Genomic DNA, 57,671 nt, shown 5'->3' on the forward strand with positions numbered 1-57,671 from the left:
ACTACCTTAAAACAAAAGTTTTGATTTGTAAAGTACTTTTAATTTATTCTTTCTGATGACATTGATTAGTTTTTCTCATGAATCGCATCTCTAGACGCGATTCATTCAGGTTGGCTTAACCAGCAGGCCACTGCATCTCCCTTCCACCTAAGATATGCAAATGTAGATGGTAGACAGTTTGACCCCCGTCAGCACCATTGTTGATCACTAGACGATAACCGTTGTTTAAACCAGCCCCTGCGGCTACCCGTTGGGCGGTTAATAACAGATGTCCTAAAAGGGCTTGATCTTCAGGTTCAGCATCAGCTAATTTAACAATGGGTTTTTTGGGAATGACGAGAATGTGAACTGGGGCTTGGGGGTAAATGTCTTTGAAGGCCAGGGCTAGGTCGTCTTCATAAACAATATCTGCGGGAATTTCCCGACGAATAATTTTGCTGAAAATTGTGTCTGTGCTTTGACTCATGGCAATTTACCTATTCATCTGCTAGAGATTTTAAAGGATTAGTAATATACATATATAAAATGCTGGCTAGAGTCTGGAGTGCATCTATTGTAGGCATTGATGCCGTGAAAGTGGGGGTAGAAGTGGATGTTTCAGGGGGTTTACCAGGAACTGTAGTATTGGGATTACCAGATTCTGCCGTTCAAGAATCTAAAGAGCGAGTCAAGGCCACCCTGAAAAATGCTGGTTTTGCTTTCCCCATGCGGAAAATTGTGATTAACCTGACTCCGGCAGATTTACGTAAAGAGGGTCCTTGTTTCGATTTACCCATTAGTGTGGGGATTTTGGCAGCTTCAGAACAAATTAACCCCGATTTATTGGGAGATTATATTTTTTTAGGTGAAGTTTCTTTAGATGGTAGTTTACGTCCTGTGGCTGGGGTTCTACCCATTGCGGCTACAGCGAAAAAAATGGGCATTAGTGGTTTGGTGGTTCCTGCGGATAATGCTCAAGAAGCCGCAGTGGTGGAAGGATTGGCTGTTTACGGCTGCAATAATCTTACTGATGTGGTGGATTTGTTGAATAATCCAGGGCGTTACCAACCTGTACAGCCAGAGATAATAAAGCACTCAACCACAACAGCTTACGCTCAACCAGATTTAAAAGATGTTAAAGGACAGTCCCATGCTCGTCGTGCTTTGGAAATCGCCGCGGCTGGTGGTCACAATTTAATTTTTGTCGGACCCCCTGGCAGTGGTAAAACCATGTTAGCTAGACGTTTGCCGGGAATTTTACCACCTCTGGAGTTTGCTGAGTCTTTAGAAGTAACTCGGATTCACTCGGTGGCTGGTTTATTGAAAAATCGCGGTTCATTAGTACAGGAACGCCCTTTTCGCAGTCCTCACCATTCAGCCTCTGGTCCTTCTCTGGTGGGGGGTGGGAGTTTTCCCCGTCCGGGGGAAATTTCTTTATCTCATCAAGGAATTTTATTTTTGGATGAATTAACAGAGTTTAAACGAGATGTGTTAGAGTTTCTCCGCCAACCTTTGGAAGATGGTTATGTGACCATTTCCCGCACTAGACAATCTGTGGTATTTCCGGCACAGTTTACTTTAGTGGCTAGCACTAATCCCTGTCCTTGTGGTTACTATGGCGATACTATTCAACCATGTACTTGTTCACCTAGACAACGAGAAAGTTATTGGGCTAAATTATCAGGACCTTTAATGGATCGCATTGATTTACAAGTTGCAGTTAATCGCTTAAAACCAGAAGAAATTACCCAACAACCCATGGGTGAAGCCTCGGCTTCAGTCTTAGAACGAGTTAAAAAAGCACGCCGGCGCGCCGTTGAACGTTTCCAGGGAGAACCCAATTTGCGCTGCAATGCTCAAATGAAAAGTCATCATCTGCAAAAGTGGTGCAAGTTAGATGATACCGGGCGTAATTTGTTAGAATCAGCCATTAGAAAATTAGGACTGTCAGCCAGGGCAAGCGATCGCATTCTTAAAGTAGGGCGGACTATTGCAGATTTGGCAGGGGAAGATGAATTAAAAGCCCATCACATAGCTGAGGCGATTCAGTATCGTACTATTGATAGGATGCAATAGGAAGCGGTTTACAACTTTTCCAGTTCCTTTCTCGCTGGATGGATGCACCAAAAGAGGGGAAAACTAACAGAATTGCATTAAATAATTACTCAACAGCACCTAGCCATTTGGGAGACTCAACTGGTTACGCAGACCCCAACAACATTACAAAATGTAAACTACACCAAACACCCCAAAACCCCCAAACTCCAACCCCAGTAACCGTCTCAACTATATTAAGAAATGTAAACCCAGGCTCAAAACCGTCGCATGGAGCCACAGCCAGCCACAGCCAGCCCAAGAATGTAAATAAAAGTAAAGATATTAATCAACCCTTGACTTGTTTGTAAAACCATGTTATATTAAACCCATAATCTGAAAACCACACTTCAGCAACCCAACCACAGCTACGCAAACAAGATAATACATCTCAAATTCCGTAGCCTCGTGCAACCGAACCTTGAAAACCAAATACATCAATAGTTTCCTATGGGTAGGGTTCAACACCCCCATTTCCCCGCAAGGGGATGGACACAATAAGAGGGGTGTCAGGATGATTCCCATCGGGGGCATAAACACGCCTGCCAGTTCAACACTTCCATTTCCCCGCAAGGGGATGGAAACGCGTCAGAGTTACCTCCTTCGCCTCCGTTACCACCAACTTATGAAGGCGGATCCGGTGGTTCAACACCCCCATTTCCCCGCAAGGGGATGGACACAACAGGGGGATAAAACCGCAAAACCGCATTTCCCCGTAAGGGGATGGCAACACTAACTAGGCATTTAAAAGCCTGGGGCAAAAATCGGCGCTATTAAATTGTAGAATATGACAGTTGTATTCTGCCGCGAACGTTGATTGAGCGTTATACTTTGCCCGAAATGGGCAACCTGTGGACTGAATCTTACAAGTTAAAAACCTGGCTTCAGGTGGAGATTGCAGTTTGTGAAGCCCAAGCTGAACTGGGTTATATCCCTTCTCAGGCAGTTGAGGAAATTAAAGCCAAGGCTGATTTTGACCCCAAGCGGGTGCTAGAAATTGAGGCTGAGGTTCGTCATGATGTCATTGCTTTTTTAACCAATGTGAATGAGTATGTCGGCGACGCTGGACGCTATATTCATCTAGGACTAACTAGTTCAGATGTACTAGATACAGCTTTAGGATTGCAATTAGTTGCTAGTCTAGATGTATTATGCCAACATCTAGAAAATTTGATTCAAGCAATTCGCCATAAAGCGCGGGAACATCGTCATACGGTGATGATAGGGCGTTCCCATGGTATTCACGCTGAACCAATGACTTTTGGTTTTAAATTAGCTGGATGGTTAGCTGAGGTATTACGCCATCAAGAAAGGCTGAAAGTCCTGCGGGAAACCATAGCTGTGGGTAAAATTTCCGGTGCGGTGGGAACCTATGCCAACATTGAACCGCGAGTTGAAGCCATTGCTTGCCAAAAACTAGGACTCAAACCTGATACAGCCTCAACACAAGTTATTTCTCGCGATCGCCATGCGGACTACGTGCAACAATTAGCCTTAGTTGCCGCATCTATTGAACGCTTTGCTGTAGAAATTCGCAACTTACAAAAAACAGATGTTTTAGAGGTTGAAGAATTTTTCGCCAAAGGTCAAAAAGGCTCCTCAGCAATGCCCCATAAGCGCAACCCCATCCGTTCGGAAAGGCTGACGGGAATGGCTCGGCTGGTGAGAAGTCATGCTGGTGCAGCCTTAGAGAATGTTGCTTTGTGGCATGAGCGAGACATTTCCCATAGTTCTGTAGAACGGGTGATTTTACCAGATGCTTGTATTTTGACACATTTTATGCTGGTAGAAATCACAGACCTGGTGAAAAACCTGCTAGTTTACCCGGAAAACATGACGCGGAATCTTAACTGTTATGGCGGTGTAGTATTTAGCCAAAAAGTTCTCCTCGCCTTAATAGAGAAGGGAATGAGGCGAGAAGAAGCTTATGCCATTGTCCAAGACAGCGCTCATGCTGCTTGGAACAAGCCACAAGGAAACTTCCACCATTTAATCAGTCAAGATCCCCGCGTAACTCAAAAGTTGTCCCCAGCAGAACTAGAAACTTGTTTTGACCCTCAACAACATCTCCGCCATTTAGAACAGGTTTACCAACGACTAGGTATTTAAACCTTTCTTCATTAGTAAATCATCTTGGGGCGAAAATTTGTTCGCCTTTTTTCATCACTTGTAAATAACCATAGTGGGAGAGTTGCGGGAAAAATTTTCAAGGCTAACACCTAACACGAAGCATTCCACCAAAGTTTAATTTAGCGTTCTCCTGTTTTTTCAATGGTTTCTATAACTGCTAAACCAATACCCGAAACTGCTATTAGCATGACTGCTGATAGTAAATAGGCATTAGTAAACATCCGAAGCGCGTCTTCAAAAAAAATATAGGTGGTCATTGCTTCACCTTTTGAACTCTGTGCTGCTAGTAGTATTAATTTTTCCTCGTTTTGACTTGAGAGTTTCCGGGAAAAATTTACCTGCATTAGAATCTTAACAAAACTTTAGCTAAATAAAACAGAAGCTTGTCGCCCAGTGCGACATAATACTTTCATGACCGAAAGATAAACTTATGTATTTGTTAGTATTAGTGAGCAAAAAAAAGTCATTTAGCTGAAAATTGCTGTAAGCAGCGTTCAATAGTCCCTAATACAGATTGGGAAAGAGATGTAAAATCATAACCACCCTCTAAACCAAAGAGAACTTTACGAGTTATTCCCAAACAAGCATCAGTAAATAAGGCGTAATCTTGTGGTTGCAGGTTTATACTGGCTAAAGGATCTGAGGCATTTGCATCATAACCAGCACTGACAATTAGTAAATCTGCCCCAAAGTCAGCTAAAAAAGGTATAGCCTTGTTTTCTATTAATGGCTGATATGTAGTAATATCACTAGCGGGAAGTATGGGCAGGTTTAAGACGTTATGATAAAATCCCTGTTCAGAAGCTTGACCAGTACCGGGATAACAAGGGTGCTGATGTAAAGAACAGTAGGCAATTTGCGGGTGAGTTTCCACTATGGACTGAGTACCATTGCCATGATGCACATCCCAGTCTAAAATAGCAACGCGGTTAACTCCAGGTTGTTCTAAAGCATATAAGGCGGCGATCGCTGCATGAGAAAATAAGCAAAAACCCATACCAGCATTATTTTCAGCATGATGTCCTGGTGGACGTGCTAACACAAAGGCCGGGTTAGCTAACTGTAGCACCGCATCAACCCCATCTAACCAAGCACTGACCGCTAACAATGCCACATCATAACTGCGGGGGGAAACTGGTGTATCACTGTCTAAGTAACCGCCACCGCTGGCTGCAATTTGCTTAACTTTGTTGACGTAGGCGGGATCATGTGCTTTGAGCAGCATGGGCATAAGCAATGGCTGGGATAATACAGGGGTGGGCGATCGCCAAGTGATTTTTTCTGCAAAAGCCGATTGTTGGAGGGCGTTGACGATGACGCTCAACCGTTCTGGCTTTTCGGGATGGTATCTTCCAGTTTTGTGATCTAGAAATTCGTGGGAATAAATGACTGGGAGCATCACAGGCAAAGTGTTGTCAAGCAGAATGATTTCATCCTACTACTATTAATGCTCCTTAATATCCTCCTCCAAGGTTTCATCAATTGGTTGCTCCAGCATCTCTGGTACTAAGGCTTGATTACCCCTCCGTTCAGCTGGTGATTGTCCACGGATAACATCATCCATTTTGGGAGGATGTTTGATCATATCCAGCACCTCTGGACTTAATTGAGATGCCATATCTTCTCGATGATTTTTTGGCTGATTCATGGCAAATTGCTGTAACTGCTCCTCTTCAGGTTACGATATCTTTCACCTAGGTGTACACTATCCTGAGACTTAGAGTATTTAGATGAAAAAATACCAGGATCATAACCAAGGATCAACAAATCTATTTTGGGGTTTTTCAATTATTATTAAAATTATTAAACACCAAAAAATTCATGCAAAATTCATCCAAAATTCACATAAAAATTATCCTCAAAACCCATATATAATCATTTTTTGATAGTGGTAGAGAAAATTTAGGGCTTTGGGCTTGAAATTCTGATGTTTTAGCTAGTTGCGGCTCGGCCAAGAGCAATCTATATGTTAGAATGATAACAAAATATGGCAATTATTCAAAATTAATTGAGAATAATTTGGCGCTTGCTTTCAGCTGAAGGGCTAAAATCTACATTTTTTGGAGTTTTTTAGGTTATGACAACCTCACAGGAGCGGATTATCCCCACAGACTTGCGGAACGAAATGTCCCAGTCTTATCTGGAATATGCCATGAGCGTGATTGTGGGTCGGGCGCTACCAGATGCTAGGGATGGTCTGAAACCTGTGCATCGTCGCATCCTATATGCAATGCACGAGCTGGGGCTAACTCATGATCGTCCGTTTCGGAAATGCGCCCGTGTAGTTGGGGAAGTGCTGGGTAAATATCACCCCCACGGTGACACAGCAGTGTATGATGCTTTGGTGCGGATGGCACAGGATTTTTCTATGCGATCGCCCCTCATTAACGGACATGGTAACTTTGGTTCTATAGACAACGATCCCCCGGCAGCAATGCGATACACAGAATGTCGCCTGCAAGCCTTAACCAGTGTATCCCTACTACAAGATATTGAATCAGAAACAGTAGACTTCATCGACAACTTCGACGGTTCCCAACAAGAACCGACAGTATTACCATCACGCATCCCTCAATTGTTGCTCAATGGTTCCTCCGGTATAGCAGTGGGGATGGCAACTAATATTCCTCCCCACAACCTGGGAGAATTAATAGATGGTTTAGTAGCACTGATTCACAACTCAGAAATCACCGATTTGGAATTAATGGACTACATTCATGGTCCAGACTTTCCCACAGGAGCGCAGGTTTTAGGCACATCTGCCATACGGGAAGCTTACACCACTGGACGGGGTTCCATTACCATGCGGGGAGTCGCCACTATTGAAACCATCGAACAACGAGGGCGGCCAAGTAGAGAAGCAATTATTATTACTGAGTTACCTTACCAAACCAACAAGGCGGCGTTGATTGAACGAATCGCCGATATGGTGAATGAAAAGCGTCTAGAGGGCATTGCAGATATCCGGGACGAAAGCGATCGCGATGGGATGAGAATCGTGATCGAACTCAAGCGGGATGCTTACCCCCGGGTAGTGCTAAACAACCTCTACAAGCAAACGCCCCTACAAAGCAACTTTGGGGCGAATATGCTGGCGTTGGTCAATGGTAAACCAGAAATTCTCACCCTCAAGAAATTCTTACAAGTATTTCTAGATTTCCGTGTTGAAGCCATTACCAGACGCACCCGTTACGAACTGCGAAAAGCCGAAGCACGCGATCACATCTTACAGGGTTTATTGATTGCCTTATCTCAACTAGACGCAATTATTTATTTAATTCGTCATGCACCGGATGCACCCACAGCCAAAACAGAGTTAATTACAACCTACGGGCTGTCAGAACTGCAAGCAGACGCAATTTTACAAATGCAGCTGCGGCGGTTAACTGCTTTAGAAGCAGATAAAATTCGTCAAGAACACGAAGACCTACAAAGGCAAATCGCCGATTTGCAAGATATTTTGGCACGGCGAGAACGAATCCTAGAAATAATTCAAACCGAAGTCACCCAGTTAAAAGATAGCTTTGCTACACCACGGCGGACGGTAATTTTACCAATAGAAGGAGAAATAGATGAGCGTGACCTAATTGCCAATGAAAAAGCTATTATTCTCCTCACAGAGCAAGGTTACATCAAACGTATGCCTGTGAATACCTTTGAAGCTCAAAGCCGTGCTACCAGAGGTAAAGCCGCAGCTAAAGTAAAAGACGATGATACCATTGAGCATTTCTTAACTTGCTGCGATCATGACAGTATTTTGTTCTTTAGCGATCGCGGTGTTGTCTACTGCTTAAAAGCTTATCAAATCCCGGTAGGTTCCCGCACCAGTCGCGGCACTCCCATTGTGCAAATGTTACCTATTCCTAGGGAAGAAAAAATTACTTCAGTCGTCCCGGTGGACCAGTTTAGTGACGAGGAATATCTGGTGATGCTCACCAAAGGTGGCAACATTAAGAAGACTGAACTATCAGCATTTAGTAACATCAGGGCTAACGGCTTAATTGCCATTTCTTTGGAAGAAGGCGACCAACTGCGATGGGTGCGACGTGCTAGGGTAGAAGACAGCATAATTATCGGTTCTCGTCAAGGTATGGCCATACACTTTAGATGTACCCACGAACAGCTACGTCCTTTAGGTAGAGCCACTCGCGGTGTAAAAGCCATGAAACTAAAGAATAGAGATGAACTGGTAGGAATGGATATACTTCCCGCCGCCATTCTCAACACCTTAGATACAGATGAAGCCGAAATCCCAGAAATTGAACCTCCAGACATGGAAACTCAAGAGGAATCCTCAGAAATACCGAGTAACGGCAATGTGGGACCCTGGGTGTTAGTAATTACTATGGGGGGATATGGTAAGCGCGTACCAGTTGCCCAATTCCGACTGCAAAACCGTGCTGGCCAGGGTATAATGGCTACCAAATTCAAAAACCGCAAAGGTGAAGACAAATTAGCTACCCTACGCATTGTTAATAATGACAATGATGAAATTATGATGGTCACCAATCGTGGTATCATCATCCGTCAGGCGGTGAAAGCAATTTCCATCCAATCGCGATCGGCAACTGGCGTTAGAGTGCAGCGTCTTGACGAAGATGATGCCATTAATGGTGTAGCCATAGTTCCCCCTGATACTGTAGATGTGGAAGAAGCTGAGTAAAAAACACAGGGAGAAGCTAACAGCTTTACTCCCTTACTCAATCTCCTTAGCCAGTGGTATATTAATGGGGCTAACCGTAGCCCCTGTAGGTGCGTGGTTTTTGTCTTGGATTGCCCTATCCCCTTTGTGGGTGTTAATTGTTACGGCTAAGTCAAAAAAAATTAAATATCCCCCCCTCCTTGGTTTGGCTTGGGGTATTGGTTATCACGGTGTCGCCCTGTCCTGGATTACTGGTATTCATCCTATGGACTGGCTGGGGGTTCCTTGGTTGCTGAGTTTGACCATAGCCCTTTTTTGTTGGTCATTTATCACCCTCTATGGGGGGTTATTAGTTACCCTGTGGGGAGTGGCTATGGCTCGTTTTGCCGGGAGAAACACCTGGCAACGTGTTCTATTTGCTACAGCTACCTGGTGCGGGCTAGAAACCCTATGGAGTGCCAGTCCCTTGTGGTGGAGTTCACTAGCTTATACGCAAAGTCCGCATAACTTAGTAATTTTACACCTCGGTCAACTCTCAGGACCTAACACCGTCACTGCCGCCATTGTTGCTGTGAATGGCTTAGTGGCTGAAGCCTGGATCACCCGTCAAGCCAAGACCGCCCCAGCGTCCTTTGCGCCCATGGAGTTGATCAACAAAAGTTTAGGTATAGCCACAGCACTGTTAATTAGTTTACACATTCTAGGTTTTTACTTATACAACATTCCCATCCCCCAACCACCAGAAGCCGCATTAAAAGTGGGAATTATCCAAGGTAATATCCCCAACAGAATTAAATTATATCCAGAAGGTTTGCGTCGGGCAATGGCAGGTTATACCAGTGGATATTACATTTTAGTAGATCAAGGTGTAGATGCAGTCCTCACCCCAGAAGGGGCTTTGCCATATTTCCTGCGGGACTTAACCAACACTAGCTTAGTTAAAGCAATACAAGAGAAAAATATAGTAGGGTGGATAGGCGCATTTGGCGAAAAAGGACCCAGCTACACAAATAGTTTATTTACTTTCACCGGTAGCGGTGAAGTTGTCAGTCGTTATGACAAAACTAAGTTAGTTCCCCTGGGGGAGTATATTCCTTTTGAAGGTATTTTAGGCGGTATAATTCAGCGTTTATCACCTCTGAAGGAACATCAAGTACCAGGCTCACCAAATCAGATATTTGATACCCCATTTGGTCGGGGGATTGTTGGTATTTGTTACGACTCAGCCTTTCCGGAAATATTCCGCCGTCAAGCTGCTTCTGGTGGTGAATTTATACTCAGTTCTTCCAATGATGCTCACTATAGCGCCTCTATGCCATTTCAGCATCACGCCTTAGATATCATGCGGGCTATAGAAACCGATAGATGGTCAGTGCGGGCCACTAATACAGGATATTCAGCTTTTGTAGACCCCCACGGACAAACCCTATGGATATCTGGACATAATACCTATGAAACTCATGCTGAAATTGTCTACAAACGGCAAACCCAAACTTTATACGTCCGTTGGGGTGATTGGTTGACAGTGGTGTTGTTGGGGTTGAGTGTTTTAGCTTACATCAAGAATTAACAGGTAAATTTGTTTTTTTTGACCCTCCCCCCGCCTAAAGCCGGGGGATTCCAGCGTCACTAACGTTTTTTGCTGTCAATCATTTTTATACTTTGGTTAAAACTTCCCTCGCCCAAGTTTGCTGTTCAGGAGGTAAGGCGGGTTTGAGAGGTTGGGAATAATCAATGGCTAAATCAAATCTAGCCCGTTCATATATTTCATTGATTAATTTCTGCAAATCGATCACCGGTTCCATTTCTCCCCAACGCAAGGGGACAGGAAAACTAGGAATAGTATCTTGTAAGTTAAAGCCATAAAGGTCTGCATCCGGTCTTTCATCACTACGACTGACTAAAATTCGATAATCAGTCTTAGTCACTCCCAACATCGGTAAGGCTTCTCCTTGTCGCAACAAGTCAATTTCTACTAAATTGGTTGCTGAGAGCAAAATTTTTTGCCTTTTGCCCTCGTAAACTTTTCTTCCTTCCTGAGAACGTTTGTTTTTGGGGGAAAGCACTTCGATAACAGTCACAACTTCCGGGCTTTGTGTGGTTCTTACTTCCAAGAATCTTTCAATTATCTGTTCAGGTATGGGAACCTTAACTTTAGTGGGTTCAACTAGTTTTTGATTGGTTGAATTTGTCTGAGTTTCTAGATTATTTCTCTTAGCAACAGCTACATCCGCAATTCCTACCAATAAAATATCATCCACACTGGTGTAAACTCGCTCCTCAATAGCAACTCTATATTTGGGAGCAATTTGGGGTGTGAGTTCATCAGCAATAGATACAATTAAGCGATTGTGTACCTGATGCCATAGTTCAGGTTGTTCTAAATATGGATTCATACCAGGAAAGGGATTTCGCATTGTACGTATAGTTATTACTGAAATTTTCCCGCACAGGTAGCACCTCCGGAAACCGGATCAGGATAAATCGCTAAAGTGTGATAGTCCGGGGCAGTGTTTTGATATAATATCCTAAAAGTATATAGCTTAGTTTTACCTTGGTCTTCAGTAATCACTGTTAACAGTGTATTGTCCACTTTAGGCAATCCGGGGATATTCAATCTTTGAATGCGCCGCAGTTGGATCACGTTTGCTGACGATTGTTCACAATTTGCTGAACTCCCATTACCTCCTGCGCCAAACTGCATACACATGGGCCCATCAAAATCCATAGTTACCTGTGAGGGGTCGTTTAACCAAACTTTTTTAATTGTTTCCCCGGTGGGCAAAAAACTTAAATTTGTACCTTGCTGATAAGAAATTTTAATGGTGGGTACAATTCCCCCTAAGCCTTGTGCATGGCAAGAAAACATGGAACGTAAAACAGCATTATCAGCTAAAGCTCGACCTATAACTAATATAGTTGCACTTGGGATAATCACACAGGTTAGAGGTAAGAAATAACCAGACTTAAACACTGATTTGATTAAACTCATATCTTTTATAACATTTCTTAAACACATCAGATACAAATGTAAATCATCGCCTTGTAGGACAAGTTCTGCTTGCTAATGATGTACATCACTAAGCAGCGAAAACCGCTATATTACAACTGAATGGTTCTATTAACATATATTTCCACCTCCTGACCAGCTGGTATAAACCAAACATTAGTTTGTCGCATCATTTGAGAGATGGCCTGTTGGTTGCGTTGGGCGATTTGGGGAACTACAGAGTTTAAACCACCTTCTAAAATTCCCGCAGTAACATTGCGCCTATTGTTTGTACTAGTCACTACCGTACTACCACCTTCAATGGAAACTTGAGACTCACTACGATTAAATAATTCCGCTCCTTTACCAATACCTCCCAAAACAAATAACCCTAAATCCATCCCTGCTATAGATGAAGCTTGATTAGGATATTGATTTGCTACTAAAGGTTTACCTTGGGGAGCGCGAACAATAATCGCATTATTGGGTAAATTTCTTTCTCGCAGTTCTCCGTTATCTTCTGAAATCACCTTGACCACATTTAACTGTAGTAGTCCTTGTTCAGAAATAGAACTAATTTGCGCTAATAACTCAGTGTTAACAGGTAAGGCGATCGCACCATCCACCGATGGTAATGGGTTAATCAAACGCAAAACAAATACATTATTATCATCTTCATTACTGTCAGCATTTATTGACTGTGCAGTTTCCCCAAATAAAGCTGTTGCTAACACTGCTTTTGCACTAGTACCGACTTTAATAGATTTTGAGCTTTGAACCTGGGGAGGGGCTGGTTGAGGCTGAGAATTAGTGACCAAAGCTTCTACATTAGGATTACTTTCAGGTACTAATAAGGCTGTATTCACTCTAGATTGACCAGTGGTGTGGACTTGACCGTAACTACCTAACTTTGCTAACCTTGTCCATTCATCCAGGGGATGTGGTGGTGGGGGTTGAGTTGGCGGGGTGATTATTGCTGGTGGGGGAGGTGGGAGTGGAGAGGCCATAGCAATTGGTGGGACAGGAACTAGAGAAGCTGGCCTTTCAATGATGCGCTCAACAGTCACTACTTTAGGTGTTGGTATGTTTTCTCTGGGTTGTGCGGTTTCCTCCCGTGATTTGACCTTGTTTCTGAGATTTTCTTGAGCTGCTTTTACTGCTTGTACTTGTTCAGCCAGAGCTAATTTTGTTTTGAGAATTTCTATTTCTTCTTGTAAATTTTGCTGGGGTAATTCATCTATTGCTGGTAATTCATTAGTGACAGAAACTAAATTATTTCTGGGTCTTTGATTGCTGGTATTCATAATCTGGGATAAAAACCCCCCAGCAACTACCACTATAACCAAGGTAGCACCGCCTACTAAGGTTAACTTAGCAAAAGGATTAGAGGAAAGAGATTGATTAGTTTGTGCTTCTTGCTGGGTCTGGAAAGTTTGCCCATCGGCTGCTTCTGCTGCTAATACCTCAGTGTTGATTTGTAAATGTTCTGGTTCAAAGCCAACTAATTTAGCCATTTTTGCTTCCCAATCTAAAGCATCTAATTCTATTTTCTGTTCTTCAGAAATTGGTTGGACTGGATGAATGGAATAATAACTCATGAGATTATATTGTTAATTTTCAGAACACTTTTTATCTGTGAAGTTACATATTTGGTAAATTTCTAGCCTGGCTTCAGCAAGACGGTAAGCGGCTAAATTCCATGGTAGGGGTTCCGGTGGGAGTGAGATTGCTGGTTGATCAATGGCTCGCACTAAGATGATTTTGTTAAAGGAAGTTGAAATTCCCAAATTATCAGAACTGCTAAAATGTAAGTGATTAGCCAAAATTTCTATTTTCCATTTACCATCACCTATTGTTGTGGGTTGAGAAACTGTGTTTATTACTAACACATATTCACTTTGGCGGTTAATATTGGCTAATTGACCAGTGGTATTTAAGTTAGTAATTTCCGCCTGCAACTTGGGTTTTAAATCAGGGGCTAAAAGTTGAGAAGTAATTTCCCATACTGTCACTGGTGGTTGTTGCTGTGACCAAGTAAGCATTAACGTCATGGTTTCACCTACAAAGCGGCGAATTGTTTCTGGATGTCTTTGATTAGTTAGTTGAGGATCTACAGTAATTGCTCGACCATCAACAAGTTGTACTAAACTTTGGGGTGTTAACTGCTGTTTTAAATTGTCGATCATAGAACCGTGGAACAAAAGTAATAACAAAGTGAGTATATTTAAACTGAATGTTCCTACAGCTAACAGTGGCAATATGCTAGTTTTTTTGTTTTCTGTCTTGATTAGTTGCATAAATAACTTAATATATAAAGTATAAACTTGATTTGTCAAGGGCAAATTTATCTGATAAAATTTTGATACCTGCCTTGATTGTCACAGAGTTTTCCTTGATCCTTGGAGAGATGATCATAGTCATTTAGCAAACATAAATTACGAATTTCGTAAATTTCTAATTTGTGGGCGCGATTGCTATCAATTGCTTTTTGGATATCGGTGCTAGTATTAGGTAAAGGGTAGGGGAAATAATCTACCGCACGCACTAGGAAATCTTTATTAAACGGTGTAACTGTTTTTCTATCATCATCTGTTTTTTTTTGAATCAGATCAGCCACCATACCAACTCGCCACTTTCCTGGGGCGATCTGTTCTGGGGGATAAATGCGTTGGATAACTAATTCTGCTAAGATCACTTGGCTAGGATTTTGAGAAAAAACTTCTGGTGGTGTCATTTCAGCGATCGCACCTAAAAAACCTTTACGAAAATGTTCTGTTATGGCGAAACTAGCTACCCAACTGCTAGTAGTCACCCTTTGTCTACCACCTTGTGGGGTTCTGACCTGGATTCCTAAATCTACTTGAGGTTTGGTGGCTTCTGTGATGGTTTGTGGTGGTAGAGTTCCCGACCAGTTAAACATAGATGTCATAGTTTTACTGATAAATTGGCGAATAGCTTGGGGATCTCTGGCTAAATCATCAACAGCGCCCACGGGTTGACCATCGATCATTTGCACAAAATTAGGCGGTTTTCTCAGACTTAGTTGGCGAATATTCAACCCTTGCCAGATAAATAAACATAACACCAATAGATGTAAGCTAAAGGTAATGATGGCAAATATTGTTAACACATTTACCCCTGGTTTTCGTCGTTCTAGTAAATTAGTCATTTTTTTTCACCTCATGGAAGTTTAAAGTTTATATTCTCTGTTTTACCAAGGTATTTGTATGATTAATCGCACTAAAAACCGCAAAACCTCCAGCACCAGCCACCACTAAAGATAACAAAGGCGCTAAAATTCCTAAAAAAATTAGGAACCACATTAAGTCTGGATTAGCATTAGGATTTTCCGCCGGTCCAGTGATAATCACTGAAGCTGTGACCACAGCAATTATATTGAATGAAATTTTAGCAATTCCCGCGGATAAAAAACCTGTTAACCAAGCATAAACAGGTTTTCCCGCAACAGGTAGCAAGGATGCACCTACAGCCAACGGTCCTAAAGCAGCTATCAGCAACATAGTGGCTTCTATTAAGTTTTGAAAAGCATACTGCACAGAAATTAAAAAGTTTTTGATGCTAGTTTGTGTTGTATTACCCAAGAGGGAATTAAAGCTAGTATCTGATAAGTTTTCTGTGCCAAATTTTAAGGAAATTACCTGATTTTCCAGTCTTTGAATCCAAGTTCTATTACCATATAAATCTCTATATCCTCGCCAGAGGTTATCTGTTTGTTCGCTGGCTTTAGCAAAACATTGGGTTTGCTGTTCACCGGTCAATGATTGACAAGGACGCAGCACAGAACCAGCTATTTCCTCCGCCAGACTCATATTCAATGCTTGCTGATAATTTTGTTCTGCATCTGCTGTAGTTAGTATTTGCTGATTAACTGTATTGATCAAGTTCCTTAACCCCAATGTCAAGGTAGAAAGTATGCTCCCTCCGGGGGAATTAGTTAATAAAATCACCACTATAAAAGGCCAAATCAAACCGGTTATTGGGCGGGAGTATTCAGCATATATAACATCTTTTAGCCATTGCACCATAAAAAATAGTAGAGTACCCACAGCAAAAAAAACACCCAAATTGGTTAGCGCACCATATAAATTACTACTAGTATTATTTTGTAATATATTTACCCATTGATTATCCCAACTTTCCGCCATGCTTCTGGCGGTTATAGCACCACTAGCAAAAGTTTCATTAATACCAATTTCGGGAAAGACTTGTAAAATATGTAGATACATGGTAACTAAATAAATAATAATTAATTTTTTTCTCGGCCGAATAAATCTGTTTGAGCAGTGCTGCGGAACAGTCTAGCTGCTTCTGTGGCGGAATCAATTCTGCGGGAGCGATTCATTTCTTCTATTTGCTGGGAAACATTAGCTAAGTTTAAGTTAGAGTATTGCAGAGACTGGTTAGTTTGCATGGTTTGGGCTAAGTTAGCACTAGTAAGTTTTGCTTGTTCTTGTTGGATTTTAATACTTTGTAATTCTAATTTTGCTTGTTCTCTCTCCAGTGGTGCTAATGGATTAATGACAGATAAACCACTAATAGTATTGGTAAGTTGATTGAAAATGTTATCAGAGTTTTGAGAGATTTGGTCAATATTATCTATCACATTTTCAACGTTTTGTAATTGTGATTTTAAGCGGGTTTGTCCCGCATTACCCATAATGCTTTGGATAGAAGCAAAAGTAATTATTCGGTTAATTTCATAACTAACTGAATGCGCGTGAATAACTGGGTTGTTTTCAAATTTATTGGTTACTGGGTTAAATAATATATCCTGGCGCAGAATTTCTCCGGCTTCAACCGGGTTAGGTATACTCAATTCTCCGGTGGAATTATTCAAAGCATTTTGGCTAGTTACTTGCAAAGGTTTTAAAGTTGCTATCAAATTATTACGGAGATAATTTTGCATATCTACCGAATAAAATTGAAAATCACTCCAAACTTGTCCTAATTGTGCCATGGCTGGGAGGAGTAATAAAGAGGAAAAAACTAATGTTAAAAATGTAGTGCGCTGCATATATTTCTTTGAGCTAACTTATATCAACTTCCCCGCAATGAAGCTACTAACTGCCTAGCAAATACAGAAATAGCCTCATATTTATCGTTGTGTTCTAGCATGATTTTTTGGCGTGCGGTTTGCTCATAAGGGTTGTTAGCTACTACTGCTAACTGCTCAAACCCTGGATAGTAGCGACAGAAAGTATAAATACCGTTATCATCTAATAGCCATTGGCTGTAAATCCCCTCCTTGCGAGGAAAAAAGCTTTCTGTAGCATTACGGGTAATAATATCCCTGGGATATTTTAAAATATTCACAAAACTATCTACTGCCACTGGTTGAATCCTACCAATTAATCTAGTGGACAAATTTTGTAAAATTTTCGATGCGGCTTTAGATTTGGCAATGGTATCTGGGTCTTGTGCTGAGAGAATTACTCTAATTCCAGCCTTTGCACCATTGGCGCAAATTCTCCCAACTAAATCTGATATTTGATCAAATTCAAATAAAATTGGGGCTTCATCAATAAAAAAGATAGAAGCCGGACTACTTAAAGCACGTCGCAAAGCCGCTGAATAAGCACTTAAGGAAAGTACCGCTGCATCCTCGTGATCTGAAAGATTCCGCAAGGCAAAAACTAAAAGTTGGGTATCCGTGGGAAAACTAGAAGGTGCGGAAATGGCTTGTCCCACCCGACTAGAAAGCCAAAACCGTAAGCGGAGTTGAATTTGGCTAAGTGCATCATCTACTCTGCCACTCACAGAATCTAATTCTAGGTGTTCTGGTGAACAGAACAAGATAAAATCTTTTAGGGTAGGGGTTTTTTGCCATGCCTGACTACCAAATCCTTCCGCCATAGCCTGTTGATATCTTTGTTGAATACCTGCATCAGCCAAGAAAGCTCTTAAAGCTAAGTTGATCAGGGAACGCACAGTTTGGGATAACAGTTGATTTTGTGTCGATGACCCTAAAACCATGGTCATTAAAGCTGATTCTAAAAACCCGGTGTAGTCCATCAGGCGATCGCGCTGTGCTTCTAAAGTGAGCGATCGCAAATCCGGCTGCTCAAATAAATTATTAGATTGTTTAGAAATATCAAAATAAGCTCCATTACCCTCCAAAAACTTGGTATAATCAGTAAAAGTTGATGAGCCATCTGGTTTAGGAAAGTCCAAAGCCACCACAGGGATTCCATGAGCTAAAGCTTGAGTTAATATCCCCGACACCAAAACCGACTTACCAGCACGAGTTGTAGCAAATAAAGCTAAATTTTTATGTTGGTTAAATAAATCCAGATGTATAGGGGTTCCCCCTTCTTCAGCAATCAACTCAAAACCCTGACTGTCTCCTGCTTTGGTTAACACCAAAGGCATTAATCCGGGAACCTCACTAGTTAAATATAACAAACGACGGTTAAAAGGTTTTACTAACAAACCTTCCCAAACAATAGGTAGAGATTGCAGCCAAATTTTCCAAGCATACTCTACTTCTCTAATTACTTGGGCTGGTCGTTGAAAACAGTTTTCAATATATCTTGTAGCTGCATCTAATTCTTCCACAGTGGGACGATAAACAAAAATAGCAACACTCGTATATATTGGTACTGCTCCCTCATACAATTGTTCCTGGGCTGCTAGGGATTTTTTTAACTTTAATTCAGCACTGACATCAATAGTTTTACTTTTCTCTTGAGCCATAATTGCCGTCATATTTGACTGTTTTAGCACACGCTGTAAAGTATTTTTAACCAGTGCTGGATTAGCAGCGGTTAACTCACAAAAAATTTCCGTATCTACCACTGCTTCTTTAGCTAATAACTCCCATAAATAACGCATTTGAGCTAATTTATTCCGCCACCCCCCTGGTTTTTCCAAAAATGTCAGCGCCCCAACATAACGATTTTTGACATAAACCCAACGGCGATCAGCATGGGGTATACTAGACCGCATCAGCAAAGTTGTACTGTGGACATTTTCTAACAGTAATTTAGTACTGGTTAAGTCTGAGTTAACCTGCTCATGCAGTCCATTTTCATCTAAACAAAGTAACTGAGGAATTTTTATAGGTGGTGTATGGTTAAATTTTCTCCAAACTTGCTTCCAGAGTTCATCAGCATTTAAAGGTTTTACATCTAATCCCATTTTGTTTGATAAAAGCTGTTCCCAACGGGAAAAACCTTCTTGATAAGCTTTAATCATCAAGGTTTCCAGTCGCTGGTTTTGCATTTCTGCCAGTTCCCCCTTAAAATTTAACCACCATAATTCAGCTTTATTTAAAAATTTTTCAATCCAATCATTTGTATATTTATTATTCGGCTCAATGGTGTAAGTAACATAAATTCTGAGAAATTTAGGCTTACGAATACCAGTTTTAGTCAGTTCTTGCACCCTCGCTCTTTCTGCGGTTAACAAATATTTTATATCTCGTGCTGTTGTTAGTTTGACTAAATCTGCTAGTTCTGCTTGTCGTTTTTCATCCGAACTAAAAGAACCCATATTTATAGTCATTTTTTCCCCTTGGGGTATATCTTTTAATCCAGATTCCAGATTATTAAAAATTGTCTCTATTTGTTCATTACGTAAGGTAGTATGAATCCCTCCACACTCAAAACCGAAAACAAAACAAAATCTATCTTTACCAAATCTATCTGTTGGGGATTCTTTATGCAAAATATAAGCGCCGATATCGCGACCATCTAGAGAAATGCGGAACATTGTTGCTAAATGTAAAGCGTCCTCAAATGGTGTTAATCTAGTTTCTTGTCCGGCGATGGTTACGCTTTGTTTTCCAATTTTTTGCTTCATAGTTAACTTCTAACCAACTGTGATAACGAGCAAAGCCTATTGTCCAAGTAGGAACTCCAACGAATTTACTTAAAAAGCGCCAACTCCTACCACCAGTTAAGATCCACCAAGTCCCTATTCCCCAACCTGCAATTAATACCGTCCATAACCATTTTTGGAAATCATCTCTAAAACTCCCCCCAAAAACTCCATTAACCACAAAATAAGCAGCTAAAACAATCACCATCCAAGGAAAAATTTGGTCAGCAGGAATGGGACCTAATGATGGTTGTGATCCTAGAATTTGATTGACTGGGCGAAATTCTTGCTCTCTGATTTCCGACATAATCAAACAAATTCCTCACTTACTAACATCACCAATGACAAACCCAGTTAACACATCAGCAACAGTCACAGCCACAACCACTAATAAAGGAACTCTAGCGATACTTTGCCAATCTTCATCTTTACGTACTGCATTAATTACACCAATGAGAGAAACTGCAATATAAAGTAAATAAATTGCCCTTAACACATTGAATATTAAGCTGATTGCTGGTTGACTATTGGTGTTGTTTCCTGAACCTTGGGATAGAGTATTTTGTAAAAAATCCTCAGCTTTGCCAAAAAATTGTGCATATGCAGGTGCAGCAAAATAGTCTAACCAAAAGAAACAAAGGACGACAGATCCTATCAAGATTTGTAATAGTATAAGCCATGGTTTTGATAAATGCACTTGCTGTTTCACTTGCTGGATGACCATTACCATCAAACTACCTCCTAGCAAACCAGGAAACAGGAGGGGATGTTTTAAGCCAACTACGCTTAAAAACACCACAAAAGCTATCAAAAGTGGTAAGGATGAAATTATGCCAAAATGCCATGATTGCCAAATCCTGATCAGTTTGTTAGATATTCTGGTTGTATTGGCAGTTAAACTTTTTGTGAGTGTGGTCACTGTGGATTTTATAGACATTTGCCTTTCCTATTGTGTCTAACAAATATCAGTTGTCTTCATGCTTAAAATTTTGACTATTTCAACTCAGCTAGAATTCATACCCAAGTAAAAAATTTTTGTCCCCAAAATATAATATGAGTTTAAATTATTACATGATATTAAGATTGTGTTAATTGATTATTAAGATTTAATGAAATACAGCATATTGCGGGTTATTGAGGTACATCTGTAGGGGAACCACATACCCGCGGGATTTGTTGCACAGAGTTAAACTACCTGTGCTGTTAGGGCATTTTCAGGAGTATTAAGACATAATTACCGCATTTATGTCTAAAGATTGTTTCGGAGATGGTTGATTTTTTCCCATCAGTCATCAACAATAAAGATAACCTCTAACAAGTTGTCGTCCATCTTGTTAAGAACCTAACCTTATCCAATTTTCCAAGTCCGCTTTGGCGGACTTTATTTATTGGGAAACCTCCAAGAGGATCTGTGGGTCTAGCTGCTATTTTCAACAGGGCTACAGCGGTTCCTCAGTTAAACAATCAACGTGATTTCTCAGATTGAGGGGCTGTAATTCTCGGTTTGACTAATTTTTAGATATTACAACCAACCGCGCAAGCCATAGATAAAACTGCCAATGTATTCCTTGACAGCGCTAGTAAATTGCTGTAAGTTATTAACCTCTGGTAATAAGTTCAAAATAGCTGACTTTGGTGTGCTGCTCAATTCTTGCAGTTCCGCCCCACTAACAAGAAAATCTGTAGGTGTGGGAATAGCATCTACACCTTGACGCTGAAAAATTTTCACCGATCGCGGCATATGTAAAGCTGATGTCACCAGTAATATTTTATTAATACCACGAGAAACTAAGATTTTCTTGACATTTACAGCATTCTCATAAGTATTTAAAGAATTTGGTTCTTGAATAATCGCTTCAGAGGGGATACCAATAGATATCAGCACATTGGCCATATCAGCCGACTCTGGAGAACCACTACCACGCCAATCAATACGTCCTCCACTGAGGATGATCCTAGGAGCCTTTTTCTGGCGATATAATTGGGCTGCATATATAACCCGATCGCCTGCTTCACTCAAATCCACAGTAGACCGGGGCTGATTAGCGGATTTAGTAGCACCACCCAACACCACAATTGCTTCTGCATTTGGTATTGGATTAACCGGGAGATATTGCCACTCTAGCGATCGCACTAAAAACTTAGCCACCCAAGCATTACTGCAAACCAGCAACAAAGTTAAACCCAGAGAAATAGCGATCGCTGCTATCCGTGGTCTTTTCCATAATGTTACCAATGCCACCATCAGGCTAATACTCACCAATCCCAGCGGATAAAAAAATAGTGGCAATAACTTAGAAAGATATAAAAACATATTACAGGAAATTACAGCAAATTACAGCTAAATCAAGTACAAATGACCATTATTTGTCCCAAAACCTAAAATTAAAACTTCCAGAAGCTCGACGATAACGACGGGTGGGTTTTCTCTTCCTTTGTCGTTTAGTCATACCTTCTCTGGTACTCTTACTTGTTTCCGTCTCTGAAAATTCTAGTGGTAGCTGAGTTTGGATTGCTTCCTTACTTCCCCACCAAGCAGTAATCCAACCGCCCCCGATGGCGGCGATTCCCCCCAGTAAGATGCTTGTAGATGGAGGATACCCTAAGAATATAAACCCCACCAGAAAAAATAACCAGTATTTCAGCCCCACATCAACACCATCAGAAGAAGCTACTGTTGTCGCTTCCGGGTTATTTTTGCTGGAATTTGTGAACCAACCCAAAATAAAACCAGCAATAATACCCACAAAGATACTCAGGGGTAATGAAAACCCCCCCAGAGTCAAGATCAGAATTAAAAATCCCCCAAATACAAGTTGAGAAAAGAATTCAGGTGATATGGGGGGTAAACCTTGATTATTTGATGCCATGATGTAATAAATACTATTGATTAATAACTTGTTTTAATTGTGTTTCTGGCGGTTGAGTTGTATCCCAAATTTGTACATAAGGTTTCTCCTCTGGGGTAAACGGTTCAGCCTGCTGGAATTGTGATGTTAATAAATCAACAGTAGCATCAGCAATATCACCAGTACGTTTAGACAAACGCTCCCGTACAACCTCCAAAGGTGCTGTACAGTATATAACTTGTACAGGCAGTTGGTATTTTGACCCCTGGTCTATGACCTCCTGGCGTAGATGCTGCTTATCATATTTAGCATCTAAAATTACATTAAAACCCTGTCTAGCCAGGGTAATTCCCAAATTCAGCAAGCGGTTATAGGTTTTTTCAGTCATTTCAGGAGTGTATAAATCATCCCCTCCACGTTGCCAAACAGGGATTCCCCCCAAATGCTTGCGCACAGCATCTGAGCGAATTTGAATAGCTTGTAATTGACGGGCTAAATATTTTCCCGTGGTAGACTTTCCCGAACCCGACACACCAGACATTAAAATCAATTTTCCCAGTTGCGGTTGAGTGTAGTCCCAAGCTTGTTTGTAGTATGCAGTAGCTGTTTTTCCTGCTTCCTCCTTAGCACTATCTAAGATATTGGGGTCATCCAACAAAAAAGAAGTCACTTTTGCCCGTACATAAGCCTGACGACTTAAATACAAAGGTAGCACCTGCAACCCTTCCCAATCCCCAGTTTGCTCAACGTATGTATTCAAAAACGCATTAGCTAATTCAGGGCTTTGTCGCGCTTCTAAATCCATCACCGTAAACGCCACATCATACATCACATCAACAAAGCGAAACGGCTCATTAAATTCAATGCAGTCAAAAAGAGTAATTTTGTCATTCCAGATAGCAATATTTCTCAAGTGTAGATCACCGTGACACTCACGAATATAGTTATTTTTAACCCTGTTAACAAATAACTCCGGACGTTCTATAAAAAAACCATCTGTATATTTTTTAGTTTCCTGAAACTGTTGATGTGTCTGGGGTCCGCCAATATATTTTCCAGTTTGTTGGTAATTTTCATCAATTGCCGCCCGCACCTGGGGGACTTGTCCAAAACTGCTAATATAATCATTAGTTGTAGATTGAGCATGGTATTGAGCCACCACTTTACCCAAATCTTCTAAATGACTTTCCTTTAACTTACCTTGCTCAAATAGTGTACTAAACAGGAACTCTTGGGGAAACTGGCGCATTTTTAGAGCGTATTCTACAGCCTTTCCTGTTCCTCCTAGTTGATGTTGCCGATTTACCACCGTCACTGGTAACACTTCCAAATACATTTCAGCAGCACCGCGTTGATTCAAACGCAATTCTTCCTGACAAAAATGTTTCCGTTTCTCCAAAGTAGAAAAATCCAAAAAGCCAAAATTCACCGCTTTTTTGACTTTATAGGCGTATTCTCCCGTCAGTAGTACATAAGAAATATGAGTTTGAATTAGTTGTATTGGTTCCGTCACTTCATGGGGATAAAATCCCGGTTGTAACATCTGCTGAATTAAAACTGGAAGATTTACTTTTGTCATAAAAATTATGGTTGGCTTGAATACTTACACTGTCGTCACAGCAACAGCCATTCTAGCAAATTTATCAGCAAAATACTCAATCCATTACCTAAGCTGAGTTCAATGTCATCGCCAGCAGTACAAAAGCCATAACGATACAGTGACTAATTTTTATGTCAGTTACATCCCAGAGGGATGTGTTACAGAGAGTTTCCATCCCCTTGCTGAAAAAGTAACACAAGCATCCTGCTTGTAACCACCCTTACCATCCCCTTGCGGGGAAATGGAGGTGTTGAACAGGGTAAGACCACAGTTCAGCTGAACGCCATAAAATCCGCACATTTCCATCCCCTTGCGGGGGAAAGGTAGTCATGGACCGTGCGAAATTTTCACCGATGGCAAAGGTATTATTTAGTTTCCATCCCCTTGCGGGGGAAAGGTAGTCATGGACTTCTACAAGTTAAATGACTTAGAAGAAGACAACTGGGTTTAAGTTTCCATCCCCTTGCGGGGGAAAGGTAGTCATGGACCTATGGGGGTAGCTACATAGACACCAAATTCTATGTAAACTTCACTGAAGAAGTTTCCATCCCCTTGCGGGGGAAAGGTAGTCATGGACTGGCGGAAGTAAACTCATTCTCAAAGTTAAATGTGTTATAGTTTCCATCCCCTTGCGGGGGAAAGGTAGTCATGGACTCAAAAAAGATTACCACGCACGGACGCTTCCACTCTATCGTTTCCATCCCCTTGCGGGGGAAAGGTAGTCATGGACCCTACCCATAGGAAACTATTGATATATTTGGTTTTCAAGGTTCGGTTGCACGAGGCTACGGAATTTGAGATGTATCATCTTGCTTGCGTAGCTGTGGCTGGGTTGCTGAACTTTGGTTTTCAGCCTATGGACTTAATATAACAGGGTTTTACAAACAAGTCAAGGGTTTATTAATATCTTTACTTTTATTTACATTCTTTGGCTAGCTGTGGCTGACTGTAGCTCCATGCGACAGTTTTGAGCCTGGGTTTACATTTCTTAATATAGTTGAAATGGTGACTGGGGTTGGAGTTTGGGGGTTTTTAGGTGTTTGGTGCAGTTTACATTCTGTAATGTAGTTGGGCTGTATTTAACCCATCGCACTCACCCTGATCAATGGTTGTCAGCCGAGTTTCTTTCATAAAAAAAACCAGGGCTTTAACCCTGGTACAAATAGCGACTATGACTAAAAACTAAACTTTTACCTCTTTTGTTTAGCTTTGAGGAGAAGCAAAAAAGCTGAGATGATAGATAAAACCCTTGGCTGGGTGGGACTGAACTTCTCGCAGTACAGTTGTACCATTCCATTCTAGTTCAGGGATATTCAGTTCAATTTCAGTACGGTTAACAGCAGCTTCTTTGAGCAATCGCTCAACAGTTTTAGCATCCACCACCAGAGAAATTGACTCAGCGCCTTTGTGACCGTATAAATTAGCAGGTATCAGACCAGAACGGCGTAAAGCATTGGGCTTAATACCTTCTGGCCGGGGGTGAGATTCGAGTTTAATGGACATAGCAGTTGTTGGTTATCAGTTATCAGTATTATTGACCAGTGATCAGCACCTTTTCCCAGACACAAATAATTGCGTCCCAGAACTAAGCGCTTAATAAAGAAGCAGGAGTACCGTCAGGATGCAATAAAGCACGTTTTGGCCCGTGGATCGGGTCTTCAACGATAATTGTTTGATCGCGGCTAGCTCCTAAAGAGACAATGGCGATGGGAACTTCCATTAATTCCGCCAAGAATTTCAAGTAGTCCAGGGCTTGCGGTGGTAGGTCTTCCAGCTGACGACATTCCGTAGTTGACACTTGCCATCCCGGTAGAGTTTTATAAATAGGACGGCATTGAGCAAACTGATGAGCGCTATTAGGGAAGTTTTCGCACCGTTGGCCCTCTATTTCATAGGCCACACACACCTTAATTTCCTCTAGTTCGTCCAGAACATCCAGCTTAGTAATGGCCATACAGTCCATACCATTAATTCGCACAGCATAACGACCGATGACAGCATCAAACCAGCCACAGCGCCGCTTGCGTCCTGTAGTTGTACCAAACTCCGCACCGCGATCGCCTAACAATTGTCCCACTTTTCCATTCAATTCCGTAGGAAAAGGACCTTCACCCACTCTGGTGGTGTAGGCTTTGGACACCCCAATTACTCGGTCAATCATGGTTGGTCCAAGACCAGTACCCACACAAGCGCCGCCAGCCACGGGATTAGAAGAAGTCACATAAGGATAAGTACCATGATCTAAATCCAGCAGCGTACCTTGCGCCCCTTCAAACAAAATATTGCGCCGACGCTGAATAGAATCATATATTTTTAGTGACGTATCCACAACATAAGGGCGCAGGCGTTCCGCATAGCCCAGATATTCCTCAATTACTGCTTGAGGATTCAGGGGGGGTAGATTGTAGAGTTTTTCTAAGATTACATTTTTATAATTAATCGTCCATTCTAACTTTTCCCGTAACCCTTGTGAGTCCATCAAATCTAAAACTCTGATACCTGTACGCTCCGACTTGTCAGCATAAGTCGGACCAATACCTCTACCTGTAGTACCGATTTTATGACTTCCCCGCCGCTCTTCTGATGCTTGGTCAATCAACCGATGATAAGGCATAGTAACATGGGCCGTCTCCGAGATCAACAGCTTGGCAGTGGAAATATTTAAACTTTCCAGTTGATTCATTTCCGTGATTAAAACCTGTGGATCTATAACCGTTCCACAGCCAATAATACACTCCGTATTTGGGTACAGAATACCAGAGGGGATTAAGTGCAGCTTAAAAGTCTGTCCCTGGACTACTATAGTATGTCCAGCGTTCACTCCCCCTTGGTAACGTACCACCACATCCGCCGAGCGGCTGAGTAAATCTGTTATTTTGCCTTTTCCTTCATCGCCCCACTGGGCACCTATGACAATTACGTTAGCCAAGAGATTATATTAAAAGGTAAAGTTTTCACAAATTTCAATATATATCAGATCCCCAGAATCTTGTCAACAGTAATAAAAGATGTCCCACAGGATCAAAACATGATCCCTGTTAAAAATCAAGCCGATAGAGTCCTGCTTCACAACATCACCTCATGAGAAGAGCAATCAGAAATTGGGTAAACCAATAGTTAGATTAGATACAAACACTTAATCCAGCCATCACTCCTCAACTATCCCCCCATGGATATAGACTTTTTTATTTATGGCTTTTGTTACAATTAGTAAAATTTGTATTTACAAAATACCATTATGGCCTTATATGCAGAGTTACATAGACACTTGGGGGGTTCCGTTGTTCCCCGCGTGTTGTGGCGGTACTTTGAGCGCCATGGGGCAGATTTAATTGCTCGTTTTGCTGAATATTCACAATTTGAAGACTTTTACACCCGTCCCCGCAATAGTTTAGATGAGTATTTAGAATTGCACACCCTAGTAGAAAGTGTGCAAACAGTAGAAACCTTACCTTACTTTATCTATCGCCTACTGCGGGGGGCTTATATTTTTGAAAATTTGGCTTACTTAGAACTACGCTATACCCCCTACTTACGCACACCAGAACATCTCAGTCAAAACGCCAGAATTGACAAGATGGCGGAAATAGTTGATGTAGTAGGCAAAGGGAGTTATGTACCAGAATATCCTATTGTTACTAGCCAAATTCTGTGTATGCACTCTCGCTTACCCTATGAAGTCAATAAAGCAATTATTGACTTAGCAGCCCAGAATCAACAGTATGTTTGTGGTATTGATGTAGCAGGAGGCGATCGCTATTATCAAGAAAGACTAGAAGAATGGGTCAGTTTGTATGATTATGGGCGATCGCTAGGCATTAACACCACCGGACACCTTTATGAAACCACAGATGGTTGTTACCCCCAACTATTACCCTACCTAATGCGAATTGGTCACGGTATCCAAATTCCCCTGTTATTTCCCCAACTATTAAAAGACATAGCAAAACGGGGACAGTGTTTAGAAGTTTGTCCCACCACCTATCTCAAAACCGGCACCCTACAAGACATCCGTCAACTAAAATTAGTATTTGACCGTTGTTTTGAAGCAGGAGTAGATATCGCCATTTGTACTGACAACGCCGGGTTACATAATATGCGCCTGCCCTTTGAGTACGAAAACTTGTTAACCCATGACATCATTAACTTTAAGCAATTGCAAATTTGTCAAAATGCAGCCTTCCGCCATGCTTTCGCCTGGCCGCACCATCAACCCCCCGCTTCTCTGTTGAATAGATTACTTAAACCTGAACTACCCAAGGTTTTAACCATGACAGATTAAACACATCAGACATGGCGGGTAAGATGCCCGCCATAATAATACCAAATCAAACCCTATCAGTTTAAAATCCCCCGTGTTTGAACCGGGGGAAATGTCAACCCTGGGCTATACCTTCAGTAGCACCACCAATTGTTTTCCAAGCCGTCAAACCCCCCTTGATTTCAACAGCATCACTAAACCCAGCAGTCCGCAACATTTGGGCTGCTTCGGCTGCTTGTGCGTCATTGTCCCCATATACGTATATAGGGCGCTGTTTGTGCAGAGAGAATTTAGCCCGTTGTACCAGTTGATCTAAAGGAATTTGCATAGCTCCAGTGATGCGACTGTAATTGTAAGTGTGGCGATCGCGCACATCTATAATTGTAAACCCTGGTTGTCCCCATTCCAAACGAGACTTGAGATCATGAACCTCAGCAATTAAATCACTACTCATAAACTTTTCTCGCGGATAACCTCACCAGAAATCTATCAAAAATATGCAGACAACTTGACTTTCTTTACAATTAATCAAAAATTATCGCCAAAAGTCAATAAAAATGCCAGTTCTAGTTCAGTGGTGATCTAATGTCATAAACTATAACTTATGACATCTATTATTCAATCTCTACCCACAGAAGTTGTATATCTAATTACGGCTGGAGAAGTAATCGACTCTCTAGCTTCCGTAGTGCGGGAATTAGTAGAAAATTCCCTAGACGCAGGAGCAACACGCATAGTAATTTCCCTTTGGCCAAACCAGTGGCGCGTTCGCGTCGCTGACAATGGCCATGGAATGAACCAAGACGATTTGCAACAAGCCGCCCTCCCCCACAGCACCAGCAAAATTCACTCCAGTGAAGACTTATGGAAAATTAATAGTTTAGGGTTTCGCGGTGAAGCCTTGCACAGTTTAACCACCTTAGCAGATTTAGAAATTTTCAGCCGTCCAGCCACAGCAAATGTTGGCTGGAGAGTTGTCTATGGTGATGGTGGACACCCCATAGAAATAGAACCAACAGCCATCGCCCCCGGTACTGTAGTCACAGTTTCTAACCTCTTTGGTAACTGTACCGTCCGCCGTCAGGGTTTACCCACCACCCCCCAACAAATGAGAAGCGTGCAAATCGCCATCCAACAAATCGCCCTTTGTCATCCCCAGATTACATGGCAAGTTTGGCAAAATGACCGAACTTGGTTCACCATTTCCCCAGCAGCCACCACCGGACAACTACTACCGCAAATTCTCCCCCAACTGCGCCCAGGAGACCTACAAGAACTCAAACTACAAACAATCAGTCTAGTAGTGGGACTACCTGACAGATGTCATCGTCGCCGACCAGACTGGGTAAGAGTAGCCATTAATGGACGCATGGTCAAATCACCAGAACTAGAGCAAACCATATTATCAGCATTTAACAGAACATTACCACGCGATCGCTATCCCATATGCTTATTACACCTAACCATCTCCCCAGAACAAATTAACTGGAATCGTAACCCCGCCAAAAACGAAATTTATCTCCATGAAATTACATATTGGCAAGAACAAATTACCCAAGCCATCAATCAAGCCCTCCGCATCAGCGCTTCCCATCTTCCCGAAACCCTGCAAACCACCAGAGTTAGTCAACTACTCAAAGCCGCAGAAGCCAAAAGCGGTTACAACGTCAAACCCCAAAACCCCCACCCAGAAAATACCACTCACCACCCCCTCAAAGCCATCGCCCAACTGAGTAATACTTATATCGTAGTAGAACATCCAGGCGGTATGTGGTTAGTAGAACAACATATTGCCCACGAGCGAGTTTTGTATGAGCAAATATGCCAAAACTGGCAACTCCTACCCATTCAACCCGCCATTATACTTGAGCAATTATCACCCGCCCAAGTATCACAACTACAAACCATAGGCTTAGATATAGAACCCTTTGGCGAACAAATTTGGGCAGTGCGTAGCATACCAGCACCCCTGCAACACCGACAAGACATTACAGACGCAATTTTAGAACTTAGTCGTGGGGGTGACTTACAAACAGCCCAAGTAGCAGTAGCTTGTCGCACAGCCATTCGTAATGGTACACCCATGACCATAACAGAAATGCAGACCCTCCTAGACCAATGGCAAAGCACTCGCCACCCCCGCACCTGTCCCCACGGTCGCCCCATTTATTTATCCTTAGATGAACCAGCCCTAGCCCGATTTTTCCGGCGTAATTGGGTAATTGGTAAAAGTCACGGTATTTGATCCCATGTTACCTTGATTACTGATAGTTACTGTCAAAAAATACAACTTATATAATAAATACCTGTTGCCCTTAACTATTTTCATGTGATATGAAGTAAAAAATCCCCGATCCTTTAAGACCGGGGATGTCAAACTTTCAATGATCAGCAAATTAAGCAAACCATTCTAAAACAGCTTCATCCTTAGTATTAGTATTTCGGGATGGAGTCTCACGATTGAACTTCATATGAATTGATCTTGTTTGCTCGCCGTCAGCAGCCACAGCCAAAATAGGATAGTCAATTAAACCATCTTGGAAGGACATCTGGAAGCGGAATGTACCATCAGGATTAAGTTTAATGGGACGACCGCCAATGGTTACAGTAGCATCAGGTTCTGTTGCACCATAAACAATCAATTCAGCATCAGCAATTAACCAGAACTTGCGAGGACGCATCGGTATAGCCCCAGCAGAGAAGCCCGCCCCTGACATACCTGCACCAGACATAGTTAAACCAGATACTGTTGGTACTCCCCACATACCTACACCAGAGGGGAAAACATAGGAACTAATGGACTGTTCAGGAGCCATAGAACCCGGTACGTGCTGCATAGAACCGAACAGAGAACCAGCAACTCGTTGTGCTTCCGCAGATTCCGCCAAACCAAAGATTTCTTCGTATATGGGGTTACTTTGACCACTCACAGCCGCCGCCTTCTTCTCTGGGGGAACTAATTCGTAAACTGTTTTACCCCGGAGGTCTTCGTCAAAATCGACAGTAACAAAAACATCCTCAATCCAGTCCGATGGATAAACAGGAGGAATATGTACTCGAGCAGAACGGGCTAATACCAACCAACGACCATCACCAGTACGGTAACCAATATCTACAACATAATCGCGATCGCTCACCGGGATAGGTACATACCATTCCCTAGCCAACTCATCAGCCGGATATTCCTGGATACTGTGAGGACGTTGGACATCAAGATCAATGTCGGTAACATCATAGATCCGCAGTGCTAATTGCTGTCCGCCTTGTTGCCGTAGTTCAGTTTTATGTTCATTAGGAATGTCCCAATAAGCGTAAGCCCATTGAGGGTCACGTGGTAAAAGTACAATCCGGCTTTCACCATAACCTGCTGGTAGATCAGCCAGTCCCTGATCAACATCAGCGAGAGAACCACCGGTCCGGTCTTCCTGACCTAATTCAAACTTTGTTCCTTCCACGGTTTCCTGTGCCTCCAATGTACCGATTGGACTAAATTTGCTGCGCTGGGCTTCTTGGATAGCTGCCAGCAGTTGAGACTTACGCATTCGGCTATAGCGAGAGATGCTGTATTCACTAGCAACCCTGCGTAATTGCCTTAATGTCATCTCCTCTAGTGGTGGGCGTTCTTTTGCCACAATCTTGGCCTCCAGTAGTGTGCAAGGTAAATGATTTCCCTGGGTTACAGAATCTTCTATAAAATAAAATGTCATCTACCCCAGATGAACTTCTGACTTCCTGACTTCTGGTTGTGCCCAGTTTTTAACTTTTTACTTTGTTGTTAAATTAAAATTCCCTGACTCTTGCTCCCGCCTTTATGCCATGATTAGCATTTCTTTGGGATCAAAGCAGTTATTTTATTAAATAAATATTAACCAGTAAACCCGCCCAGGGATCAAGGGGTTAAAAGTCTCTTTTCTAGCTTGACTACGAATTTATCAGCACTTGCGGGATCATAATGTCATGATTCCCTGACAATATAGCCTCACTAGCAGCCATGGACTGGTAATTTGTCATCATTTCCTGACAAATTAGTTAATGTACTGTAGGTGAGAGTCTGGATATTTAAAAATCTATACTAAGTCTGATTAACAACCGACATATTCTCAATTTGCCAAACATCAGCCCGTCGGAGTAAAGAATATCGCACACGCAAAGTTTCATCAGTAAAATTTCTGATCTGACTCTGACTATAAAACTGGGTTACTTCCCTCACCGTAGCCACAACCACAGCCTGATCCGCCTTTTGATCAACATACTCCACCTTGACAGTGTGGTTATAAGTGCGATGGCGGTTCTGTAGTTTCTCTTGTTGGGCAAGTTGCCGCCATTGAGTCAGAACCTCACCTGTTAAAATGTCTGGCAAACTAGCCATGTTATGTGTAGGACCTAAAGCCACCGCCTTAGTAGATAGCCAAGTTTGAATTACCTCTTGGGCTGCTCCTTCTGTCAAAGAACCTCCTGGGGGTTGTAACTGACTAGCTACATCAGGAATTTCAACTGGTGGTTGATTAACTTGCACAAACAACTGTTTACCTTCCAAAGCTGGTACTGGGGAAAACAAATTTCTTACCCATGCAAATGTGGTTGACACCAATAGCCAAAACACCAAAACACCCGCCAACGAGGCAAATACAGTCCAAACCAGCCTTGTTTTGCCTTCTAAAGTAGTAGCAAAAGCCGGTTGTTGTTGAGGATAACCGTTATTTACCGGTCCAGTGGGTTTGCGCCGCCTGCGCTTTTTAACTTGACGAGGAGGATTAGACCTAGCCACATTGTTAACATCAGCATGAGTTGCTCCACCTTGGGCTTGAGGACGAGAAAACCGTGCTACATCTCTTGGTGAGTGGGTATCCCCAGAAGTTGGATCCGGCTGTTTATTACCCACAGTTGCCGTAAAATTAGTATTGTCAGGTATTTTCTGTCCAGGCCTTGCCGATAAATCCGGTAACGATGAACGCTGGTAAAAAGATTGGCGATTGATTACACCCCATTCCTCAATATTTTCTGCATCGCTGGGTAAAGCCTCTAAATAAGCCTGCACCTGTGGGTTAGCAAAATAATCTTTCAGAGAAGCCTGCTGTTTAGCTAAATCTCGAAAATGGATAAATACTTCATGTTGTAACCACTGTTCTGCATATAAACATAATCCCGGTAACAAATCTGGAGCATCTAAAGATTTTTCTCGAATAAAAGCCAAAGCCTCGTATTCCTGACTTAGTTCTAAAACACGAGTAGCTTCCTCCGTTTGTCCCAGTAGTAAAGCACACAATGATTGTTCTAAATGCACATCTTGACGCTTTCCTAACTGCATCAACATTTGCTTGGCTTGGCGAATTAAAGCCGGCTGGCGTTGACTAAATCCCCTAGCTAAAAGAGCATAAACCGCTAAATAACTAGCCACAGCAGAAGGACGCTTGCTTTCGGCTTCAAATAGCCTGTGCTGTTCTGCAACCGTTAAATAATTGCGTATTTGCTGGATAAAACGCAAAAAATCATCTATATTTAAACCCGATTGATCATTACCAGTGCCATCAATACCCCCGCGATCGCTCAAAATCTCATGTAAAAATGCCAACCCTTGCCGTCGTTGAGCCACCTTTTCCAGAGGTAATGCTAACAACTCCAAAATCCGATAGGGGCGCAATTTGTACAAATCAGCCTGGATCTCCTCCTGTACATTAGCAAACAACCCCTCATGGGTCAGCAGTTCTTGACCAGTTTCTAAAGAAACAGCAGCATTTTCATAGTGGCCCTGCTGCCATTGTTCCCTACCCAACTCCAAACAAGCCAAAGCAACAGTTAAAACCACATCTGGGTAATCAGAACCTTCCAGAAACTCCTCACTAGGCAGATCATCAGCTTCTCTAGCAGATGCTAACGCCCTTTGAGTAGTGAGGTAATTATGACCTAGTTTCAGTACCAGTTCATATTCCCCCAATTCCTGAAAAATCAACAAAGTACCCACTAATTCCTCCGGGGAAATGTCGATACTCAAACCTTGAATATCTGGATCAGCAGTATGGCTTGGTGTTTGGTTCTCCACAGCAACACCAGCATCACCACTGCCCTCATGTCCATAGGCATGGGCGAGATACAGCTGGTCATAACTGCTACGTTTTGTCGGATTGGATAAAACCACGTAAGCTTCTTCTATAAGTTGTTTACGAGAAGAGATTGCCGTTTGAGAATACTCTCTGCGTGGCAACTGCACAATGCGATCGCTGTACGATTGCCGCAATTGTTCATCACTTGCCGCCAACGGTAATCCCAAAATTCGGTAATAATCTAGCGGAACTCGCACAGTCTACTTCCCCTGCACCGTGATAATATGATTCACCCAGAGCATTTCCAGCCTGTAAAACCGTGCCATAATAATACCGTAAATAATACCGTCGCTAATTTACACTTATAGTGTAAATTAGCGACAATTAGTTTGGTCACCGCTAAAATCTGTATAATAACTATAGTTTTAGTGGTAGTATCTTCCATTGTCTAGAAAGTATCTACACTTTCTTTTAAACCTCGATATTTTTAGCTCTCATCAACGTTTGAGCCAAAATTATCCCCCTTCCATCTAAAATAGCATCAATCATAACACAGATCAACTCGATTTACAAGTATTTAACGAAATACCAAATTTTCCTGGTTCACCTACACCAAATTGTTTATGAATATGCAGAAATCAAGCTATCCTGATTGATAGCCTATGAAAGCTAGTGCAAACTAGATCTGCATGACAGCAAGTTATGGGAAATGGTACATTTCAGTTTTAGAATAGGGACACTAAAAAATAATGGTTCAAGAACGCGCATTACCCACATTTAACACAGCCACTGCTAAAATTACCAAACAAGAAGGACTGCGCTTGTACGAAGATATGGTACTAGGTCGCTCATTTGAAGACAAATGCGCCGAAATGTACTACAGAGGTAAAATGTTTGGTTTTGTCCACCTCTATAACGGTCAAGAAGCAGTATCCACAGGAGTTATTCTCTCCATGCGACCGGGGGAAGACTTTGTTTCCAGCACCTACCGCGATCACGTCCACGCCCTCAGCGCCGGTGTACCAGCCAAACAAGTAATGGCAGAACTATTTGGCAAAGCCACAGGATGCAGCAAAGGACGGGGAGGCTCCATGCATATGTTTTCTGCCGAACATAACTTACTAGGTGGTTACGCATTTGTGGCGGAGGGGATTCCTGTAGCAGCAGGGGCAGCCTTTCAAACCAAATACCGCCGTGAAGTATTAAAAGATCCTAAAGCCGACCAAGTAACAGCCTGCTTTTTTGGCGACGGTGCAGCCAACAACGGTCAGTTTTTCGAGACCTTAAACATGGCTGCTCTGTGGAAACTACCAATTATTTTTGTAGTGGAAAATAATAAATGGGCAATTGGGATGTCCCACGAACGAGCAACCTCCCAGCCAGAGATTTACAAAAAAGCCAGTGTATTTAACATGGTCGGCGTAGAAGTAGACGGTATGGACGTGTTAGCAGTGCGAGCAGTAGCCCAAGAAGCAGTAGCCCGAGCCCGTGCTGGTGAAGGACCAACATTAATAGAAGCCCTTACCTACCGTTTCCGGGGACACTCCCTAGCCGACCCAGACGAAATGCGAAGCAAAGCAGAAAAAGAATTTTGGTTTTCCCGTGACCCCATCAAAAAACTAACAGATTATCTCATACAGCAAAACCTAGCAGACGAAGGCGAATTAAAAGCAATTGACAAAAAAATTCAAGCAGTAATCGACGAAGCTGTGAAATTTGCCGAAACCAGCCCCGAACCAGACCCCAGAGAACTATATCGCTTTATTTTTGCAGAAGACGAGTAAGAAGAGTTATATACTGAGTGCTGAGTAATTAGCACTCTCCAACCCTCATCAACAAGGACTAAAACCTATGTTTACCATCACCGTTGAACAGAAACAATACAAAACATACATCCTCAGCGACGAAAGCAGCAATTCTCAAATAGAAGTAGTCCCAGAACGAGGAGGAATAATCACCCGGTGGCGTATCCAGGGGCAAGAAATATTCTATCTCGACACAGAACGCTTCACTCATCCTGATTTAAGCATTAGAGGTGGAAACCCCATTTTATTTCCCATCTGTGGCAACTTAGTAGATAACTCCTACACCCACAACGGACAGCAGTACACCCTTAAACAACACGGCTTCGCCAGGGAATTACCCTGGGAAGTCACCCACCAACAAACTCAAAACCAAGCCAGCCTCACCCTTGCACTCCAAAGCAACGAACAAACTAAAGCAGTTTATCCCTTTGACTTTCAAGTCATCTTTACCTATCAATTGCAAGGCAACACCTTAACCATTGCCCAAGAATATCAAAATCTCTCATCCACAGCCATGCCGTTTTCCGCAGGCTTCCATCCTTACTTTCTCACAGGTAATGATAAACATCAACTAGAATTTCACATCCCCTCTGAGCAGTATCAAGAAAAAAACAGTCCAGAAATTCACTCATTTCATGGTAACTTTGATTTTAACCGCGACGAAATTGATGTAGCCTTTAAAAATTTGACTAGCCAATCTGCTACAGTAGTAGACCCTAGTCGTCAGCTAAAACTGACATTAGATTTAGATCGCGATCGCATCTACTCTTGTCTAGTGTTTTGGACCCTCAAAGGCAAAGAGTTTTACTGTTTAGAGCCTTGGACCGCCCCCCGCAACGCCCTCAACACAGGAGAAAACCTGACAGTATTGGCTCCCAACACTAGCTGTACAGCATCTTTGAAATTAACCGCTAATTTTTTCTAAAAAAAAGCTTGCCAATGCCCAGATGCCCATGCTATGATGAAAAAGTTAGTGAGCAAAAAAAAGGGTCGCTAACTCAACGGTAGAGTACTCGGCTTTTAACCGATTAGTTCCGGGTTCGAATCCCGGGCGACCCATAAATAACCACCTTCCCTTTTTAACTAAAATACCTACCCCGCCAAAATCCCCTCAACTGTCAAAGCTAACTCTGGGAAAGTAGGAGACATAATATTATCCCTACCTCTATAAGCATTTCCCCGGTAAACACCCTGTTCATCGAGGAAGTAAACAAAAACTGTAGGCACTTTAGGATTACCTAAATAATTACGGCTACCAATCGCTAAATAATCAACAATCCAATATTCAGTTATACCCAGACGCTGATATTCATCGAGTTTGTCAATGTAATCATCTTCCCAATTTGTAGACACCACCTCTACAGCTAGTTGCAGAGGTTCAACAAAAGCAGTGTAACTAAAAGGCTGAGAATCCCACAGTGCTTTATCTACAACACTAACATCGGGAAAGCGTCCTTGTTCTCCACCATCTGAGGTAACAGTTTTTATCATAATTCTCCCAGAAACTCTGTAGTTAAGGTTACGACTTTCAACCTCCCTATCAAATTTTCTGGTAATAAAATCTGCAATATTATCATGTTGTCTTGTTGGTAGTATCCGCACAACTTTTCCATTCACCAGTTCATAGCGACCTTCCGCGGGAAAGTCGTAATTGAGAAATTCCTCAAAAGTGAGTTGGTTTGCAGCTAGGGTCATAGTTACTGCTGATTAATTTCCATAACTACAGTGTAAGAAACTCCCATGACTGGAAGTTACCGAACCACCAAAATTTAATATTAAATGTCATAATACTTACCCAATAGCTGTTTTTTGTGGTAGTAATTTGTGTAGAAGTAGAATTTTTAGGAGTATATTATGTGGCGATCGCTCAAAAAAATCCTGGCTTTGGTGATGGTATTGGTTTTGTCCTCCATACTATTGCCTAACCCTGCTTTAGCTTTTGTTTCCTATCAAGGTCAATTCACTGCTACCAGTGCTTGCGAAGCCGTAAGCTCAATTAGAACAGGAACTAACCCAGATAATGTCACACTGACACCAGGGCAAGTCTATCAAATAGTTGGGAAAAATAAAGATAATGCTTCCCACTACCTTGTAGAAATTGCTAATGTTAGTCCCTCTCAACGTTGGGTTCCTATTAATTGTGTTGGTTCTGTTGAGTCCGTTGCACAAGCCAATGATACACCCAGTCCCATCTTTGCAGTTCCCACAGCAGATGACTATTTACTAGCTCTCAGTTGGCAACCTGCTTTCTGTGAGGGTAGACCAGATAAAACTGAATGTCAAATCCTAGCAGCAGATCCAGACCGATTTGAAGCTAAAAATTTCGTTTTACACGGTTTGTGGCCTCAACCTAGAGCCAATGTTTACTGTAATGTGAGTAAGAGTGATATTACTTACGATAAAGAAAAAAATTGGGAACTACTACCGGCTGTAGAAAACGAGCTTTCCCCAGCAACTTGGGAACAACTACAAGCAGTCATGCCCGGAACCAAATCAAATCTACATCGCCATGAGTGGATTAAACATGGTACTTGTTACCCAGGTTCAGCAGAAGAATATTTTGTTGAGTCAATTGCCCTGCTGGATGCCTTTAACAAATCCCCAGTACAAACACTAATTGCTAGTAATATTGGTAAACAACTAGCCATCCAGGAAATTGATCAAGCCCTATCTAATTTTGGACCAGACACCGGTGAGAAAGTAGAGGTCAAATGTTCTAATTCTCTATTGGGTGAACTTTGGGTAAACCTGAAAGGGGATATTACCCCCACCAGCCTGGTAGCAGAACTGCTTACCAATAGCCCAAAAGCCAGAAGTGAGCAATATGCCTCTTGTTTGATTGATGATGCTCGTGATTAATTAGCTCTATAGCGCTTTTTACAAATATCCCCGAAAATCCCCATCCCTCCATAGGGTGGGGATGGATATTGGGACATTTTAGCGCCGGTAACTGGATCACAAGCTACTAAATCAACTCAATAATATAGTATTAAACAGTACATAAGTACTATTGAATTATAGATTAATCTCGATATAGTCCAGCCAGAAAGTTTTTCAACATAAGCACCCTAGACTAGATATAATTTCTTATAAGTTGAAAAAACTATTAAGATTAGCGTGAACACCACGCTTTTCAACAGACCCATTAACCGAAAAACAAATTAGGAGGACTATCTATGGCGCTTGTACCAATGCGGCTGCTCTTGGATCACGCTGCTGAAAACGGTTACGGCATTCCCGCTTTTAACGTTAACAACTTAGAGCAGATTCAGGCAATTCTCAAAGCAGCAGCAGAGACAGATAGCCCTGTAATTCTGCAAGCTTCTCGCGGCGCTCGTGCTTATGCTGGAGAAAACTTTCTCCGCCACCTAATTTTGGCAGCAGCAGAAACCTATCCTCACATTCCCATTGTTATGCACCAAGATCACGGGAATGCACCTTCCACCTGCTATTCAGCAATCAAGAATGGTTTTACCAGCGTAATGATGGATGGTTCCTTAGAAGCTGATGCTAAAACACCCGCCAGCTTTGAGTACAACGTCAACGTTACCCGTGAAGTAGTAAATGTTGCTCATTCTTTAGGTGTCAGCGTTGAAGGTGAACTTGGTTGTTTAGGTTCTCTAGAAACTGGTGCTGGTGAAGCTGAAGATGGTCACGGATTTGAAGGTACACTTGACCACTCTCAGTTGCTGACCGACCCCGAACAAGCTGTAGAATTTGTAGAAGCAACCCAAGTAGATGCTTTAGCCGTAGCCATCGGCACAAGCCACGGTGCTTATAAATTTACTCGCAAACCCACAGGGGAAATTTTGGCCATTAGCCGCATTGAAGAAATTCACCGCCGTTTACCTAACACCCACTTGGTAATGCACGGTTCCTCTTCCGTACCAGAAGACTTACTAGCACTGATTAACCAGTATGGTGGTGCAATTCCCGAAACCTACGGTGTACCTGTAGAAGAAATCCAAAAAGGTATTAAGAGCGGTGTACGTAAAGTTAATATTGACACCGATAACCGTTTAGCCATCACCGCAGCAGTTCGTGAAGCTTTAGCAAAAGCTCCCAAGGAATTTGACCCCCGTCACTTCCTCAAGCCCTCTATTAAGTATATGCAGAAAGTTTGTGCCGATCGCTATGAGCAGTTTGGCACTGCCGGTAACGCTAGCAAGATTAAGCAAGTTTCTCTCGATGACTTTGCCGCTAAATATGCCAAAGGCGAATTGAACGTGATTACTAAGGCAACCGCTAAAGTTTAACAAAGATCCCTAAATTCCCCATCCCCCTATAGGCTGGGGATGGATAGCGGGACAAAAACGAAATGCCCTTGAATCAAAACTAATCACAGGTTAGTAGGCTCAAGGGTGATATAATTTTGCGTCCTAACCTCCTTGGCGGTTGCTATATATCTAAAATTAGGTTGACGCAAACCCCCAAACCCTTCTTATTCAAAGTTTTTGGCTTTTTTTCTATCTTCCTCTACGTAAACGTCTATTGGAGTTAGCAAATGAAAAAAATTTCCCAAAAATTAGTTAGTTCTGGAATTGAGTTTACTATGCAAGAACCGACTATTTATGTAGACTCGCCAGTAACACTGTGAAAATTTGTTGATATTCTGCACCATAAGAGGTTTTTAAAGAAGTTTGACAAGTTGTCTTTTGACAAAGCCAAGAAGTTAGGGTAAATTTCCGCACTAGAAAAGTGCCGCAGGAATTTATCAGAATGTTAGACTTGTCACTCATTACCATGGTGGGGTTCCTAGGCAGTTTTGGGCATTGCTTTGGGATGTGTAGTCCTTTAACTGTGGCGTTTTCCCTTTCTCAGCAGCAAACAACTCCACATGGGAAAATACCCAACTCATGGCATCAGCAGTTAAAATTTCATTTGTTACTGAACCTAGGGCGAATATTGAGCTATGGTTTAGTGGGGGCTGGTATAGGGGCTTTGGGTTCGGTATTACTGCAAGGCGGTTACTTGGCAGGTGTGGGCAGTGATTTCCGTCGCGGTATGGCAATTATTACTGGTGTAATGCTGATTTGGTTTGGTTTAGGGCAAGTAATACCTGACTTGTTACCACGCATTCCCATATTACATCCTTTACTACAAAAGGGTTTACATCATCGCCTCAGTACAGCCATGGTCAAGCTTTCCTACCAGGGCCAATGGTGGACACCTATGTTGTTAGGTATGACTTGGGGTTTAATGCCTTGTGGTTTTTTATATGCGGCTCAGATTAAAGCAGCAGAAACTGGTAATTTGTGGATGGGTACTGTAACCATGCTGGCTTTTGGGCTGGGAACCCTACCCACTATGTTGGGTGTGGGTCTGTCCACTTCTTTGGTAAATAAAGATAGGCGTAGTCAGTTATTTCGCTTGGGTGGTTGGGTGACACTGACCATTGGTGTACTCACCTTGCTGCGGACTGGTGACACAATGGTAGATTACAGTGGACACGCTGCTGTAATATGTTTAGTCTTGGCACTAATTGCCCGTCCTATTAGTCGCCTGTGGGCTTCACCCCTGCGTTACCGGCGCGGTTTAGGAGTGGCTGCTTTTGTATTGGCTGTGGTTCATACCACCCACATGATTGAACATTCATTACAGTGGCAATTTGCGGCTTTTTTGTTTTTACCCCCTGACTTTCAGTGGGGTATGGCTGCTGGTGCGGTGGCTTTAGTTTTCATCACTCCGGCGGCTTTGACAAGTTTTGAATCAGTGCAAAAATATTTAGGTAAGCGTTGGCGACAGATTCATTTATTAAGTGTACCAGCTTTAGTTTTAAGTGCCATTCATGCTGTATTAATTGGTTCTCATTACTTGGGTTCCTTGCAATTAACATGGGGTAATAGATTAGCAGTGGTGTTAATGGTAATGGTCACTGTGACTGTGTTACTGCTGCGTTCACGTTTGTTTTGGTTAAAGTTAAATATGGAAAAGTTTTATGTACCCCCAATTAAATCGCAGTAATTCTACTACTGTTGCTCATCAGGTGCAAATATCTGACGATGTGGGTGCTACCATCCACATTGAGCCAAAGGATAATCCTCGTGCTGGAGAACCCAGTCAAGCTTGGTTTGCTTTGACCCGTAAAGGTGGTCGGGTGATTCCTCTGACCCAGTGCGAGTGTGAATTATTGATTTATGCTGAACCTTATACTCCAGGGGAACCAGCCCTACTAGAACCATCTTTAGAACCTGTATCAGCTGAACGTTATCAAGGTATTCCCGGCGCAGAAATTACTTTCCCTAGGCCAGGACTGTATCAACTACAGCTTAATGGTAAACCCAAGACTGAAGGAAGTTTTCAACCATTTAAATTTAATTTTCAAGTGACTGTGGCCGCTGGAACATTTAGCGAGTCAAAAACTGTGCAAAATATCAACTATCCAGAGAATCCAGATGTGAATATTAAGTCAGGGTTGACTATTGCTGTGGTGGCGCTGACGGTGCTGGTGTCCTGGCTGGTTGTATTTTTTATACTGCGGGAGATAAAAAGGCGTGAGAGTTGATAAATAGTTGATAAATCAGTTTTTTACATGGACAGGAAAGAGGGAAAATTTTAATTTTCCCTCTCTGAAGAGTTTTATTCATGTCGCTGTTGATGCCACTGCCAAGCATGGGTGACAATATCTTTGATGTCTGGGTATTGGGGTTTCCAATTGAGGATTTTTCTGGCTTTCTCGCCACTACCAATTAAAGAAGGGGGATCACCGGGGCGGCGATCGCATTCTTCAACTGGTATGGTTAATCCTGTTACTTCTTGGGCAGCTGCAATTACTTCTCTCACGGAGAAGCCGTTACCGTTACCTAAATTAAAAACTTCGCTATTGCCATGATTTAATAGATATTCCAATCCTAAAACATGGGCATCTGCCAAGTCGTTAACGTGGATATAATCACGAATACAAGTACCATCAGGGGTGGGGTAGTCTGTGCCAAAAATGGCGATAGATTTTCTTTTACCTAAAGCTGTGAGCAGCACTAAGGGGATTAAATGGGTTTCTGGTTGATGATCTTCCCCCAGTAAGCCTTGGGGATGAGCGCCGGCTGCATTAAAATAGCGAAAACGTACCGATTTTAAATGGTAAGCTAAATCAAAATCAGCCAGAATCCGCTCCACCATCAACTTACTAGCCCCATAGGGATTAATGGGGTTTTGGGGGTGGTTTTCTGGGATAGGTATGACTTGCGGGACTCCATAGGTGGCACAGGTGGAAGAAAAAACGAATTTTTGAACAGATGCAGCTAACATCGCTTCTAGTAGGGTGAGAGTACCCACCAGGTTATTACGGTAGTATTTAGCCGGATCAGTCACCGACTCACCTACGTAGGCATAAGCCGAAAAGTGCATGACTGCGGCAAAATTACGGCTTTTAAATAAATTATCTAACAAAGGGCGATCGCCTGTATCTCCTACTATCAGTTCTACCTGCAAAACCTTTTCTACCAGGTCTTGATGCCCATAAACCAAATTGTCAAGTATAACCACTTGATAACCTGCTTGCTTGAGAGCCAGGACGGTATGAGAACCAATATATCCTGCTCCTCCCGTTACTAATATCCAGGGCTTTTCAGAAGACATAGTTTTTCCTTTGAAGTTGACAACTACTCAATTAATTTAGTTGACTGGTGTCATATTACTCATTTGAAAAATGACAAATAATCAACGCAGTGTGAAAAAATTGCACTAAAATCACTACGACGGCAGTCTTTAATCTTGGTTTGGAGGTATTTGTTCTCAAGTAGTAGTGGCATTACAATTTGACGATAAAATACATCTTCTGCCGAAAATTTTTAGACTGACCAAACTACCATGTGTCAGATACTCAGGGGGAAACCCCGGGGGCTACTGGCTCACAGCACAAGAAAATTTGAGAGTTCACCTATGTTTCTGTTACTAAGTCGAGTGCTGCTTTGGCTGCTGATTGGCACTGTTGTGTATTCTTTGTTCCAGAGATTTTATCCTTCTGGAACCTTTGTCGGTAGATTAGTTTTAATCATTGTGTTGGTGGTCATAGCTTTGTCGTTTATTAACCCTAATGAACCAGCTGTGGCCTCTTTGTGGCAGGTTATATCATTTCCCCTCAAGCCCCTGGGCGCTTCCATGTTGCTGATGATGTTTGCAGCCCAGAAAATTAAAGGCGGGGGTATGGAACAACCAGGTGGTTACTTAGTGGGTTGGTCTCTGACAATTTTACTGTTGGCAAGTACACCCGCGATCGCTTACTTTCTGGTAAGAGTACCTGTAGCAATGGTGGGTGATCCGCAGTTAGTAAGTCAGGATATCAGACCTAACACTGCTACCCCCGAAGCCCTAGTGGCATTTGCTGCAACAACCACCCCCACAATAACCACAGATGTAGTGGGAAATAGTATCTACCCTAATGCTCACAGTCCTGTAACCATAGCATTCAATTCTGTGGGGGGGAAAGTTTCACCCTACCTATTACAAACTCCTCAAGCAATTAGGGAGCGGGGGTTGCGGATTGACGATTTTGTCCCCAGCGCACAAACCCTACAAATCACAACCCAAGTATGGGAAAGTTATCTGAACCAGATTTACTTTTTCCTACGTGGGAACCAGACACCTAGCTAAAAAAAAGCTACTGCAACACTTATCTGCAACAATTAACCACAGATGAACAGAGATATCTTATCAATATTTATTTGTTTTCATCTGTGGTTGACAAAAGATATACAAATTTGACACCCTCCGGGACAAAGCCACGGAGATTCTACATTCCAGGTCAGAACTTCCTCTAGCAGCTTTAAAGTAGCATGGAGAAAAGTGCGTAATTATCATAAAATAGAGAATAACTAGCAGTACATCTGCAAATGATTCAGTGGCAATATCGCTTTAATGGCAGAATCTCGACGACTTGCTAAACTCGGTGCTTACATACTTCCCCATTGGCGGGAAATGACATTAGGCATTCTGGCCTTATTGTCAGTAAATGTGCTGGGTGTTTATATTCCTTGGTTAATTCGTTCAGCAGTTGACCAACTTTCCGGCAGCTTTAATTTCAGTGAAGTATTATCTTACGTGGTGCCGATTATCTCCCTCAGTTGTGCCATGTGGCTGATCCGCATGGCTTCCCGCATTTGGCTGTTTGGGGTGGGAAGGCAGGTAGAATTTGACCTAAAACAAAGAATTTTTCAACACTTACTCAAGCTAGAGCCTGCTTACTTCGCCATTAACACTGCTGGAGATTTAATTAACCGGGCTACCAGTGATGTGGACAATGTGAGGAGGTTGGTGGGTTTTGCGGTACTGAGCTTGGCCAATACTATGTTTGCCTATACTCTGACTCTACCAGTAATGCTCACCATTAGTGTGCATCTCACACTAGCTTCCCTGGCTGTGTATCCCTTCATGTTTTTGTTAGTACATTTGTTTAGTAATCGCCTACGCAAAGAGCAAGCGATAGTCCAAGAGGAATTATCAGACATCAGTGAACTAATACAAGAGGATGTGAGCGGTATTGCCCTAATTAAAATATACGCCCAAGAAGAAAATGAGCGCCGAGCCTTTGCCCAAAAAAATCAGCAGCTATTGGCCGCTAACTTACAACTAGCCAAAAGCAGAAATATACTGTTTCCTTTAATTGGTGGTTTAGCTAATCTAAGTTCTCTGGTGATCATCTGGCTAGGGGCTGGGGAGATATCTAATGGAACCTTAGCTGTAGGGGATTTTTTGGCGCTCTTAATTTATGTAGAACGTCTAGTTTTTCCCACAGCATTATTAGGTTTCACCATTACAGCTTATCAACGTGGTGAAGTGAGTATTGACCGCTTAGAGTCTATTCTTGCTGTCAAGCCGAAAATTGACGACGAACCAGACGCTGTACATTTGCCTTTGGATGAGATTAAAGGAAAAGTCACCGCCAGAAATCTTACTTACACTTACCCTGGTGCTGCTACTCCAGCCTTAGACAACATTAACTTTACAATTTTACCAGGAGAAACAGTTTCTATTGTCGGGGCTATTGGTTCTGGTAAATCAACTTTGGCAAATGCTTTACCGCGTTTGTTAGATATTGCACCAGGACAATTATTTGTAGATGGTTGGGATATTACTAAAATATCATTGGCAGATTTACGTCAAGCCATGGCCTACGTTCCCCAAGATAGCTTTTTGTTTAGCACCACAATTAAAAATAATATCCGTTACGGTGACCCAGTTAGTGAAAATCGAAATGTAGAATATGTGGCTCAACTAGCGAAAATTGACGGAGAAATCAGTAACTTTCCCCATCAGTATGAAACCATTGTGGGCGAACGTGGTATAACCCTATCTGGTGGACAACGACAACGCATCGCCCTGGCTAGAGCCATGTTAGTGGAAGCTCCAATTTTAATTTTGGATGATGCCCTTTCCAGTGTGGATAATCAAACCGCTACAGGAATCCTCCATAATCTTTCCTCTGGTTCGAGACGCAAAACCGTAATTTTTATTACTCATCAGCTATCTGCTGCTGCCACTGCTGACCGTATTTTTGTGATGGACAAAGGCAAAATTGTCCAGATAGGTACTCACTCAGAACTGTTGCAAAGCCAGGGTCTTTACAAAACTTTATGGAGTCAGCATCAAGTAGAGGAGTTGCTGCGATAGCTTTTTCCACTCGTACCCATAAATGTAGTTGTGGGTGTGAGTTGCAAAGAGATGTGAATGCAGAAGTAAACATTAGTAAATATTTTAAATCTTGCCAAGCAAGGGGAGGACATCCCCAAAGTAACGCTACAGGAGTTGGGATCTCTACTCTGGTTGGTGAAAACCTGATAGAGCAAATTCTGACGTAGAATGTATAATCTCAGTGGCTTGAGCCCGGAGAGTGTCAATATGCCAAATCAAATCCAAACGCTCCTGGGCTGTTTTCAGTGCTTTTGCTGGTGACTCCCCCAGCAAGGTGGCCTCAATTGCTCGACCCAGACTGTCAGATAAAGCATTGTAACCTGCAATAATAGGTCTACCCCGTGCCACAGGCATTTGTTCCAGAAAAGTCTTTAACACGGGCTTTTGGTTAATGAATTGCTGAAAAGCTTCACTTTGGGCAGATTTGATGTTTACTGGTAGAAAACCCGTCCCTATACTCCATTCTGTTTGGAACTCTTCACTTAAAACAAACTCTAAAAACTTCAGTGCTGCTTGTTCTCTGGCTGGGGTGGTTTTCATCACAAACATATTACCATCGCCAATAGCCGTAGCTTGTTCTACATTTGCTGGCATGGGAAATACTTGATAATCAACATTAGACTTCATAATATAAGTCCAAGGTCCTGTGATTTGCATAGCAACACGACCGGCAATAAAGTCGTCTTCTTCGTAACCCCGATCAGGTGCGGATAACTTGGCGGAACCATCTTTAATTAAATCTTGCCAAAGTTGTAAAGCTCTTACTGCTGCTTCTGTGGTCAAGTTTGGCTGATTATCGGTGATGATCTCCCCCCCCGCACTCCATAAAAACGGTAACCAAGTAAATACAGTCCATTCGCTTTTACCCAAGGGTAATAAGATTCCATATTGTTCCGGTTTATGGTCGCCATTTTTGTCTATGGTCAATTTTTGGGCAACTTCTCTCAGTTCTTCCCAGGTTCTGGGGGTTTGGGTGATTCCTGCTGCTTGGAACAGCCGAGGTCGGTAAAAAATACCGATGTTGCTGGTGCAAAGTGGAATTGACCAGAGATGGCCGTTTAGTGTTAATGCTTCTAATGAGTTGGGGCTAATTCGGGATTTTAGGGGTGATGTTTCTAACCAATCTTCTAAAGGTCGAATTGCATCCAGTTCTACAAGCTGACCTGTAACTTGCGGGTAGAAGCTCAAAATGTCTGGAGGAACATTTCCCACAACTGCGGCAAGTATTTTTGGCATTTGTTGTTCTAGCCCACCAGCAAAAATAGATTCTACTTGGATATCACTGTGAGTCTGATTAAATTTATCTACTAATTTTTGAAATACATCTCGATTAGCAGGGGGATTAATTCCTTGCCACAGTGTCAAACGAATTACGCCATCATCCTTTTGGGTTAAAGCTTGACAACCAGATAAAATGATTAAACATACACTCAGAACAATTGCGATAATTAACCGACTCCCTACAGGAGAAATGATTGGATGTAGTAAAATGTTGTTTTTCATGCTCACTAGTTAGCTGGATGAGGAAATTTGATCGATATAAACATTCTTTGTAATACTATTTTCGGCTCTTGTGTAAATGTAAGTTTCTGGTTGCTTAATTTTTTGAGTTTGGTAGATTTTTTCCGCTCGTTGCCAAAACTCTGTATCTTCTCCGTAAGGAATATTATTAAATCCTTGTAATTGGAAAAATACGTGACGTTTACCGAAAAATGTTGCACCTAACACACATTCTCGTATGTTAATTGTTTTATCTGGTTGAAAATAATCAACTACAAAAAATTCTTCTTCACAGGCACATCCTCCTTCAATTAAATCAACTTCTGGATTAGCTTTCATATATTTCAGCCGTGAATCGAGATGATTAGGTTTGTAACTGTCATCACTGTCTATAAAAGTTATATAATTACCAAATGATGCTTGAATACCCGCATTTCTCGTATATCCTGGTTTCCGGTTTTGATGTTTCAAATAACGAATATTTGGGAATTTTTGCAGATAGGAATCAACAACTTGAAAAGTATTGTCTTGACTACCATCGTCTACTACAAGCAGTTCCCAATCTTTACAGGTCTGATTAACAACGCTATCAATACAGTTTTTGAGGTAATTTACCCGGTTGTAAGTGCAGAGGATAACTGTTATTTCTGGCTTGATGCTAAAATTTATGCTGCTCATGGATGGTAATATTCAGGTCCTGGTTCTATGTTGAGAATTTTAGATGATGTACCTAAAATAGGAATATATTTTTTACCCATAAGGTTAACTGGTAAATTTTTATCTAGTTATGACACTCAGGTATTATAAACTATTTAAGGACACTTTTATGATTTATAACTGACTTTTGTTAAAAATTGTGTAGGTAACAATAAAGTACGGTTATTGCCATCGCCTTTGACTATAAAACCGAACCGAGTAAACTGTGAACCGGTCTACTGTGTTAATTAGGAAGCTTGAGATGGAGCTTAATCAGAACCAAGGATTCATTGAGGAAAAATACTGGTTGTTTGCAAGTTGTCAAGTTAAAGATTAACCCAACCTTTGAGGATGTTTGTCAACTTCCGTACCAGAAAAGTATCTTAAAAGCACCCGCCCACCAGGCTAAAAAACTCCCATTCCTTATATCCAGTGTTTTTTCCTCAACGCCACAACCGCTGAAACCGAAGCTAACGAGGAAAATTATATGCCGAAAGTAATTGGAATTGACTTAGGAACTACAAATTCTTGCGCTGCTGTGATGGAAGGTGGACAGCCTTTAGTAATTGCTAATGCTGAAGGTCAACGGGTCACTCCCTCTGTGGTAGCTCACACAAAGTCTGGCGAACGGTTGGTGGGTCAAATTGCAAGACGACAAGCAGTGATGAACCCAGAAAATACTTTTTATTCTGTAAAACGCTTTATTGGGCGAAAATATGAAGAAATCACCCATGAAGCGACGGAAGTTACTTACCGAGTGGTGCGCGATCGCCATGGTAACGTTAAACTTGACTGTCCCATTGCAGGTAAGCAATTTGCACCAGAAGAAGTTTCTGCTCAAGTGCTGCGGAAGTTAGTTGATGACACCAGCAAATATTTAGGAGAGAAAGTAACCCAAGCTGTGATTACAGTTCCGGCTTATTTCAATGATTCCCAGCGCCAAGCCACAAAGGATGCGGGAAAAATTGCCGGTTTAGAAGTTCTCCGCATTATCAATGAACCTACAGCAGCAGCCTTAGCTTATGGTTTAGATAAAAAGCAAAATGAAACTATTTTGGTGTTTGACCTGGGAGGGGGAACTTTTGACGTTTCCATTTTAGAAGTGGGAGAGGGGGTTTTTGAAGTAAAATCTACCAGTGGCGACACCCATTTAGGGGGTGACGACTTTGATAAAAAAATTGTAGATTGGCTGGCTACTGCGTTTTTACGTAATGAAGGGGTGGATTTGCGTAAAGATAAGCAAGCTTTACAGAGGTTAACAGAAGCAGCCGAAAAAGCCAAAATTGAACTTTCCAGCGCCACCCAAACTAATATTAATCTTCCCTTTATCACAGCTACCCAAGCAGGACCCCAACACCTGGATATGACCTTAACCAGGGCTAAGTTTGAAGAAATGATTGCGGATCTTTTAGACCGTTGTCGTAAACCTGTACAACAAGCCCTACAAGATGCCAAACTGAGCAATGCTGACATTGATGAAGTTGTATTAGTGGGTGGTTCAACTCGCATTCCATCTGTACAAGAGTTAGTGCGGCGAATGATTGGTAAAGATCCTTGTCAAGGTGTCAATCCCGATGAGGTGGTAGCTGTGGGTGCTGCTATTCAAGCCGGTGTCTTAGCAGGGGAAGTTAAAGATATTCTGCTGCTGGATGTTACCCCCTTGTCTTTGGGTGTGGAAACTCTGGGCGGTGTGATGACTAGGATTATTGACCGCAATACTACTATCCCGGTGAAAAAATCAGAAATCTTTTCTACAGCCGCTGATGGTCAGACCAATGTGGAAGTTCACGTCCTCCAAGGTGAGAGGGAACTGGCTAAAAATAACAAGAGTTTGGGAAATTTCCGCCTTGATGGTATCCCCCCAGCGCCTAGAGGTGTACCACAAATTGACGTAACTTTTGATATTGATGCTAACGGTATTCTGTCCGTGACTGCTCAAGATAAAGCTACAGGTAAACGCCAGTCCATTTCTATTACCGGTGCTTCCACTCTAGATAAGCGAGATGTGGAAAATATGGTGCGGGATGCAGAAGCCCACGCGGAGGAAGACCACCAACGCCGTGAACAAATTGATACTAAAAACATGGCTGATTCTCTGGCTTATCAAGCACAGAAGCAGATGAAAGACCTTGGCGATAAGGTCAGTGCTGAGGATCGCGGGCGAGTTGAGGGTTTGGTAAAAGATTTACAAGAAGCCATCAACCAAGATAATTTTGAGCGGATGAAGTCTCTCACCAATGAGTTACAACAAGCTTTGATGCAGGTTGGTACTGCTGTTTATGCTCAAGCACCAGGGGCTAGAACCACAGGAGGGAGACCCGGTGGTGAAGATGTGATTGATGCCGATTTCGTGGAAAGCAATTGACATCTCCCCTGGTTAAATCCTGTTGAGCCGCGTTTCATCCCCTAGGCTAAAGCCTAGGGGTTCTCACGCTCCCTGTTTTGATAGTCGGCTTACTGTCCTTGGTGTTGCGGGGGGTTGAAAATGCCACAAATGCTCATGTTTCTTTACTCCCCGCTTGGTCGCTGTATACTTTAATCAGCATTTTTGTATGTAAAATGAGATCGCTGGATATGCCGGCTAAAGATATTTACCATGATTGTGTAAAAAATGCTCTGAATAGGTTATTTATTTCTGCCTGTTCCCTGTTAAGAGCCTCTACGAGTCACTACAACCATATTACAACTATATGCCCTGGTCTGCCACTATCTCCCAACTGCTAGAAGTTATTTCTGCCCAACCGATTAATTTATCTGCTGCTGCTTTAACACAAGTCAGCAGCACTATTCAAACAGATAGCCGGATGGTCAAACCCGGTGAAGTGTTTTTGGCTTTACGGGGAGAAAAATTTGATGGACATGATTTTGTCCCCGCAGCCATCGCTCAAGGTGCTTTAGCGGCTATTGTGGATTGTGGCTATGCAAGTCAAGATTTACCTATGTTGCAAGTGACAAACACTTTGTCAGCATATCAGCAACTAGCTAGATGGTGGCGCGATCGCCTGAATATCCCGGTAATAGGGATAACTGGTTCTGTGGGCAAAACCACAACTAAGGAACTGGTAGCCGCAGTTTTGGCAACTCAGGGGCGAGTTCATAAGACTTATGGAAATTTTAATAATGAAATTGGTGTACCTAAAACTTTATTACAACTGAGTACAGAGCATGATTATGCTGTGGTGGAAATGGCTATGCGGGGACGGGGACAAATTGCTGAATTAACTCACATCGCCCGTCCCACCATTGGGGTAATTACCAATGTAGGCACAGCACATATTGAGTTATTGGGTTCTGAACAAGCCATTGCTGAGGCTAAGTGTGAGTTATTAGGGGAAATGCCCAAAGATGGTGTGGCTATTCTCAATTACGATAATGCTCGGTTAATGGCTACAGCCATGCAGGTTTGGAAGGGGAAAGTGGTAACTTATGGCTTTTCTGGTGGTGATATCCAAGGGCTGATGATAGATAACGAAACTATTAAAGTGGGAGGAATGCAGCTACCTTTACCTTTACCCGGTAGTCACAACGCCAGTAATTTTCTCGCAGCTTTGGCGGTGGCGCAAGTTTTGGGAGTTGATTGGTCAAGCTTACAAGCTGGTGTGGTGGTGAATATGCCCACAGGGCGATCGCAACGGTTGACTTTACCCAATGATGTGTTAATCTTAGATGAAACTTACAATGCTGCACCAGAAGCAATGACCGCAGCTTTGCAACTATTAGCAGATACACCGGGAAAACGTAAAGTCGCAGTGCTGGGAGCAATGAAAGAATTGGGAGAGCGATCGCTACAACTGCACCAAAAAGTCGGTGAAACGGTACTAAATTTAAAGTTAGACGCTTTGCTGGTGTTGGGGGATGGAGAAGACACCGAAGCCATGATCACAGCTGCTGGGGGTATCCCGTCAGAATGCTTTGCTACTCATGGTGAATTAGTGGCTAGATTAAAAACATTTGTGCAACCAGGCGATCGACTGTTATTCAAAGCCGCCCATTCAGTGGGGCTTGATGGCGTTGTTAATCAGATGCGGGCAGAATTTCTGCCAACCACACCCACCCACCATCAATAACAAAAATAAATCTTGTAGTGCGGGCATCCTGCTCGCTACCATACCTAATTAAGTAAAATCTTCCCGCCTACCGTACCTTATCTCACCCAAAGGCGGAAAGGCGCAAGGGAAGAGCCTAAATTTACTTTGCTTCCAATCTGCTGTATGGTGTGGTGTTGATAATTTGATTAAGTGACTGGAAAAAATGCGCGGCGAACTAAATATATTCCAGTGTTTTCGCCGCTAGTTAGTGATTTAAATCAGTTCTAATTCATTTTCACGTAAGTGAGCTTTAAATTTTTTACTAAACTGGACTAAAATTGGCAGATTAGCACTGACGGGTCTACCTTGCCATTCGGTAGCAATGGCTATGACTTCCCCTTCTGTACCTTTAATATCAACAGCCTGACCTCGATGCTCAGGATGATGATAAACCACTACCGACTCTTGAACACGAACGCGATCGCCAACTTTCATAATAACATTTACACCTAGCTTTTGCTGTTCTACAACCATTTCCACAGTCACTCCTCACTCAACTGCTTGTTAAAAAAAAACTGTTTGCCATAGTTACGCCTATGTAACTGATATACAAACAAAGCCTGCCGGCGCAGGCTTGAATAGTGGTTATTGACACTCCCAACACCTAAAGGCGGGGGATTCCAGCATCACTGACGTTCCTTGCTTTTACTGGACTTACGTCCAATAGAAGTAGAGAGAACATCTGTACTGGCGTTACTTCCCGTCTGCCCGACGGTAGCGTTTGCACGATTCAAAATTACTTTGGCTGCATTCACATCTCTTTGTTCGATGTGTCCGCAGTGCAGGCTCCGAATGAGTACGAGTGCTAAGTGATTTCTGAACTATAACACCACAATTACTACATTCCTGGCTTGTGAAGTGGGGAGGAACTGCAATTATTTCCCGCCCAAACTTCGCCCCAAAGTATTCCAGCCATTGATGGAAGTTGTACCAAGAAGCATCAGAAATACTCTTAGCCAGCTTGTGGTTTCTCAGCAACCCACTAACATTTAAATCTTCCACGACTACCTTAGCGTTAGCTAGACATAAGTGACGCGCTAGTCTTTTAGCGTGTTCATTCCTTTGTCGAGTTACCTTTAAATGCTTGCGAGCATAAACACCACGGGCTTTTCTTCTACCAGATGACCCCTTTTTCTTTAGTATATCTAAGAATGGCAACCATGAAAGCATCAAAAAGATTAAAAAATATACCAATACTTCATGATGAAGTTAAAACAAAAACCACCGTAGTTTTAACACTTAGGGCATGGTATATTAAATGTATTAAGTGCGAATCCTTCTCTCTAAATGAGTAGAAATACTCCGGGATGGGAGGTAAGGCTGGGTAAAACCAGATTCTTACAACCATAACTGGCGCTCTTAGCGCGTAGGTTATTAGTCATTGGTTATTTATTTGTTTAGCCGGGGACATAGTGGGTGTATAGTGCGGGGAAGTTGGCGACATATTTGTTCAAATCCTTGGGGATGAATTTGCCACCACGCAAATAATCCTAAACTTGTAGTTCCCAATAACACCAGTAATAATCCTCCCCTTACCACCAGGGGACGGAGGCGATTTGGGTGTTTAATTGGTTGTTTAATTGGGGTAGGGATGGGTGAGTCTGGCAGAGGGTCAAGGGTGAGATCCAAATCTAGTAAAGCTTGGGAACTTTCAGCCAAAGAAGATTCTAGTTCTAGTTTTTCTAATGGCTCTGCTGCTTCTAGTTCTCGGACTTTGACCATTTCTCCAGAAATAGATGATGAAGTAACGGGGACTAGATGAGACCTAGATACTCGGCACAAAGTCAGGACCACAGAAGTATTATCATGACCATTTTTCTCGTTGGCTAAATTAATCCAATGCTGGACAGCATCTTCCAGAGAAATTTTACCTGTTAACAGGGGTATAATATGCTGTCGCCAGGATTTTTCTACCCAATTATTATCACTTAAGCCGTCAGAACACAACAACAATACACCATCTTCTTCCAAAATAAAACGTTTAATCACAATTTGTAAAAATTCGGCATTTTTTGCTCCCAATGCTTGGGTCAAGGCGTTGGCATCTATTCTCTCAAGTGCTGGACGATACAAACTGCGGGCAGAAAACACTTCTCGGTTAGCCACAACATCATCTACGGTGAGTAAGTGGCAGTGGTGGCGAGTTATCCAGTATGCACGACTATCGCCAATGCTAGCTAAATATAGTTCATGGGCGTTATCTGACTGCCACCCAGAGGCTGTTACCACTCGTTGCGGCAGTTGTAAAGCCATCACCAGGGTGGTGGCCATGCGTTCTCGGCCTTGGCGTTTGTGTTCGTCATTAGAAGCACAAATCACATTATTGACTACCCGCAAGCAGGCTTGTAGTTGTTCTTGCAATAAATCAGGTGTAATCAGTTCATTTTGTTCTTCTACTTCTGCTAATAAAGCACGGATTTGCAGTTTCAGCGATTGTACCGCCAATTGACTGGCAACTTCTCCGCCTTGGTGTCCCCCAATGCCATCGCAAACAATGGCCAAGGAGAGTATGGGGTGATCTAACTTACTACCAGCTGTTGGGTAACAATTGTCTTCATTGTGCCGTAATTCCCGGCCAATATCTGTTGCTCCGGCTATTTCCAGAGTTAATGGTAGTTCTGCAGCTGAGGAAAGTAATAAAGCGTTGAGTTGAGTGGTAATGGTTGTTAAGTTGGCTTCAGCATTGCACATTTGCTCAATGATAGTTGTTAATTGGGGAGATGTGGGGGTATTTACAGATGCCAGCCAAGTGTGCCAACATTGAGCCAAGTCTGCTAAACTAGGTCGGTGGGGATGTGCTGTGTGGTGAAGTTCTAAGAGTCGCACACACCAACCCTGCGATCGCAGGTTATTTGGTATAAGTAAACTCTCAGCCACTCCTAGCTCTAGCAAAGGTTTCCATAGTTGCAGTATTTGCCATAGCCAGTAAATTTGTCTAACGGTGGTTGCTTGTTGCCATGCTTCAGTAATGGTAGGGTAGAGGTTTCCTGTTTCGTCTATGGGTACATTTTCCAGTAAGAGAATATCATCTGTAGTGTGAATCAACCCATAGGCTGCGGGGATGTGCAAACGCTGTGGGTATAGCTTTAAGTAAGGAATGACTGTTGGTGGTAACTGGTGAGGAACTGTGGGCGGTAAACCCGGCTGAGTGTCTAACCATACCCGGTGTGTAATTACTTCATATCGATCCACTACCTTAGTTCCGGGTGAGATAGTGGCTACTAGGGAACCACTAGCCCAGAGATAACGGTAAACCAAGGGAGTTTGGCAACTCTTACACACACTTTCACCAACCGTATTCATGGGCTGAGGACAGTGTGGATTGAGGCAATAAATGATTCGCTGTGCGGGTATCATGAAAGTATAAAGTTAAGAAAACTAAAGAAACCTAAAACAAATTTAGATTTGTCAACCTATGATTACAGCTTGTTACTAAAATTCATCATTTAGAATCAGTAAACAGTGATAGTATATATGTATATAATCTCAAAAATACATTTGCGTAAATGTAGAGTCTAAGATGGGGCATCGCCTATGCCAAGTTATACTTTAATCTGGCTGCTGGCAGGAGCGATTCTATGTTTAATGGAACTGTTCTTACCATCGGCTTTTGTTGAGTTCATGATGGGGATTAGTGCGGTTATCGTCGCCATATTGTCTCTGGCGGGTCTAGGAAGTTTATGGCTGCAAGTTACAGCTTGGCTAGTGGTTTCCACCGTGCTGATTGTGCTTTCTCGCCGATTCTTACAACCGCGACGGCGCAAGTCAAAAATGTTGGATGCAGTTTTAGCTGAAACTTTAACGACAATTCCAGCCGGCGAAAGTGGGCGGGTGTTGTTCGAGGGAAATTCTTGGCGGGCAAAATGTGATGATGAACAACTCAGCCTAGCACCCCATCAAAGAGTTTATGTAGTCGGAAGAGAAGGCACAACTTTGATCGTCATGCCAGATAATCTATTGCGTTGAGTGTGGGTTTGTAAATGGGAGGGGAAGATACCAAAGAAAAAATTTAGGCGCGATGGAGGCGAAAAAATGGTATTGCAAATAAGGAGAATAAATAAATGGGTAACTTTTTTTTGCTAATCTTTCTGGCTCTTGGTGGTTCTGCCATAGCAGGATCAGTGAGAGTGGTTAATCAAGGTAATGAAGTTTTAGTGGAAAGATTGGGTAGCTATAACCAAAAGCTAGGTGCGGGACTAAATTTTGTCATCCCGTTTTTAGATAAAATCGTTTACCAAGAAACTATCCGGGAAAAAGTCTTAGATATCCCCCCCCAAAAATGTATTACTCGCGATAATGTCAGCATTGAAGTGGATGCAGTGGTTTACTGGCGGATTGTGGACATGGAAAAGTCCTGGTATAAGGTAGAAAATCTGCGGGCTGCCATGACAAACTTGGTACTAACTCAAATTCGCTCGGAAATGGGACAGCTGGAATTAGACAAAACTTTTACCGCCCGTTCTCAAATCAATGAAATTTTACTGCGTGAGTTAGATATTGCCACTGATCCTTGGGGGGTAAAAATTACC

The 57,671-nt window shown here is 42.3% G+C and carries 47 protein-coding genes, 1 tRNA gene, 1 pseudogene and 1 CRISPR repeat array (1 of these 50 running past the window's edge); of the genes and pseudogenes, 20 read left to right on the forward strand and 29 right to left on the reverse strand.

All coding sequences use genetic code 11. The features are described 5' to 3' along the window. Window positions 1-115 precede the first annotated feature (115 nt). Window positions 116-466, reverse strand: coding sequence for a histidine triad nucleotide-binding protein (locus NWP17_RS04100; RefSeq protein ID WP_280653643.1), 351 nt, complete (start codon window positions 464-466; stop codon window positions 116-118). A 59-nt stretch (window positions 467-525) separates the two neighbouring features. Here NWP17_RS04100 and NWP17_RS04105 point away from each other — a divergent pair, with 59 nt between their 5' ends. Together NWP17_RS04105 and purB are read left to right on the forward strand one after the other, a co-directional pair. Then, on the forward strand, window positions 526-2,055 hold the full coding sequence (locus NWP17_RS04105; RefSeq protein WP_280653644.1) for a YifB family Mg chelatase-like AAA ATPase: 1,530 nt from the start codon (window positions 526-528) through the stop codon (window positions 2,053-2,055). An 831-nt stretch (window positions 2,056-2,886) separates the two neighbouring features. Further along, entirely contained in the window at window positions 2,887-4,182 is a 1,296-nt protein-coding gene (purB, locus tag NWP17_RS04110) for an adenylosuccinate lyase (RefSeq protein WP_280653645.1), read from the forward strand. A gap of 140 nt (window positions 4,183-4,322) precedes the next feature. Here purB and NWP17_RS04115 read toward each other — a convergent pair whose 3' ends face one another. From NWP17_RS04115 to NWP17_RS04125, 3 genes are all read right to left on the reverse strand, one after another. After that, the gene (locus tag NWP17_RS04115) at window positions 4,323-4,460 is read right to left on the reverse strand and encodes a hypothetical protein (protein ID WP_280653646.1); all 138 of its coding nucleotides are present in this window, start codon (window positions 4,458-4,460) and stop codon (window positions 4,323-4,325) included. 206 nt (window positions 4,461-4,666) lie between these two features. Further along, a complete protein-coding gene (locus NWP17_RS04120; protein WP_280653647.1) occupies window positions 4,667-5,602 on the reverse strand; it encodes a histone deacetylase family protein in 936 nt (311 codons plus the stop codon). Between the two features lie 45 nt (window positions 5,603-5,647). Beyond that, the gene (locus NWP17_RS04125) at window positions 5,648-5,851 is read right to left on the reverse strand and encodes a hypothetical protein (protein ID WP_280653648.1); all 204 of its coding nucleotides are present in this window, start codon (window positions 5,849-5,851) and stop codon (window positions 5,648-5,650) included. A gap of 429 nt (window positions 5,852-6,280) precedes the next feature. Here NWP17_RS04125 and gyrA point away from each other — a divergent pair, with 429 nt between their 5' ends. Both gyrA and lnt read left to right on the forward strand, forming a co-directional pair. Continuing rightward, on the forward strand, window positions 6,281-8,866 hold the full coding sequence (gene gyrA, locus NWP17_RS04130) for a DNA topoisomerase (ATP-hydrolyzing) subunit A (protein WP_280653649.1): 2,586 nt from the start codon (window positions 6,281-6,283) through the stop codon (window positions 8,864-8,866). Continuing rightward, window positions 8,847-10,415, forward strand: a complete 1,569-nt coding sequence (gene lnt, locus NWP17_RS04135) for an apolipoprotein N-acyltransferase (RefSeq protein ID WP_280653650.1) — start codon at window positions 8,847-8,849, stop codon at window positions 10,413-10,415. Before gyrA ends, lnt begins: the two co-directional genes overlap by 20 nt. 85 nt (window positions 10,416-10,500) lie before the next feature. On the opposite strand, the gene NWP17_RS04140 is transcribed toward lnt, so the two are convergent. The 15 genes from NWP17_RS04140 to NWP17_RS04210 all read right to left on the reverse strand — a co-directional run bounded on the left by NWP17_RS04140 (window position 10,501) and on the right by NWP17_RS04210 (window position 27,051). Then, window positions 10,501-11,262, reverse strand: a complete 762-nt coding sequence (locus NWP17_RS04140) for a DUF4058 family protein (RefSeq protein ID WP_280653651.1) — start codon at window positions 11,260-11,262, stop codon at window positions 10,501-10,503. Window positions 11,263-11,276: 14 nt separating this feature from the next. Beyond that, complete coding sequence (locus NWP17_RS04145; RefSeq protein ID WP_280653652.1) at window positions 11,277-11,837, reverse strand: hypothetical protein; 561 nt, start codon at window positions 11,835-11,837, stop codon at window positions 11,277-11,279. Between the two features lie 110 nt (window positions 11,838-11,947). Next, a complete protein-coding gene (locus NWP17_RS04150) occupies window positions 11,948-13,432 on the reverse strand; it encodes a TrbI/VirB10 family protein (protein WP_280653653.1) in 1,485 nt (494 codons plus the stop codon). A gap of 12 nt (window positions 13,433-13,444) precedes the next feature. Further along, window positions 13,445-14,131, reverse strand: coding sequence for a hypothetical protein (locus tag NWP17_RS04155; protein WP_280653654.1), 687 nt, complete (start codon window positions 14,129-14,131; stop codon window positions 13,445-13,447). Window positions 14,132-14,178: 47 nt separating this feature from the next. Beyond that, the gene (locus NWP17_RS04160) at window positions 14,179-15,003 is read right to left on the reverse strand and encodes a hypothetical protein (RefSeq protein ID WP_280653655.1); all 825 of its coding nucleotides are present in this window, start codon (window positions 15,001-15,003) and stop codon (window positions 14,179-14,181) included. A gap of 28 nt (window positions 15,004-15,031) precedes the next feature. Next, the gene (locus NWP17_RS04165) at window positions 15,032-16,081 is read right to left on the reverse strand and encodes a hypothetical protein (RefSeq protein ID WP_280653656.1); all 1,050 of its coding nucleotides are present in this window, start codon (window positions 16,079-16,081) and stop codon (window positions 15,032-15,034) included. 20 nt (window positions 16,082-16,101) lie between these two features. Then, window positions 16,102-16,869, reverse strand: coding sequence for a hypothetical protein (locus NWP17_RS04170; protein ID WP_280653657.1), 768 nt, complete (start codon window positions 16,867-16,869; stop codon window positions 16,102-16,104). A 23-nt stretch (window positions 16,870-16,892) separates the two neighbouring features. After that, the gene (locus NWP17_RS04175) at window positions 16,893-19,655 is read right to left on the reverse strand and encodes a hypothetical protein (RefSeq protein WP_280653658.1); all 2,763 of its coding nucleotides are present in this window, start codon (window positions 19,653-19,655) and stop codon (window positions 16,893-16,895) included. Beyond that, window positions 19,603-19,980, reverse strand: coding sequence for a hypothetical protein (locus NWP17_RS04180; RefSeq protein ID WP_280653659.1), 378 nt, complete (start codon window positions 19,978-19,980; stop codon window positions 19,603-19,605). Before NWP17_RS04180 ends, NWP17_RS04175 begins: the two co-directional genes overlap by 53 nt. Window positions 19,981-19,995: 15 nt before the next feature. Further along, window positions 19,996-20,610: a hypothetical protein gene (locus NWP17_RS04185; RefSeq protein ID WP_280653660.1), complete on the reverse strand. Its 615-nt coding sequence runs from the start codon at window positions 20,608-20,610 to the stop codon at window positions 19,996-19,998. 585 nt (window positions 20,611-21,195) lie between these two features. Further along, window positions 21,196-21,987, reverse strand: a complete 792-nt coding sequence (locus tag NWP17_RS04190) for a YdcF family protein (protein WP_280653661.1) — start codon at window positions 21,985-21,987, stop codon at window positions 21,196-21,198. 49 nt (window positions 21,988-22,036) lie between these two features. Continuing rightward, a complete protein-coding gene (locus NWP17_RS04195; protein WP_280653662.1) occupies window positions 22,037-22,543 on the reverse strand; it encodes a hypothetical protein in 507 nt (168 codons plus the stop codon). A gap of 13 nt (window positions 22,544-22,556) precedes the next feature. Further along, complete coding sequence (locus NWP17_RS04200; RefSeq protein WP_280653663.1) at window positions 22,557-24,101, reverse strand: bifunctional aminoglycoside phosphotransferase/ATP-binding protein; 1,545 nt, start codon at window positions 24,099-24,101, stop codon at window positions 22,557-22,559. Window positions 24,102-24,421: 320 nt separating this feature from the next. Next, a CRISPR array of direct repeats spans window positions 24,422-24,852; the repeat unit is 36 nt; unit sequence TTTCCATCCCCTTGCGGGGGAAAGGTAGTCATGGAC. Window positions 24,853-25,325: 473 nt separating this feature from the next. Next, on the reverse strand, window positions 25,326-25,625 hold the full coding sequence (gene rplY, locus NWP17_RS04205) for a 50S ribosomal protein L25 (RefSeq protein WP_280653664.1): 300 nt from the start codon (window positions 25,623-25,625) through the stop codon (window positions 25,326-25,328). 82 nt (window positions 25,626-25,707) lie between these two features. After that, window positions 25,708-27,051: an adenylosuccinate synthase gene (locus NWP17_RS04210; RefSeq protein WP_280653665.1), complete on the reverse strand. Its 1,344-nt coding sequence runs from the start codon at window positions 27,049-27,051 to the stop codon at window positions 25,708-25,710. 309 nt (window positions 27,052-27,360) lie between these two features. Here NWP17_RS04210 and NWP17_RS04215 point away from each other — a divergent pair, with 309 nt between their 5' ends. Continuing rightward, window positions 27,361-28,404 (forward strand): adenosine deaminase, encoded by a 1,044-nt coding sequence (locus NWP17_RS04215; protein ID WP_280653692.1) that lies wholly within the window; start codon window positions 27,361-27,363, stop codon window positions 28,402-28,404. Between the two features lie 94 nt (window positions 28,405-28,498). Here NWP17_RS04215 and NWP17_RS04220 read toward each other — a convergent pair whose 3' ends face one another. Beyond that, window positions 28,499-28,837 (reverse strand): rhodanese-like domain-containing protein, encoded by a 339-nt coding sequence (locus tag NWP17_RS04220; RefSeq protein WP_280653666.1) that lies wholly within the window; start codon window positions 28,835-28,837, stop codon window positions 28,499-28,501. 150 nt (window positions 28,838-28,987) lie between these two features. Here NWP17_RS04220 and mutL point away from each other — a divergent pair, with 150 nt between their 5' ends. Then, the gene (mutL, locus tag NWP17_RS04225; protein ID WP_280653667.1) at window positions 28,988-30,628 is read left to right on the forward strand and encodes a DNA mismatch repair endonuclease MutL; all 1,641 of its coding nucleotides are present in this window, start codon (window positions 28,988-28,990) and stop codon (window positions 30,626-30,628) included. A gap of 151 nt (window positions 30,629-30,779) precedes the next feature. On the opposite strand, the gene NWP17_RS04230 is transcribed toward mutL, so the two are convergent. Together NWP17_RS04230 and NWP17_RS04235 are read right to left on the reverse strand one after the other, a co-directional pair. After that, complete coding sequence (locus NWP17_RS04230) at window positions 30,780-32,015, reverse strand: DUF4912 domain-containing protein (protein WP_280653693.1); 1,236 nt, start codon at window positions 32,013-32,015, stop codon at window positions 30,780-30,782. A 440-nt stretch (window positions 32,016-32,455) separates the two neighbouring features. Beyond that, the gene (locus NWP17_RS04235) at window positions 32,456-34,681 is read right to left on the reverse strand and encodes an IMS domain-containing protein (RefSeq protein ID WP_280653668.1); all 2,226 of its coding nucleotides are present in this window, start codon (window positions 34,679-34,681) and stop codon (window positions 32,456-32,458) included. A 492-nt stretch (window positions 34,682-35,173) separates the two neighbouring features. Here NWP17_RS04235 and pdhA point away from each other — a divergent pair, with 492 nt between their 5' ends. From pdhA to NWP17_RS04250, 3 genes are all read left to right on the forward strand, one after another. After that, window positions 35,174-36,208: a pyruvate dehydrogenase (acetyl-transferring) E1 component subunit alpha gene (gene pdhA / locus NWP17_RS04240; protein WP_280653669.1), complete on the forward strand. Its 1,035-nt coding sequence runs from the start codon at window positions 35,174-35,176 to the stop codon at window positions 36,206-36,208. A gap of 67 nt (window positions 36,209-36,275) precedes the next feature. Then, complete coding sequence (locus NWP17_RS04245; RefSeq protein ID WP_280653670.1) at window positions 36,276-37,154, forward strand: aldose epimerase family protein; 879 nt, start codon at window positions 36,276-36,278, stop codon at window positions 37,152-37,154. 62 nt (window positions 37,155-37,216) lie between these two features. Further along, window positions 37,217-37,288 (forward strand) — tRNA-Lys (locus NWP17_RS04250). Between the two features lie 33 nt (window positions 37,289-37,321). Here NWP17_RS04250 and NWP17_RS04255 read toward each other — a convergent pair. Then, complete coding sequence (locus NWP17_RS04255; protein WP_280653671.1) at window positions 37,322-37,924, reverse strand: Uma2 family endonuclease; 603 nt, start codon at window positions 37,922-37,924, stop codon at window positions 37,322-37,324. Window positions 37,925-38,083: 159 nt separating this feature from the next. On the opposite strand from NWP17_RS04255, the gene NWP17_RS04260 reads away from it, so the two are divergent. The 5 genes and pseudogenes from NWP17_RS04260 (at window position 38,084) to NWP17_RS04280 (ending at window position 42,734) form a co-directional block, all read left to right on the forward strand. After that, a complete protein-coding gene (locus NWP17_RS04260) occupies window positions 38,084-39,088 on the forward strand; it encodes a ribonuclease T2 family protein (RefSeq protein ID WP_280653672.1) in 1,005 nt (334 codons plus the stop codon). 317 nt (window positions 39,089-39,405) lie between these two features. Continuing rightward, entirely contained in the window at window positions 39,406-40,485 is a 1,080-nt protein-coding gene (fba, locus tag NWP17_RS04265) for a class II fructose-bisphosphate aldolase (protein WP_280653673.1), read from the forward strand. A gap of 214 nt (window positions 40,486-40,699) precedes the next feature. Next, a pseudogene (locus tag NWP17_RS04270) lies at window positions 40,700-40,826 on the forward strand (mechanosensitive ion channel family protein); the annotation flags it as partial. Window positions 40,827-40,948: 122 nt separating this feature from the next. Continuing rightward, window positions 40,949-42,193, forward strand: a complete 1,245-nt coding sequence (locus tag NWP17_RS04275) for an urease accessory protein UreH domain-containing protein (protein WP_280653674.1) — start codon at window positions 40,949-40,951, stop codon at window positions 42,191-42,193. Then, window positions 42,168-42,734 carry a hypothetical protein gene (locus NWP17_RS04280; RefSeq protein WP_280653675.1) on the forward strand — a complete coding sequence of 189 codons (567 nt, stop codon included), beginning with the start codon at window positions 42,168-42,170 and terminating at the stop codon, window positions 42,732-42,734. Before NWP17_RS04275 ends, NWP17_RS04280 begins: the two co-directional genes overlap by 26 nt. A 74-nt stretch (window positions 42,735-42,808) precedes the next feature. Here NWP17_RS04280 and galE read toward each other — a convergent pair whose 3' ends face one another. Further along, window positions 42,809-43,807: a UDP-glucose 4-epimerase GalE gene (gene galE, locus NWP17_RS04285; RefSeq protein WP_280653676.1), complete on the reverse strand. Its 999-nt coding sequence runs from the start codon at window positions 43,805-43,807 to the stop codon at window positions 42,809-42,811. Between the two features lie 303 nt (window positions 43,808-44,110). Between galE and fraI the strand changes: the two genes are divergently transcribed. Next, window positions 44,111-44,821 (forward strand): septal nanopore formation protein FraI, encoded by a 711-nt coding sequence (gene fraI / locus NWP17_RS04290; protein ID WP_280653677.1) that lies wholly within the window; start codon window positions 44,111-44,113, stop codon window positions 44,819-44,821. A gap of 264 nt (window positions 44,822-45,085) precedes the next feature. Beyond that, the gene (locus NWP17_RS04295) at window positions 45,086-46,837 is read left to right on the forward strand and encodes an ABC transporter ATP-binding protein (RefSeq protein ID WP_280653678.1); all 1,752 of its coding nucleotides are present in this window, start codon (window positions 45,086-45,088) and stop codon (window positions 46,835-46,837) included. Between the two features lie 144 nt (window positions 46,838-46,981). On the opposite strand, the gene NWP17_RS04300 is transcribed toward NWP17_RS04295, so the two are convergent. Together NWP17_RS04300 and NWP17_RS04305 are read right to left on the reverse strand one after the other, a co-directional pair. Next, complete coding sequence (locus tag NWP17_RS04300) at window positions 46,982-48,361, reverse strand: ABC transporter substrate-binding protein (protein WP_280653679.1); 1,380 nt, start codon at window positions 48,359-48,361, stop codon at window positions 46,982-46,984. 9 nt (window positions 48,362-48,370) lie between these two features. Next, complete coding sequence (locus NWP17_RS04305; protein WP_280653680.1) at window positions 48,371-49,036, reverse strand: glycosyltransferase family 2 protein; 666 nt, start codon at window positions 49,034-49,036, stop codon at window positions 48,371-48,373. Window positions 49,037-49,541: 505 nt separating this feature from the next. Between NWP17_RS04305 and dnaK the strand changes: the two genes are divergently transcribed. Together dnaK and NWP17_RS04315 are read left to right on the forward strand one after the other, a co-directional pair. Continuing rightward, window positions 49,542-51,419: a molecular chaperone DnaK gene (dnaK, locus tag NWP17_RS04310; RefSeq protein ID WP_280653681.1), complete on the forward strand. Its 1,878-nt coding sequence runs from the start codon at window positions 49,542-49,544 to the stop codon at window positions 51,417-51,419. 325 nt (window positions 51,420-51,744) lie between these two features. Beyond that, window positions 51,745-53,121, forward strand: a complete 1,377-nt coding sequence (locus NWP17_RS04315; protein ID WP_280653682.1) for a UDP-N-acetylmuramoyl-tripeptide--D-alanyl-D-alanine ligase — start codon at window positions 51,745-51,747, stop codon at window positions 53,119-53,121. A 234-nt stretch (window positions 53,122-53,355) separates the two neighbouring features. On the opposite strand, the gene NWP17_RS04320 is transcribed toward NWP17_RS04315, so the two are convergent. The 3 genes from NWP17_RS04320 to NWP17_RS04330 all read right to left on the reverse strand — a co-directional run bounded on the left by NWP17_RS04320 (window position 53,356) and on the right by NWP17_RS04330 (window position 56,499). Then, on the reverse strand, window positions 53,356-53,628 hold the full coding sequence (locus NWP17_RS04320) for a ferredoxin-thioredoxin reductase variable chain (RefSeq protein ID WP_280653683.1): 273 nt from the start codon (window positions 53,626-53,628) through the stop codon (window positions 53,356-53,358). A 207-nt stretch (window positions 53,629-53,835) separates the two neighbouring features. Further along, a complete protein-coding gene (locus NWP17_RS04325) occupies window positions 53,836-54,312 on the reverse strand; it encodes an RNA-guided endonuclease InsQ/TnpB family protein (RefSeq protein WP_342393997.1) in 477 nt (158 codons plus the stop codon). A gap of 219 nt (window positions 54,313-54,531) precedes the next feature. Then, a complete protein-coding gene (locus NWP17_RS04330) occupies window positions 54,532-56,499 on the reverse strand; it encodes a protein phosphatase 2C domain-containing protein (RefSeq protein WP_280653684.1) in 1,968 nt (655 codons plus the stop codon). 177 nt (window positions 56,500-56,676) lie between these two features. Between NWP17_RS04330 and NWP17_RS04335 the strand changes: the two genes are divergently transcribed. Continuing rightward, a complete protein-coding gene (locus NWP17_RS04335) occupies window positions 56,677-57,108 on the forward strand; it encodes an NfeD family protein (RefSeq protein WP_280653685.1) in 432 nt (143 codons plus the stop codon). A gap of 95 nt (window positions 57,109-57,203) precedes the next feature. Continuing rightward, window positions 57,204-57,671, forward strand: the start of a protein-coding gene (locus NWP17_RS04340; RefSeq protein WP_280653686.1) for an SPFH domain-containing protein. It continues 534 nt past the right edge of the window; 468 of the gene's 1,002 nt are visible here — the first part of the coding sequence; the start codon lies at window positions 57,204-57,206; its stop codon lies off the right edge, out of view.

Origin of the sequence: Chrysosporum bergii ANA360D (assembly GCF_029891735.1) — a bacterium.
In the GTDB taxonomy this organism is placed as follows: domain Bacteria; phylum Cyanobacteriota; class Cyanobacteriia; order Cyanobacteriales; family Nostocaceae; genus Umezakia; species Umezakia bergii.

Coding starts and splice junctions, on each gene's coding strand:
- NWP17_RS04100 (WP_280653643.1), bottom strand. CDS start 466: ATGAGTCAAAGCACAGACACAATTTTCAGCAAAATTATTCGTCGGGAA.
- NWP17_RS04105 (WP_280653644.1), top strand. CDS start 526: ATGCTGGCTAGAGTCTGGAGTGCATCTATTGTAGGCATTGATGCCGTG.
- NWP17_RS04115 (WP_280653646.1), bottom strand. CDS start 4,460: ATGACCACCTATATTTTTTTTGAAGACGCGCTTCGGATGTTTACTAAT.
- NWP17_RS04120 (WP_280653647.1), bottom strand. CDS start 5,602: ATGCTCCCAGTCATTTATTCCCACGAATTTCTAGATCACAAAACTGGA.
- NWP17_RS04125 (WP_280653648.1), bottom strand. CDS start 5,851: ATGAATCAGCCAAAAAATCATCGAGAAGATATGGCATCTCAATTAAGT.
- gyrA (WP_280653649.1), top strand. CDS start 6,281: ATGACAACCTCACAGGAGCGGATTATCCCCACAGACTTGCGGAACGAA.
- lnt (WP_280653650.1), top strand. CDS start 8,847: ATGTGGAAGAAGCTGAGTAAAAAACACAGGGAGAAGCTAACAGCTTTA.
- NWP17_RS04140 (WP_280653651.1), bottom strand. CDS start 11,262: ATGCGAAATCCCTTTCCTGGTATGAATCCATATTTAGAACAACCTGAA.
- NWP17_RS04145 (WP_280653652.1), bottom strand. CDS start 11,837: ATGAGTTTAATCAAATCAGTGTTTAAGTCTGGTTATTTCTTACCTCTA.
- NWP17_RS04150 (WP_280653653.1), bottom strand. CDS start 13,432: ATGAGTTATTATTCCATTCATCCAGTCCAACCAATTTCTGAAGAACAG.
- NWP17_RS04155 (WP_280653654.1), bottom strand. CDS start 14,131: ATGCAACTAATCAAGACAGAAAACAAAAAAACTAGCATATTGCCACTG.
- NWP17_RS04160 (WP_280653655.1), bottom strand. CDS start 15,003: ATGACTAATTTACTAGAACGACGAAAACCAGGGGTAAATGTGTTAACA.
- NWP17_RS04165 (WP_280653656.1), bottom strand. CDS start 16,081: ATGTATCTACATATTTTACAAGTCTTTCCCGAAATTGGTATTAATGAA.
- NWP17_RS04170 (WP_280653657.1), bottom strand. CDS start 16,869: ATGCAGCGCACTACATTTTTAACATTAGTTTTTTCCTCTTTATTACTC.
- NWP17_RS04175 (WP_280653658.1), bottom strand. CDS start 19,655: ATGAAGCAAAAAATTGGAAAACAAAGCGTAACCATCGCCGGACAAGAA.
- NWP17_RS04180 (WP_280653659.1), bottom strand. CDS start 19,980: ATGTCGGAAATCAGAGAGCAAGAATTTCGCCCAGTCAATCAAATTCTA.
- NWP17_RS04185 (WP_280653660.1), bottom strand. CDS start 20,610: ATGTCTATAAAATCCACAGTGACCACACTCACAAAAAGTTTAACTGCC.
- NWP17_RS04190 (WP_280653661.1), bottom strand. CDS start 21,987: ATGTTTTTATATCTTTCTAAGTTATTGCCACTATTTTTTTATCCGCTG.
- NWP17_RS04195 (WP_280653662.1), bottom strand. CDS start 22,543: ATGGCATCAAATAATCAAGGTTTACCCCCCATATCACCTGAATTCTTT.
- NWP17_RS04200 (WP_280653663.1), bottom strand. CDS start 24,101: ATGACAAAAGTAAATCTTCCAGTTTTAATTCAGCAGATGTTACAACCG.
- rplY (WP_280653664.1), bottom strand. CDS start 25,625: ATGTCCATTAAACTCGAATCTCACCCCCGGCCAGAAGGTATTAAGCCC.
- NWP17_RS04215 (WP_280653692.1), top strand. CDS start 27,361: ATGGCCTTATATGCAGAGTTACATAGACACTTGGGGGGTTCCGTTGTT.
- NWP17_RS04220 (WP_280653666.1), bottom strand. CDS start 28,837: ATGAGTAGTGATTTAATTGCTGAGGTTCATGATCTCAAGTCTCGTTTG.
- mutL (WP_280653667.1), top strand. CDS start 28,988: ATGACATCTATTATTCAATCTCTACCCACAGAAGTTGTATATCTAATT.
- pdhA (WP_280653669.1), top strand. CDS start 35,174: ATGGTTCAAGAACGCGCATTACCCACATTTAACACAGCCACTGCTAAA.
- NWP17_RS04245 (WP_280653670.1), top strand. CDS start 36,276: ATGTTTACCATCACCGTTGAACAGAAACAATACAAAACATACATCCTC.
- NWP17_RS04255 (WP_280653671.1), bottom strand. CDS start 37,924: ATGACCCTAGCTGCAAACCAACTCACTTTTGAGGAATTTCTCAATTAC.
- NWP17_RS04260 (WP_280653672.1), top strand. CDS start 38,084: ATGTGGCGATCGCTCAAAAAAATCCTGGCTTTGGTGATGGTATTGGTT.
- fba (WP_280653673.1), top strand. CDS start 39,406: ATGGCGCTTGTACCAATGCGGCTGCTCTTGGATCACGCTGCTGAAAAC.
- NWP17_RS04275 (WP_280653674.1), top strand. CDS start 40,949: ATGTTAGACTTGTCACTCATTACCATGGTGGGGTTCCTAGGCAGTTTT.
- NWP17_RS04280 (WP_280653675.1), top strand. CDS start 42,168: ATGTACCCCCAATTAAATCGCAGTAATTCTACTACTGTTGCTCATCAG.
- galE (WP_280653676.1), bottom strand. CDS start 43,807: ATGTCTTCTGAAAAGCCCTGGATATTAGTAACGGGAGGAGCAGGATAT.
- fraI (WP_280653677.1), top strand. CDS start 44,111: ATGTTTCTGTTACTAAGTCGAGTGCTGCTTTGGCTGCTGATTGGCACT.
- NWP17_RS04295 (WP_280653678.1), top strand. CDS start 45,086: ATGGCAGAATCTCGACGACTTGCTAAACTCGGTGCTTACATACTTCCC.
- NWP17_RS04300 (WP_280653679.1), bottom strand. CDS start 48,361: ATGAAAAACAACATTTTACTACATCCAATCATTTCTCCTGTAGGGAGT.
- NWP17_RS04305 (WP_280653680.1), bottom strand. CDS start 49,036: ATGAGCAGCATAAATTTTAGCATCAAGCCAGAAATAACAGTTATCCTC.
- dnaK (WP_280653681.1), top strand. CDS start 49,542: ATGCCGAAAGTAATTGGAATTGACTTAGGAACTACAAATTCTTGCGCT.
- NWP17_RS04315 (WP_280653682.1), top strand. CDS start 51,745: ATGCCCTGGTCTGCCACTATCTCCCAACTGCTAGAAGTTATTTCTGCC.
- NWP17_RS04325 (WP_342393997.1), bottom strand. CDS start 54,312: ATGCTTTCATGGTTGCCATTCTTAGATATACTAAAGAAAAAGGGGTCA.
- NWP17_RS04330 (WP_280653684.1), bottom strand. CDS start 56,499: ATGATACCCGCACAGCGAATCATTTATTGCCTCAATCCACACTGTCCT.
- NWP17_RS04335 (WP_280653685.1), top strand. CDS start 56,677: ATGCCAAGTTATACTTTAATCTGGCTGCTGGCAGGAGCGATTCTATGT.